Genomic DNA, 53,642 nt, shown 5'->3' with positions numbered 1-53,642 from the left:
CCCCCCCCCCCCCGCGGCACACGGGGTGACCGGGACCGCCGGGAGCGGCGGGAGTGCGGTTGGGGTGACCGCGGGTGTCGCATTCGCCCGGCGGTCGCGATGCGGCCCGGTGGGTCGCATCGCTCGCGCGGACGAGGCGGTCGGCGTTCTGGTCGACCGTACCGAAGAAGTGTTTTATTCCGGGAGAACCCGGGCCAGATCGTCGGCCAGGAGAACCACCTGCCAGTTCCTCGCCCCGAAGCCCAGCAGCGTGTCACCGACCGTGCGCGGGGTGATCTCGTTCGGCGGCGACCAGGCCAGCCGGCGGATGAAGTCCGGGCTGATCAGGTTCTCCGGCGGCAGGTTGTGCTTCTCCGCGGTGCCCACCACGATCTGCCGGCAGCGCGCCAGCCGGGCCGCGGCCACCGGATCCCGCTCGGCCCAGCGGTGCGGCGGCGGCGGGCCGTCCACCGGCTGGTTCACCGGCAGCGCGTCGTCGGGCAGGTCCCGGGCCTGGTCCAGGGCGTCCAGCCAGATCCGGGCCAGCCGGCGCACCGACCGGCCGCCGAACCCGGGAATGCCCAGCAGGGTCCGCTCGTCCTTCGGATCGGACTCGGCCGCGGCCACGATCGCCGCGTCCGGCAGCACCCGGCCCGGCGCCGAGTCCCGGCGGGCGGCCACCCCGTCCCGCGCGTACCACAGAGCACGCACCCGGGACTGGGCCCGCGCGCCCCGCACCCGGTGGATGCCGGACGTGCGGCGCCACGGATCGGGACGCACCCGGGGTGGTCGATCGGCGCCGGCCACCAGCGCGGCGAACTCCTCGGCCGCCCAGGCCGTCTTGCCCTGCCGGTCCAGCTCGTCGGCGAGCATGTCGCGCAGGTCGGTGAGCAGCTCCACGTCCAGCGCGGCATAGGTCAGCCACGACTCCGGCAGCGGACGGGTCGACCAGTCCGCCGCCGAATGGTGTTTCTCCAGCGAGAAGCCGAGCAGCTGCTCGGTCAGCGCGGCCAGGCCGACCCGCTCGAACCCGGCCAGCCGGGCCGCCAGCTCGGTGTCGAACAGCCGGCGCGGGCGCATCCCCAGCTCGGCCAGGCACGGCAGGTCCTGGCTGGCGGCGTGCAGCACCCACTCGGTGTCGGCCAGCGCCGCGTCCAGGGTGCGCAGATCGTCCAGCGGCAGCGGATCGATCAGCACCGTCCCGGCGCCGGCCCGGCGCAGCTGCACCAGGTAGGCGCGCTGGGTGTACCGGTATCCGGAGGCGCGCTCGGCGTCCACCGCCACCGGGCCGGAGCCGGCGGCCATCCGGGCGACGATCTCGGCCAGCTCGGTCGCGCCCTCGACCGGCCGGGGGGTGCCGTCACGGGGCGCGGTCAATGGGGTCGAGGGGCGCGGCTGATCCTCAGGACGTTCTTCCTCGGGACCGCCAGAGGTCGGGTCGGGCGGCACAAGGTGCGGTCCGTCCCCTGCCGTGTCCGGCGAGTCCCGACGGCGCAGGGGTGCTTCGTCGGTCACCTCGTAACCGTACGGGGGTGGCACCCTTGCCGTGCGCAGCCGGGGTCCCGGCGCGTCGATTCTCGATCTTTCGGGGAATTCATCCGTTCCGCCTTTCTGTCCGTATCCATAGTCGCAGCGCCGAGACCACCGGGAGGCCGCGCCGGATGAGCACCTCGTTCGAACCCTTCACGCCCGCCAACGGAGCCGCTGGAGGGCCGCGTTCTCAGGAGTGGTCCTGGCAGGACGACGACCGTTCCTGGAACACCCAGGCGCAGGACCCGTGGGCTCAGCCGCAGCAGCCGTCCTACTCCGGATACCCGCAGCAGCAGCCGTATGAACAGCCCTACCAGCAGTCCTACCAGCAGCCGGACCCCTACCAACAGCAGTATCAGCAGACCTACCAGCAGCCGCAGCAGACCTGGACGCCGCCGGCCCCGGTCAAGCCCCGGGGCAACCGGACCCGGCCGCTGCTCATCGGGCTCGCGGTGGCGCTGGTGGCGGTGCTCGGCTGGCAGGTGATCCGGGTCGAGTTCATGATCAAGAGCAGCAACGACCTGGCCGAGAAGGTCGGCGCCTCGCAGGGCCGTAGCGAGGAGCTGGAACGCCGGCTCACCTCGGTCTTCGACCCGGAGGGGGTCGCCGAGGGCGTGCTGCCCAGCGTCTTCCGGGTCCGCGCCGGCGAATTCACCGGCACCGCCTTCGCGGTCGGCCAGGCCAACGGCCGGACCAGCCTCTTCACCAACTACCACGTGGTGGAGGGCACCTTCGAGGGCGGCGGCCGGCAGGTGGCGCTGGAGCGCGGCAACACCCGGATCAACGCCACCATCGTCAAGGTGGACCCGGGCAAGGACCTGGCGCTGCTGCGCGCCAACCGGGAGATCACCCCGCTGGAGGTGGCCTCCGGTGACGTGAAGCCCGGCCAGGAGGTGATGGCCGTCGGCGCGCCGCTCGGCCTGGAGGACTCGGTCAGCACCGGGGTGATCAGCGCCTTCCGGGACACCGAGGACGGGCCGACCATCCAGTTCGACGCGCCGATCAACCCGGGCAACTCCGGTGGCCCGGTGGTCAACGCCAGCAAGCAGGTGGTCGGCATCGCCACCGCCAAGGCCCGGGACGCCGAGGGCATCGGCCTGGCGATCCCGATCGAGGTCGCCTGCGAGACCCTCGGGGCCTGCGGAAACGGATAGAAGTCAGGCTCGGGCGTGGCGGTCGGTGATCGACGCCACGCCGGGCGGCGGCAGGCCCGCCGTCGACGAGAGCATCACGCACCAGCCCCGCAGATGCGCGCCGAAGTCGCCGGAGGTCGGCGTCCACGAGGCGCGCATCTCCAGGTCCGCGGTCGGCGCCGGCCCGGCCAGCTCGCCGAACCGGGTGGAGGCGGTCTGGGTGACCGTGCCGCCGATCGCGGTGTAGGCCGCGGCATGCTGGTCCAGGCCGTCGATCAGCCAGGTCCAGGCCACCTCGGGCAGCAGCGGGTCGGAGGCCAGATCCTCCTCCAGCTCGGCGGTGATCAGGGTGACCAGCCGCAGGTCACCCCGCCAGGCGTCGTGCCCGGCCGGGTCGTGCAGCAGGATCAGCCGGCCGCTCGCCACCTCGTCACCGGCGCGGAGCACGGTGGCGCTGAGCGCGAACGACCACGGGGCGAGCCGCTGGGGCGCGGCGATCTCCTCGAGCAGGATCTCCGGCCGCGGCGACTCGGCGCGCAACCCGGCAACGGCGCGGGTGAACGCCTCGGGGGCAGCGGAGGGGGTCGCCATGAGGAGAGCCTATGCCGATCAAGCCGCCGCGCAGTGCTCGCCGCGCCGCCGTTCTCGCGCGTGACAGGATGGCCGGGTGACGGTTCTCGAGGATTCCCCCTTCGTCCGGGCGTGTCGTGGCCTGCCGGTCCCGCACACGCCGGTCTGGTTCATGCGGCAGGCCGGGCGGTCGCTCCCGGAGTACCGCAAGATCCGGGAGGGGGTCGGCATGCTGGAGTCGTGCCGGCGTCCGGACCTGGTCACCGAGATCACCCTGCAGCCGGTGCGCCGGCACAACGTGGACGCGGCGATCTTCTTCAGTGACATCGTGGTGCCGATCGCGGCGGCCGGCGTCGACCTGGACATCGTGGCCGGCACCGGCCCGGTGGTGGCCGAGCCGATCCGCGCCGAGGCCGACCTGGCCCGGCTGCGCCCGATCACCCCGGCCGACGTGGACTTCGTCACCGAGGCGGTGAAGCTGCTGGTCGGCGAGCTGGGCAGCACCCCGCTGATCGGGTTCGCCGGTGCGCCGTTCACGCTCGCCAGCTATCTGATCGAGGGCGGTCCGTCGCGGACCTACCTGAAGACCAAGGCGATGATGTACGGCGCCCCCGACCTGTGGAACGCGCTGCTCGCCCGCCTGGCCGAGATCACCCTGACCTTCCTGCGGGTGCAGATCGACGCCGGAGTCAGCGCCGTCCAGCTCTTCGACTCGTGGGCCGGCGCGCTGTCCGAGGCCGACTACCGGCGTTACGTGATGCCGCACTCGTCGGCGGTGCTGCGCGGCCTGGTCGGCGCCGGGGTGCCGCGGATCCACTTCGGGGTCGGCACCACGGTCCTGCTGGAGGCGATGGGCCAGGCCGGCGCGGACGTGGTCGGCGTCGACTGGCGGACCCCTCTGGACGAGGCGACCCGGCGGATCGGCCCGGACCGCGCGGTGCAGGGCAACCTGGACCCGGCCGTCCTGTTCGCCGGGTGGGAGACCGTCGAGCGGGAGACCCGCCGGGTGCTGGCGCAGGGCCGGGCCGCTCCCGGGCACGTCTTCAACCTGGGCCACGGTGTGATGCCGGAGACCGACCCGGAGATCCTCACCCGCCTGGTCGCTCTGGTCCACGAGGTCTCCGGGAACCGAGAGGTTTCCGGGACCTAAGACCCTGGGTTCCAGGTCGTTACGGAGGGAGGGTGGCAGCCGTGCGAAAACGGATCGCGATCATCGGCGGCGGCATCGCGGGTCTCGCGGCGGCGGTGCGCCTGCGGGACCTCACACCCGGCACCGAGATCATCGTGTACGAGCGGAGCGCCTCGCCGGGCGGCAAACTCCACACCGGTGAGCTGGGTGGACTCCGGGTCGAGCGGGGCGCCGAGTCGTTCCTGAACAGTGGGCCCGGCGGCGGCGAGTCCGCGGCGGTGGCCTTCGCCCGCCGGCTCGGCCTCGGTGACGCGCTGGTGCATCCGGCCGCCCGCCCGGCCGCGCTGGCCATCGAGGGCCGGCTCGCCCCGGTCCCGGGCGGCACCCTGGTCGGTGTCCCCGGTGACCTGTCCACGCTCGACGGCGTGGCCGTCCCGATGGCGCACGCCGACCGGGACACCGGCCGCCCGCTGCTCGCCCCCGGGCAGGACGTCGCGGTCGGCGCCCTGGTCCGGGACCGGTACGGCGACGAGGTGGTGGACCGTCTGGTCGACCCGATGCTCGGCGGGGTGTACGCGGGCCGGGCCGACCAGCTCTCGCTGCGGGTCACCATGCCGCAGCTGGCGCACACCGCGGAGACCGAGCACACCCTGGCCGGCGCGGTCCGGGCGGCGCAGGCGCGGAGCCGGCGGGTGCCGGGCCGGCCGGTGTTCGCGGCGGTGGACGGCGGGATGAGCCGTCTGGTCGAGGCGGCGGTGTCGGCGTCCGGGGCCACGATGCGGCTCGGGACCACGGTGCGGGAGATGACGCGTACCGCGACGGGCTGGTCCATCACGTCCGGCCCGGTGCCCTCCCCTCTGGTCGAGGAGGTGGACGCGGTGATCCTGGCGGTGCCGGCGGCGCCCGCCGCGCGCCTGCTGGGGACGGCGCCGGTGGTGGAGTACGCGAGTGTCGCCTTGGCGGCGCTGACGTTGCCATCCCACGTGGAACTGCCCGAGATATCTGGATTCCTGGTGCCCCCGAGCGAGGGCACCCTGGTCAAGGCCGCCACGTTCTTCACCACCAAGTGGCCACACCTGGCCGAAGATCAAGGACCGATTGTGGTACGGGTGTCGCTCGGTCGCGCGGGTGAGGAGAACCGGCTGCAGCACGACGACACGTCGCTGCTCGCCATCGCCCACCGCGAGCTGAGCGACCTGATCGGGATGCCGCTGCCGGAGCCCACCGGTTCCTGGGTGCAGCGCTGGGGCGGAGGCCTGCCGCAGTACGCGCCGGGTCACGCCGGCCGGGTGGCGCGCCTGCGGGCTGGACTGCCCGAGGGGGTGGCCCTGGCCGGGGCCGCCTTCGACGGGGTCGGCATCCCGGTCTGTGTGGCCAGTGGTGAGCGTGCGGCGGACGATGTGAGCAAGTTCCTGGAGGAGAAATGACCGACGAGCAGTCCCAGACCAACGCGGCGCGGATCAAGGAGCTGAACGCCACGATCCGTTACACCATGTGGTCGGTGTTCCGGGTGTCGTCGCCACTGCCGGCCCACCGTGGTGAGGTCGCGGCCGAGGTCGACGCGCTGTTCGAGCAGCTCGACGCCAAGGACGTGACGATCCGTGGCACGTACGACGTGTCCGGTCTGCGGGCCGACGCCGACATCATGGTGTGGTGGCACTCCAGTTCCTCGGACGCGCTGCAGGACGCCTACGGGCTGTTCCGGCGGACCGCGCTGGGCCGGCACCTGGAGCCGGTCTGGTCGCAGATGGCCCTGCACCGCCCGGCCGAGTTCAACCGCAGCCACCTGCCGGCCTTCCTCGCCGGTGAGGAGGCCCGGCCGTACATCTGCGTGTACCCGTTCATCCGCTCCTACGACTGGTATGTGCTGCCCGACGAGGAGCGCCGGGCGATGCTCGCCGAGCACGGCCGGATGGCCCGGCCGTACCCGGACGTGCGCGCCAACACGGTCGCCTCGTTCGCGCTCGGCGACTACGAGTGGATGCTCGCCTTCGAGGCCGACGAACTGCACCGGATCGTCGACCTGATGCGGGACCTGCGGGCGTCGAAGGCGCGTCTGCACGTCCGCGAGGAGGTCCCGTTCTACACCGGCCGCCGGCGCACCGTCACCGAGCTGGTCAACCACCTGCCGTAGCCGGCCGGCTCCGCTTCGCGCCCCGGTTCACCGGCGGCGATCGCGGATCATCGGGACGTGGGGGATGCCGTCCTCCAGGAACTCCGGGCCGTTCACGGTGAAGCCGTAGCGGCCGTAGAAGCCGGCCAGGTGGGCCTGGGCGTCCAGCACACTGGGGCGATCGCCGATCACGGTGATCGCCTCGGTGATCAGGCGCCCGGCCAGACCGGCGCCCCGGGCCCTCGGCGCGGTCACCACCCGGCCGATCCGCTCCACCCCACCGTCGTCCAGGATCCGCAGGTAGGCGCGGATCTCGCCGTCGTTCTCGAACCACAGGTGCCGGGTTCCGGGCTCATCGTCCCGTCCGTCCGGGTCGAGGTACGGGCATTCCTGCTCGACCACGAAAACCTCGCTGCGCAACTTGAGAATCTTGTACAGGCTGGTGGGGTGCAGGTCGCGGAAGGACGCCACACGCAGCTCGTCGTGAGGTTCGGGGTGCATCGGCACAACATACGCGGCGATCTTCCGTTGTACCGGTGAAGGCTGGAGGGCTCCATGATCAAACGCAGCAAGCTGTTCGGGAACAAGACCCGGGTGACCTTCTCGCTGCCGGCCGGGGATCCACCCGGCACGGTCAGCGTGGTCGGCGACTTCAACGACTGGCAGCCGGGCCGGCACGAGCTCCAGGTGCGCCGCAACGGCACCCGGACGGTCAGCGTGCCGCTGGATCCGGGGCACTACAAATTCCGGTATCTGGCCACCGGCGGCGTCTGGCTGGACGACGAGGACGGTAGCGAACTTCATCTATAAGTGTTTCGGCCGGCCGGTTCGGGAGATTCCCTTGAGGCATGGCTGACGTCAAACTCGCAATCATCTATTACTCGTCGACCGGCACCGTCCACGCCATGGCCAAGCGCCTGGCCGAGGCGGGCGAGAAGGCCGGTGCGGAGGTCCGGCTGCGCCAGGTGGCCGAGCTGGCCCCGAAGGAGGCGATCGCCTCCAACGCCGCCTGGAGCCAGCACTTCGACGCCACCAAGGACGAGCCCCGGGCCACCGCCGACGACGTGGTCTGGGCCGACGCGGTGCTCTTCGGCACACCCACCCGGTACGGCAACGTCACCAGCCAGCTCAAGCAGTTCATCGACACGCTGGGCCCGCAGTGGGGGCAGGGGCTGCTGGCGAACAAGGCGTACGCCGGGTTCACCTCGACCATGACCGAGCACGGCGGGCAGGAGTCGACGCTGCTGGCGCTCTACAACACGATCTACCACTTCGGCGGGATCGTGGTGGCGCCCGGTTACACCGACGCGCTGAAGTTCGCCGACGGCAACCCGTACGGCGTCTCGCACGTCACCGGCGGCAACAACGACGCGCCGCTGACCGACGTGCAGTTCAATGCCCTGGATCACCTGGCGCGCCGGATCGTGACCATCGGTGGCAAGCTTCGCTAGTTTTACCGCATGGCCGTCGACACCCAGTATGAAGATCTCCTGCGCCGCGTGCTCGACACCGGGACGCCCAAGAGCGACCGCACCGGCACCGGGACCCGCAGTCTCTTCGGGGAGACCCTGCGATACGACCTGTCGCGGGGTTTCCCGTTGATCACCACCAAGCGGGTGCATTTCAAGTCGATCGCGGTGGAGCTGCTCTGGTTCCTCCGCGGCGACACCAACGTCGGGTGGCTGCGGGAGCAGGGCGTCACGATCTGGGACGAGTGGGCCGGCGCGGACGGCGAGCTGGGCCCGGTCTACGGCAAGCAGTGGCGTTCCTGGCCGGGGAAGAACGGAGACATCGACCAGCTGACCGATGTGCTGGAGACCATCCGGAAGAACCCGGACTCCCGGCGGATGATCGTCTCGGCGTGGAACGTTTCTGATATTCCGGACATGGCGCTCGCGCCGTGTCACGCGCTGTTCCAGTTCTACGTCGCCGACGGCAGGCTGTCCTGCCAGCTCTACCAGCGCAGCGCCGACCTGTTCCTGGGCGTGCCGTTCAACATCGCCAGCTACGCCCTGCTGACCCGGATGATGGCCCAGCACGCCGGCCTGCTCCCCGGCGACTTCATCTGGGTCGGCGGGGACGTGCACATCTACGACAACCACGTCGAGCAGGTGCGCGAGCAGCTGACCCGGGAGCCCTACCCGTTCCCGGAGTTGGAGATCGCGCACCGGGACGGCCTCTTCGAGCACGAGTTCGCCGACTTCACCGTGGTGGATTATCGGCACCACCCGCTGATCAAGGCGCCCGTCGCGGTATGACGATCCACATGATCTGGGCCGAGGCGCGGGGCCGGGTGATCGGTGCGGGTGACACCATCCCGTGGCGGGTGCCGGGTGAGCAGCAGGTCTTCAAGGACCGGACCGCCGGTGCGTCACTCGTCATGGGCCGTGCCACCTGGGACTCGCTGCCCCGCCGACCGTTGCCGGGGCGCCGCAACATCGTGCTCACGCGCGACCCGCACTGGTCGGATGCCGGCGCGGAGGTGGCGCACTCGCTGGACGAGATAACGGCGACCGAGATCTGGGTGATGGGCGGCGGTGTCGTTTATGCCGCGTTCCTCCCGCTGGCCACCCATATCGTGCGAACGCGGATCGATCTGGCCGTGGCGGGGGACACGTTCGCGCCGGAACTCGGTGACGACTGGGCCGTCACCGAGTCCACCGGTGTGATCACCGCGCCGAACGGTGTCCGTTACGTGGTCGAGGACCTCAGACGGACGGCTCCAGCCTGACCGACAGGCTGTTCACGCAGTGGCGCGTGTTCTTCGGGGTGAAGCCCTCGCCCCGGAACACGTGCCCCAGGTGCGAGTCGCAGTTGGCACATCGGATCTCGACCCGGACCATGCCGTGGGTGCGGTCCTCGATCTCGGTGACCGCGCCCGGGATGGCGTCGTCGTAGGACGGCCAGCCGCAGTGGCTGTCGAACTTGCTGTCGCTCCGGTACAGCGCCGCGCCGCAGGCCCGGCAGTTGTAGATCCCCTCGGTCTTGGTGTCCACATACTCACCGCTCCAGGGCGGCTCGGTGCCGGCCTCGCGGAGCACCCGGAACTCGGACGGCGTGAGGCGGATGCGCCACTCGTCGTCGGTGATGGGGAGATCGGTCGTCATGCCGTCAACCGTACGTCGCACCCCGGGTCCGCCAGGAGTGATGTCCACCCCCCGTTGAGGGGTCATGGAAGGTGTCTCCCCGGCGATGTTCCGGCCGACCTGGCAGCAGGGTCTCGGCCACGGTCTCTACCTCGGCCTGCTCGGCGCCGTGGTGAGTGTCGCCACGGGGGTGATACTGGCGCTGCTCTGGTCGGTGCCGCCCGGCTGGGTGTGGGGCGTGACGGTGTTCCTTCCGCTGTCGTCGGGGGCGGTGGCCGGCCTGGTGGCGGTCCGGCGTACCGGCGTCGTGGTGGGTTCCGGCGGGATCCGGACGTCCTCGGTGTTCGAGGAGGGTGAGGCGCCGTGGAGCCGGGTGGTCGATCTGCGGGCCGAGCGGCGGGGCAGCCGGAACGTGGTCTCGGTCTATCTGGATTCGGGGGTCAGTGTGCGGTTGCACGCGCCGTACAGCGGGGGTCTCTTCGCCGCGGATCCCCAGTTCGAGCTCAAGGTATTCGCGTTGTCCCATCTGTGGCGTAGTCACCGATTCGGTGGTCTTCCGGGCTGATTACTTGCTCAGGGTTGTTTCCGGGTAAAACGGGCAATTACCGTTAAGTTCCCGTGCGACCATGGAACCGTACCTTCAGCAACAGAACGGACTCCTCATGAGCTTCTCGCGTCGGCTGGCCGTCGGACTTCCCACGGCCGGAGCCTCCTTCCTCATCGCGCTGGCCCTCGGTGGGGCGCCCGCCATGGCCACGACCGACCCGACCGCTGCCGCGACGGAACCGGCCGCCACGGTCGCGACGGAACCGGCCGCCGTGGTCGCGACCGATCAGACCACGACGGCGACGATCGACCAGGTCGCGACGCCGACCGCGGACCCGGATGGCCAGCGCGGCCAGCAGGGTTACGGCGGCACCGCGCAGGAGGTGCCGGACGACGGCGAGACGGTCGCGCCGGCCACCGGCACCGTCGCACCCACCGCGGCCACCACCCCCACCCGGGGCGGGCCCGGCTACACCACGCCGCCGACCACCACGACCCCGCCGACCACGCCGCCGACCACCCCTCCCACCACGCCGCCGACCACGCCGCCGACCACCCCTCCCACCACGCCGCCGACGACTCCGCCGACCACCCCGCCCGCGACCACCCCGCCCGCGACCGCGCCGACCACGCCGCCGGCCGGCACCGCCGCCGAGATTCCGCCGGGCGGGGTGAAGTCGGAGACCGCCACGCCGGCGCCGAGCCGGACCACCACCGGGGCCGGGGTCAGCGCCGGTGGCACGCTGCCGGTCACCGGTGTGCCGGTCACCGGAGCGCTGACGGTCGGCGGTCTGCTGGTGGCCGCCGGTGCCGCGGCGCTCTGGCTCACCCGCCGCCGGAGCACTGTCTGAAATATCAGGATAAAGCGTGAAGGGTCGTCCGGGTTGCCGGGCGGCCCCGCGTCGTCATAGGGCCTAGGCTCAGGTCATGCCGAAAGCCGCCGCGGAAGAACATCGGATCGCCGGTCACACCGTCCGCCTGAGCAGCCCCGACAAGGTGGTCTTCCCGGCGCGCGGATTCACCAAGCGCGACGTCTTCGGCTACTACCTGGCGGTCGGCGACGGCATCCTGCGGGCCCTGCGCGACCGGCCCACCACCCTCCAGCGGTTCCCGGACGGGATCGAGGGGGAGATGTTCTTCCAGAAGCGCATCCCCACCCGCGGTGTCCCCGATTGGATCCGCACGGCGACGATCACCTTCCCCAGCGGTCGTACGGCCGACGAGCTCAGCCCCGCCGACCTCGCCCACGTGGCCTGGGCCGCGCAGATGGGCACCGTGGTGCTGCACCCGTGGCCGGTCCGCGCCACCGCCCCGGATCAGCCGGACGAGCTGCGCATCGACCTCGACCCACAGCCCGGCACCGGTTTCCCGGACGTGACCGCCACCGCCGGCGTGGTCCGCGAGGTGCTGGCCGAGCTGGGCTGGACCGGGTTCCCGAAGACGTCCGGCGGCCGTGGGGTGCACGTCTACGTGCGCATCGAGCCCCGCTGGTCGTTCGTGGAGGTGCGCCGGGCCGCGATCGCCCTGGCCCGCGAGGTGGAGCGGCGCAACCCGGACGGCATCACCACCTCCTGGTGGAAGGAGGAGCGTGGTGAGCGGGTCTTCCTCGACTACAACCAGATGGCCCGGGACCGCACCATCGCCTGCGCCTACTCGCTGCGCGCCAACCCCCGGGCCACCGTCTCCGCCCCGGTCACCTGGGACGAGCTGCCCGACGTGGAACCGGACGACTTCGACCTGGCCACCATGCCGAAACGGTTCGCCGAGGTGGGCGACCCGCACGCCGGCATCGACGACGTCGCCCACGACTTGACCCCACTGCTGGAGTGGGTGGCCCGGGACGAGCGGGCCGGGCTGGGCGACCTGCCGTACCCGCCGGATCATCCGAAGATGCCCGGCGAGCCGAAGCGGGTGCAGCCGTCCAAGGACCGCGATCTAAAGGGCTAGCTTGAAACCCTCGTGTGAGGCGGTGAACCCGAGAGCGGCATAGAACCGGTGCGCGCCGGTCCGGCGCTTGTCCGTGGTCAGCTGGGCCATCGCGCAGCCACGCTCCCGTGCCCGGTCGACCGTCCACCGGATCAGCGCGCCGCCCAGCCCCTGGCCGCGGCGCGCCGAGCTGATCCGGACCGCCTCGATCAGCATCCGCTCGGCTCCGCCCCGGCTCAGCCCGGGGATGAAGGTGAGCTGGCAGGTGCCGATCACCTCGTCGCCGTCCACGGCCACGATCAGCTCATTGCGGTCATCGGCGTCGATCGCCTCGAACGCCGCCCAGAGCGCCGCGTCCACCGACTCCGGCACCACGCCGAAGCCCCGGTCGCGGCTGACATCGTCGTCGGCGAGCAGGCCGAGGATCGCGGGCACGTCGGCCCGGGTGGCGGTGCGGAACGTCAACGTCACTTCGCCGGGCATCGCAGGCCCTCCCGCGGCATCCTCAGGTCGATCAGGTAGCCGTCGACGGCGGTGCGGATGCAGGCGGTCGTCGGGTACGCGGTGTGCCCCTCGCCCTCCCAGGTCAGCACCTGGCCGACACCGAGCATGGTCGCCAGGTCGGCGGTGTTCTCGTACGGCGTGGCCGGGTCGCCGGTGGTGCCGACCACCAGGATCGGCGGCGCGCCCTCGGCCTTGCCCACCGGGTAAGGGTCGCGCTGGCCGCCCCAGAACACGCACGGCAGCATGCCCACCGCCAGCGCCGAGCCGAACAGCGGGTATTTCGTACGCCACTCGGCCTGCAGCGCGCGGACCTCGGCGACGGTCGGGGCGCCGTCGGTGTCGGCGCAGTTCACCGCCAGGTTCGCGTCGAACAGGTTGGAGTAGGTGCCGTCCGGTTCCCGGTCGGCGTAGGAGTCGGCCAGCTCGAAGATGCCGGACGCGTCACCGGTCTCCAGGGAGGCGATCGCCTCGGCCAGTTCGGTCCAGCCCGACTCGGTGTAGAGCGACGAGATCAGCCCGACGAAGATCCAGCCGGTGGTGGCCGACCGGCCGTCACGGGCCCGCACCGGCGCGGACTCGGCCTTGGCCAGCGCGTCGGTCACCGCGCCCCGGGCGTCCGGTGCGATCGGGCAGGTGGCGGCGTTGGCCGAACACCAGGTGGTGAAGTTGGCGAAAGCCCGCTCGAAGCCCTTGGCCTGCTGCTCGGAGCCGGCCTCGAAGCCCTCGGTCGGGTCCACCGCGCCGTCCAGCACCAGGGCCCGCACGTTCTTCGGGAACAGCTGGGCGTAGGTGGCGCCGAGCAGGGTGCCGTACGAATATCCCAGGTAGGTCAGCTTCTCGTCGCCGACCGCGGCCCGCAGCGCGTCCAGGTCACGGGCGGCCTGCTCGGTGGAGAAGGTGCCCAGCCGGTCGCCGTACTTCTGGGCGCAGCCGTCGGCGATCTTCTTGTTCAGCGCGGCCAGCTGATCGAACTCGGCCTGCCCGGCCGGATCCGGGTCGGCGGCGAAACTGGCGTCCTGATCGGTGCTGCTGATGCATTTCACCGGGCTGGACCGGCTCACCCCGCGCGGGTCGAAGCCGACGATGTCGAACCGGTCGGTGATCTCGGTGGGCAGCCCGCCCAGCGCCTGCCCGAACGACAGGTAGACCGCCAGATCGACCCCGGAGCCGCCCGGACCACCCGGGTTGAGCAGCAGCGAGCCGATCCGGTTCTGCTGCCGCTCGGACCGGACCCGGATCAGGGCGATGTCATACGTCTCACCGCTCGTGGTGTCCGCCCAGTCCCGGGGCACCTTGACCGTGGCGCAGTCGTAGTCCATCCCCGCCCCGGTCCGGCCGACCAGATCGCGGGGCACCTCCGGGCACGGCCGCCACTTCGCGGTCGCTCCCGGGGCCGAGCTGGCCGCCCCGCCGTTCGTGCCGGGCCGGGCCGGGGAATCGGCCCCCTTCGGCGCGAACGAGGGCAGCGTGCAGCCGGCGGTGGTGACGAGAACCAGCACGGTCAGAAGGGCGACGGCCAGGCGGGAGCGACGATGCACGCGAACGACACTATCCGGTCAGTCCGAACGCGGCTTTCAGCGGCCGGTCAGCACCTCGGCCAAATCGAACCGCACCGGCCGTTCCAGCTGCTCGTACGTGCAGGTCAGCGGCTCGCGGTCGGGACGCCAGCGCTCGAACTGGGCGGTGTGCCGAAAACGTACGCCCTCCATGTAGTCGTACCGCACCTCGACCACCCGCTCCGGCCGCAGCGGTGTGAACGACAGGTCCTTGCCCGCGTTCCACCGGCTCACCTCGTTCTTGCGAGGGGTCCGCTCACCCTGTTCGTGCGCCGCCCAGTTCCACGGGTGCCCCTCGAACGTGGTGACCAGCGGCTGCAGCTCCGCGAACAGTTCCTCACGTACCGCCATCGGGAACGAGCCGATCACCCCGACACTCACCAGGACACCGCGCTCGTCGTGCAGGCCCAGCAGCAGCGACCCGATCCGGTCGTCCGCCGACTTGTGCACCCGGTAGCCGGCCACCACACAGTCCGCGGTGCGCTTGTGCTTGATCTTCGCCATCACCCGCTTGTCCGGCTGATAGGTCAGATCCCGGGCCTTCGCGATCAGGCCGTCCAGACCCGCGCCCTCGAACTCGGCGAACCACCGCCGGGCGGTCTCCACGTCATCGGTGGCCGGGGTGACGTACACCGGCGGTCTCGCGTTCTTGAGAACCTCGACCAGACGGTCCCGGCGCTCGCCGAACGGCAGCGAGGTCAGATCCTCGTCGCCGAGCGCCAGCAGATCGAACGCCACGAAACTCGCCGGGGTCTGCTCGGACAGCAGTTTGACCCGGCTGGCCGCCGGGTGGATGCGCTGCTGGAGCGCCTCGAAGTCGAGACGGTTGCGCTCGGTGTCGGCGACGATCACCTCGCCGTCGATCACCGCCCGCTCCGGGAGGTTGGCCAGCAGCGCCGCCACCACCTCGGGGAAGTAGCGGGTCATCGGCTTCTCGTTGCGGCTGCCGATCTCCACCTCGTCACCGTCCCGGAAGACGATCGACCGGAAACCGTCCCATTTAGGCTCGTAGACCTGACCGGGTGGGATGTCCGCGACGGGCTTGGCGAGCATCGGCTTGACCGGTGGGTTCAGCGGCAGCTGCATCCGCTCAGTCTGCCCGCTCCAAGGTCACCGGACCAGGAGTTCGACGAGCCTCGCCAGTTCGGGCTCCGGTTCCACGGTCAGGCCCATGTGGACCGGGCCGGCCCGCAGGACGGTGCTGCGCGGCGCCACCAGCCAGCGGAAGCGTTCGCCCAGCTTCATGCCCTCGGCCGCGCCGCCGCCGGCGCAGGTCCGGTCCCAGGCGTCCAGCGCCGACCGCACCGCCTCCACATCGGCCGCCGGATCCAGCGCCCGCAGCCGGGCCTCGTCCAGATGGGTGCGCGCGGACAGGAAGTCGTGCCGCTGGCAGTAGAGCAGCACACCCACGTTGATCAGCTCACCGCGCTCGATCCGGGGCATGGCCTGGATGATCGCGTACTCGTAAGGGGTCCGTTTCACGGCAGCCACGCCTCCGGCCGCTGCGCCCGGCGGGACAGGTGGCTCAGGTAGGCGTCCCGGTCGCCGTCCTCCAGCCACTCCGCCGGGACCAGGGCGATCACCTCCGCCAACAGGTCCGGCGTGATTCTCGCGGCCAGCGTGGGTCCCTCTTCGGGCAACCGATCGGCGTACGGCTTCAGCACGTGATCATCCCACTGGTAGGGGCGGTGGATCGCGTGCTCGGCACGAGCCCAGTTGTGGTGGAAGTAGAGGGTGGCCCCGTGGTCGATCAGCCACAGGCCGCCGTGCCAGATCAGCAGGTTGGGGTTGCGCCAGCTGCGGTCCACATTCTCCACGAACGCGTCGAAGGCCACGATCCGGCTGGCCAGCCCGGCGTCCACCGGGTGCGCCACCGGGTCGTAGCCCAGCGCCCCCGGCAGGAAGTCCATCCCCAGGTTGCCGCCGGCGCTGGCCTTGATCAGCTCCTGGACCTCCTCGTCCGGCTCGGCCCGCGCCACCACCGGATCCAGCTCCACCCGGGCCAGCGCGGGCACCGGCAGGTCCAGCCGGCGGGCCAGCTCGCCGGCGATCACCTCGGCGACCAGCGCCCGCGGGCCCTGCCCGGCACCACGGAACTTGACCACGTAGGTGCCCAGATCGTCCGCCTCGACCACACCGGGAAGCGAACCACCCTCCCGCAGGGGCGTGACGTAACGGATGGCGGTGACCTCAGGTAGCACCCGGCCAGCCTAGCGATCAGGCGTCCGGGCCCTGACGGCGCAACTCCTCCACCCGGGTCAGAGCGGTGCGCAGCTCACCCAGCCAGTCCTCGGTGTGCCGGCCGACCAGCTTGACGCACCAGGCCAGCGCCTCCGACCGGGAGCGGGCCACCCCGGCGTCGACCAGGGTGTCCAGGACCTGGCGCTCGGGCTGGCGCAGCCGGGTCATCACCGGCGCGGACAGGTGGGTGAACAGCTCCGAGGTGTCGCCGCAGCGGGCGCCCCAGGCGACCTTGCGCTGGTAGCGGTGCTCGACCTGGCGGGCCACCCGGATCCGGGCGTCCCGGGTGTCCTCACGGAACTGGGTGATCCGGCCGGACTGCCCGGCGGCCCGGTCGGCGTCGGTGGCGCCGGGCAGCTCGGGGCTGGGCAGGCGGCCCCAGATGATGATCTCGTCGCGGTCCACCACGACCTCGGGCGGCTCGGTGAACCAGCCGTCCGGGATCGAGCCGGTGATCCAGGCGGGGGCGTCGTCGGCGGAGGGGGGTTCGGCGGCACGTCCACCGGGCTGAGCGATTTTCACACGCATCACAACCTCCAGTACTTACTGGATTACATGCTTACACCCTACCCCCACAGAGGCCACCACCCGCCAGCCCAAGGTCCGCGGCTAGCCGTACCTCCCCCCGCAGAGGCCACCACCCGCCAGCCCAAGATCTGCGGCTAGCCGTACCTCAGTGGTCTTAAAACAGGGCGATTACATGGCTGACGTACGGCTCGGCTCGCCGAGCCGTACGTCAGCCATGTAATCGAGGCCTCATAACGTGCCTGAGGTTCGGCTAGCCGAATTACATGCCTGAGGTACGGCTAGCCGGGGGTGAGAGGGGGTTAGGAGGCTGTGAGCTGCCATACCGTGGTTCGGCGGAACGGGACACTCTCCAGCTCCTCCACCACCGGCACGTCGTACACCGCGCGCTCGATCAGGCCCTCCGGCAGATAGGCCCGGCCCGGGTCGCCGACCAGCACCAGCGCGCCGTGGAACGCGGCCCGCCGCAGGAACGGCAGCACCCGGTTCGCCATCTCCCGGCTGTAGAAGACGTCACCGGCCAGCACCACACCGAACCGTCCGTCGGTGTCCAGCAGATCGGCCTCGACCGTCTCCACCCGTACCCCGTTGGTGTCCGCGTTGGCCTGGGCCGCCGCCAGCGAGTACGGATCGATGTCGTTGGCCGTCACCGGGCGCGCACCGGCCTTCGCCGCGGCCACCGCCACCAGCCCGGACCCGGTGGCCAGGTCCAGCACGCTGCGCCCGGCCACCAGATCCGGGTCGTCCAGCACGTGCCGGGCCAGCGCCTGCCCACCGGCCCAGGCGAACGCCCAGAACGGCGGCGGCTGCGCGGTCCCGCCCGACTCGGTCGCCTCCCACAGCGCGATCGGGTCATCGGCCTGCAACAGGGTGACCTCGGGGACGAACGGGACCGGAGCGGCAACGGTGTGCGTGTGCACGAACTCGAGAAGCACGCCCCGATTGTGCCGTTGTCGCTCAGATGCGCGGCGACCGGGCCGATCAGTCCGACAGGGGCCGAGAGAAGGAGCCGCGATGCCGACCAGGTGGCCGGCCACCATCTTCGGCGCCGGGATGGTGGTGCTCGCCCTCGCCTTCGGGCTCCAGCCGGCACTCCAGTCCCCACTGCGGCTGGTGGCCGGGGTCGCCGCCCTGATCGCGATGAGCGCCGGGATCCGGCACAGCCGGCCGGACGACGTACGCCCGTGGTGGGTCCTGGCCGGAGCCGTCGGCCTCTCCGCCCTCGGTGGCGCCGCCGCCGGCGCCCCGGCCTGGCTGACCGGGCGGGTGAGCTGGCTGGAACCGGGCGGGACCGCGCTGCTGCTGGTCGGGTACGCCGCCCTCGCCGTGGCCCTGGCCGGATTCGTGGACCGGCGCACCAGTTCGTCCCGGGACCGGGCCGGCCTGCTCGACGCGCTCACCGTCACCTCCGGGGTGGCCCTGCTGACCTGGACGTTCGTGGTCGGCCCGCGGATGGCCGACGCCACCGCGACCGGCTGGACCGAGATCGCCATGCCGCTCGCCGACCTGCTCTGCCTCGGTCTGCTGGTCCGCCTGGCCACCGTGCCGGGCCGGCTGGTCGCCCCCGGCTACCTGCTCGGCGCCGGGGTGGTCGGGCTGCTCGCCGCCGACGTCGGCCGGGCCTCCGGGCTCGGGCACCTAGCCCTCTACACCGCGGCCGGGCTGGCGGCGCTGATCCCGTCGATGGCCGAACTGACCCGGCCGGCCGAGAAACCGCCCGCGGAGACCTCCACCGGGCGGCTCGCCCTGCTGGCCGGCGCGGCCATGGTGGCGCCGACCGTGCTGCTGGCCAAGATGTTCCGGGACGGGCAGTTCGCCGGCCTGACCGTGGTCGCCGGGCTGAGCCTGTTGATGGTGGCGCTGCTGCTGGCCCGGATGGCCGGGATCATGGCCAGCCACCGGCAGGCGATGTCCCGGGAACGGGCGCTGCGGGAGGCCTCCGCCGCCCTGGTGTCGGCCAACGACAACGAGGCCGTCGGGCTGGCCGTGCGCACCGCCGTCGCCCAGCTCATCCCGGGGGACGTGCCGCACGGGGTGGTGCTGGCCATCGCCATCGCCCAGGCCGAGCCGCAGTCCCCGGAGGCCGCCGCGCAGGCCGCCGTGGACCGGGCCACCGGAACCGCCGCCCGCCTCGTCGTCACCCGGGACGTGGACTGGGCGGTGGCCGTCCGGCTCACCCAGTTCGACCGGACCCTGCGCTGCCCGATGGTCCTCAAGGACCGGCCCGGCGGCGACCCGCTGGTCGGCGTGCTGCACGTGGCCGCGCCCACCTGGACCCTGCTCGACCTGCAACGGTCGGTGGAGGTGCTGGCCGCTCAGGTGGCGCTGGCCCTGGAACGGATCGCCCTCGGGCACGAGGTGATCCGGCGCAACAGCGAGACCTACTTCCGGACGCTCGTGCAGAACACCGCCGACGTCATCACCATCGTCGACGACCAGGACCGGATCCGGTACGCCAGCCCGTCCGCGGTCGGGGTCTTCGGCGCCGACCCGACCGGAGCCCTGCTGCCCGAGGTGATCCATCCCGGCGAACGGGACCGGCTGGCCGGGGTGCTCACCGCGGTCCGCGAGGGGGAGCGGCTGGAGGAGCAGCTCGACTTCCGGGCCCGCGGCAACCGCCGGGCCGAGGTGCTGCTCGAACTGCACTGCCGCGACCTGCGCGCCGAGCCGACGGTGGCCGGGCTGGTCATCACCATGCGCAACGTCACCGAGCAGCGCCGCCTCCAGAACGAGCTGACCCACCAGGCGTTCCACGACTCGATGACCGGGCTGGCCAACCGGGTGCTGTTCAACGACCGGCTCCAGCACGCGGTGGCCCGCAGCGCCCGGGACGGTTCGGTGGTCGGTGTCCTCTTCATCGACCTGGACGACTTCAAGATCGTGAACGACACGCTCGGCCACGCGGTCGGCGACCAGCTGCTGATCGCCGTCGCGCACCGGATCGCCGGGGCCCTGCGCGCCGACGACACCGCGGCCCGGCTCGGTGGCGACGAGTTCGCCGCCATCGTGGAGAATGTCAACGACCCGGGCGCCGTCGAGGAGACCGCCAACCGGATCCTGGAGGCCCTCGCCGAACCGATCACCACCGACGCGAAACCGCTGCACGCGGTGGCCAGCATCGGCATCACCACCACCCCCGAGGGTGCCGACGCCGACGAGCTGCTGCGGCAGGCCGACCTGGCGCTGTACGTGGCCAAGGGTGCCGGCAAGAACCAGTGGCGCCGCTACCAGGCCCACCTGCACCACGAGATGGTGCAGCGCCTGGAACTGCGGTCCGCCCTGGACCACGCCGTGCACGAGGGCCACTTCCTGCTGCACTACCAGCCGATCGTGGACCTGCCCACCGGCGCGGCCGTCGGGTTCGAGGCGCTGGTCCGCTGGCACCACCCGCGCCAGGGCGTGATCACGCCCGACCAGTTCATCGAGGTGGCCGAGGAGAGCGGCCTGATCGTGCCGATGGGCCGGTGGGTCCTGGAGGAGGCGCTGCGCACGGTCGCCGAGTGGCGCCGCATCCTGCCGCCCGGCACCGCGCCGTACGTCAGCGTCAACGTGTCGGTCCGGCAGTTCCGGGAGACCGGCTTCGTCGAGCAGGTGCGCACCGCGCTCGCGCATACCGGGGTGCCGCCGCAGGCGCTGATGCTGGAGATCACCGAGACCCTGCTGGCCCGCGACGACGAGCGGATCTGGAGCGATCTCAGCGTGCTGCGCGACATGGGCATCCGGATCGCCGTCGACGACTTCGGCAGCGGGTATTCGTCACTCGGCCACCTGCGGCAGCGGCCGATCGACGTCATCAAGATCGACAAGGCGTTCATCGACGACATGGTCACCGGGCAGCAGTCGATGGCTCTGGTCGGCGACATCGTCAGCCTGGCCCGCTCGCTGGGTCTGGTGGTGATCGCCGAGGGGGTCGAGGACGCCGCGCACCGGGTGGTGCTCGTCCGCCTGGAATGCCCGCTCGGTCAGGGTTTCCTCTTCTCCAGTCCGCTCGGGCCGACCGAGGTGCTGGCCTGGCTCCGTAACAGTCAGCCGATCGCGGTGTGACAGTCAGCCGCTCGCGGTCTGATCGCCCGGTTTCCGGGGCTGATTTTTCCGGCGCCGGCGTTTAGATTCGCCGGTGGCGGAACGGTGAAACGGCGAACCGCCCCGGCACCGGAGGATCGGCGACGAGGCGGCTCGGGTTCACGGGGGAACGCCGGGCGCTGGAATATCTGGCCCTGGGAGCGCTCCCATGACGGACGTTACCGCACATTCACGATCCCGAAAAGAGTCGAGGTCGTAGTTGGCACGGATGGGTTCCGGCAATTGCGACATGCCAGAACGGGCAATTTGCACTTGCTGCCGTGATGGCGACAGAATGAATGCGACGACGAGCATTCGCGGCCACTACCGGGCGTGCGCGCCCGGACGTCACTCGAATGACATCGCGTAGGAGCGAACAACCATGGCCAAGCAGATAATTACCGTGCTCACCGACGACCTCGACGGCGGCGATGCGGACCGGACGGTCGAATTCGGCCTGGACGGCGTCAACTACACCATCGACCTGTCCGAGAAGAACGCCGGCAAGCTGCGAAAGGCATTGGAACCGTTCCTCTCCTCGGCCACCCGGCTGGGCCGAAACGGTAACGTCCCCACCGCTGCCCGGCGCGCTGTTCCGACGGTGTCCAGCCGTTCCAGCCGCGACCAGAATCAGGCTATTCGCGAGTGGGCCAACAAGAACGGTCACCCGGTCTCCGAGCGTGGCCGCATCCCGAGTCACGTCGTCGAGGCCTACCACGCCAAGCGCTGACCGAATGCGGAAACGGCGCCTCCATCCGGACGGCGCCGTTTTCGACGAGGAGGGAATCCGGTGGCCGTCGTCATCGTGACCGGGGCATCCAGCGGGATCGGGCGGGCGACGGCGGTCCGTCTCGGCGCCCGCGGTGACACCGTGATCCTCGCCGCCCGCCGGGAGTCCGAGCTGGCGACGGTCGCCGCCGAGATCGTCGCGGCCGGCGGTCGGGCCCTCCCGGTGCCGGCCGACGTCACCGACCCGGTGCGGGTGGCTGATCTCGTCGACCGGGCGCGGGCGGTGACCGGCCGGATCGACGCGCTGGTCAACAACGCCGGAGTCGGCGGGGACGCCTCCATCCTGGCCGCCGAGGAGCAGGTCCGGGCGATGGTCGAGGTGAACCTGATGGCCCCGATCCGGCTGATGCGGGCGGTCGTCCCGATCATGCGGGAGCAGGGGGCCGGCGCCATCGTGAACATCGGCTCGGTGGCCGGCGAGATCGGCATCGGCGGGGTGTACTCGGCGACCAAGTTCGGGCTCCGGGGCATCACCGACTCGGTGCGGCGGGAATTGGCCGGCACCGGGATCGCGGTCACGCTGATCGAACCCGGATATGTCGCCACCGCGCTGACCGCGCACCGTTCCGGGTTGCCCGGCCCGGAGATCGTGGCGGTGGCGGTGGAACGGGCGCTGACCCGGCCGCGCCGGCGGGTGGTGGTTCCGGGGCGGTATCGCGCGGCGGTGATGCTGTCGAATGCCCTTCCGTTCGTGACCGATCGCCTGTTCGCGGGAAAGGCGGCCGGGAAGCCGGCGGGAAAGCGCGGGCCGGCCGCCGGATAGGACGGCCGGTGCCGGCAAACACCGAAACGGCACGCCGCCGCCGGGCCGGAAGGAGCCGGAACCGTCTCCGCCGGCGCTCCGGAATGGGCCGGCGGAACCGCACGGCAGCCGGAAAACCGGCGGCGGCCAGCGCTACCCGTCGATGGCTGGAATTCCGGAATGTGGAACTTCAGAACGGTCCCGTAACGTCCCCCGAAACCCGGGAATGGCGCCTGTCGCCCGACCGGAAACGGCGGTGTGGCCGTGGGAGCGGTTCATCGGCGCGCCACCGGGTACGCGACCCGTATGCGTGTAGTGATCGTGGGCGCCAGTGGAAACGTCGGCACCGCCCTGTTGCGCCGGCTGCGCGACGAACCCGGCATGGACCCGATCGGCGTCTCCCGGCGGCGCCCGGAATCGACCGGCCCGTACGCCGGCATCCCCTGGCACACCGCCGACATCGGTGCCGAGGACGCCACCGGCACCCTCATCGACGTGTTCCGCGGCGCCGACGCGGTGGTCCACCTGGCCTGGCAGATCCAGCCGAGCCACGACCAGCGGCGGCTCTACCGGACCAACGTGCTCGGCAGCCGGGCCGTCTTCCGGGCCGTCGTCGAGGCCGGCGTGCCGTCGCTGGTGCACGCGTCGTCGGTGGGCGCCTACGCACCCGGGCCGAAACAGGCGTTCGTCCGGGAGAACTGGCTGCGGACCGGGATCCCGGAATCGTCGTACAGCCGGCACAAGGCACTCGTGGAACGGGTCCTGGACGAGGTCGAAGCGGACCACCCGACCCTGCGGGTGGTCCGGTTGCGTCCGGGACTGATCTTTCAGCGGGACGCCGGAACCGAGATCGCCCGTTACTTCGCCGGACCGCTGCTGCCGGTCGACCTGCTCCGGTTCGGCCGGATCCCGGTCGTCCCGCGCCACCCCGGACTGCGGATCCAGGGAGTGCACGCCGACGACGTGGCCGACGCCTACCTGCGGGCGCTGCGCGGTGACGTCCGGGGCGCGTTCAACATCGCGGCCGGCCCGGTACTCGACGCGGACGTGGTCAGCCGGGCCTTCCACGGCGTGCCGGTACCGGTCCCCGGCCTGCTCATCGAGGGTGCCGCCGCACTGACCTGGCAGCTGCGCCTGCAGCCGGTGGACCGCGGCTGGGTGCGGCTGGCCCTGAAGGCGCCCCTGATGAGCTGCGACCGGGCCGCCGCGGAACTCGGCTGGCGCCCGGCCACCGACGCGATCAGCGCCCTCCGCGAACTGGTCACCGGCATCGCCGACCGCGCGCACACGCAGAGCCCGCCGATGGCCGGAGACCCCGCACTACCCGGACGGTTCGGCGGTCTCCTGCGCGGCCGGCTGCCCGGCAAGGGCAACCCCTACTGACCGATTCGGTACGCCCCGGTGGCCCCTCGCCGAACCACCACGCCAGTGGCCACCACGCGACGCGGGCGGCACACCGGACCGCCCGGCGCCCGCCGGGCGGATGCGGTGCGGACGGCCACGGCAGCTCTCCGGCCGTCTTGGGCACGCATGAGCCGGCGGCCGGGGACGGTCGGAGGGGCCGCCCACCCTGCCGGCTGAAACGGCAGCGCTGTACAGGTCCGTACCTACAGAAGGTCTTTCAACCCGAAGCCATCGGTGACCGTCACGTCCGGCCCGGACTGATCGCCTCCGGTGTCGACGCGGCTCGACGGCATCAGGATCGCCGTGCCGATGTCCGCCCGGCGGGCGCAGGCGATGTCACGGCGGCGGCTGTCACCGACGAACCAGCAGGCCGCCGGCGCGACACCGAGAGCATCGGTGGCGTTCCAGATCATCTGCGGGTTGGGTTTGCGGACGCCCGCCTCATCGCTGTAGACCTGCACCGCGAACAACCGCCCCACCCCCGCCTTGACCAGGAAATCCCGGTGGGCGGCCCCGCACAGGGTGTTGCTGACCACCGCCAGCGGAACACCCCGGCCGGACGCCTCGGTGAGGAACTCGGCGATCCCCGGGCGCAACGCCCAGCCGTCCCGCCACGCCCAGTCGTAGCTGAGCCGGGCCACCGAACCGCGCACCCGGGCCTGCGCCAGCCTCGGCCAGTCCCCGATCACGAACCGCTCCCACACCTCCAGCTGCGGCAACTCGTCCGGCCAGTCCTCGTCACGCCAGCGCGCGTAGGCGGCGGTCCCCTCCGACAGCGACCGCTGGATCTCCCCCGGAGCCAGCGCCCCGTCGATCAGGTTGTACAGCCGCAACACCAGCTCCGGCGGGTCGGCCCGGTGCGGGGCGTCGGCCAGCACCCCGCCGAAGTCGAGAAGCACCGCGGCCGGGGTCACCGGGTCTCCTGCCCCAGCGTCCAGGCGCGCACCCCGCCGACGATGCCCGCCGTGTTCGGCACCACCACCACGTCGTCGCCCATCCGGGCCAGCTGCGTCGGAGTGATCAACCGGGAGTTGCCGCCACCCAGATACACCCGGTCCCAGAGGAACACCGGGCGCAGCCCCTCCACCACGTTGCGCACCCGGCGGGACCAGAGCGCGTCACCGAGACGGCGGCGCTCGTGCTCACCGATGTAGGTGTCGTACGACATCCCCCACCGGACCGGCGCCTGCGACATCTCCAGATGCGGGGCCAGCTCACCACCGTCGAACAGGGCACAGCCAAGCCCGGTGCCGAGCGTCAGGACCAGCTCGCAGCCGGTCCCGGCGACCACCCCGGCGCCGTGCACCTCGGCGTCGTTCAGCACCAGCGTCGGCAGTCCGAACGCGTCGGCCAGAGCCGTCCGGGCGTCGAACCCGTGCCACGCCTCCACCAGCTCCGGATCGACCTTGGTGCGCGGTCCGGAACGGGTCACGTAGTGCGGGGTCGCCACCACCACACCGTGCCGGATCATGCCCGGCATGCCGACCGTGACCCGGTCCGCGTTAGGCAACTGCTCGCCCAGAGTGACCAGGGTCTTCACGAACAGGTCGGGTGGCAGGGGATAGGGGGTGGGGACCCGGATCGGCTGGGCCCGCATGGTCCCGGCCTCGTCGAGGACGGAACCTTTGATCCCGCCACCACCGCAGTCGATCGTCAGGGTGAATGCCACCCGGCCAGTGTGCACGCGGACCACCTCCCCCGACGGCAATTGTGCCGGGTGTCGGTCTATCCCGCCTCCTCCGCCCAGACGCGCCAATTGTCCAGCACGCCGTGCAACGCCGGGGTCAGCCAGCCCGGCGCGGACCGCCGGAAGACCCCCGGATCCATCGATCCGGCACCCGCCGGCAACGCCCCGACCAGGTGCGGGACCAGCTCACCCAGGTTCGCCCAGTGGACCAGCTCGGGCTCGGCCGGCCAGGCGCCGAGGATCACCCGGGCTGGCACGGCCCGGCGGTTCAGGGCTTCCAGGGTGAGGGCGGTGTGATTCAGCGTACCCAGACCGGCGCGCGCCACCACGATCATGTTGGCGCCCAGCGTGGTCGCCAGATCGGCGAACGTCCACGGCTCACCGGACGGCCGCAGGCCCATCGGCACCAGCAGCCCGCCCGCGCCCTCCACCAGCACCAGATCGTGTTTCTCCGCCTCGGCCCGGATCGCGTCGACCACATCGAACAGATCCAGCGCCGGCATCCCGGCCACCTTCGCGGCGGCCAGCGGCGCCAGCGGCTCCGGGTACTCGGCGAGCGTCCGCACCGTCTCCGGCCCGGCCAGCCGGGTCACCACCTCGGCGTCGGTCGGCGCCCCGGTGGCGATACCGGTCTGCCCCGGCTTGATCACCGCCACCCGGAGCCCGGCCTGCTGAGCGACGACGGCCATGGCCGCGGTGGCGATGGTCTTGCCGACCTCGGTGTCGGTGCCGGTGACCAGCACGATCCCGTGCCACTCACCGTGGTCCCGGGGCGCCCGCTTCTCCTCGGCCGCGGGCTTCCCACCGGGCGTGCGCTCACCGTCGGCGTCGTCGTCCGCGGCTGCCCGTCCCTCACCGCCGGGTTCTCGTTCTCCGCTGCCCGGTGCTCGTTCCTCCGCGGCCGGTGGCCGTTCTCCGCTTCCGGGTGTCCGTTGCTCTTCGCCCGGTGTCCACTCCTCCGGGCTCGCCTGTCCCGTCGCCTCCGGGTCACCCGGTGTTCGTGCCCGGGCCGGCGTCAGCGCGTCGTCCGGCTCGCGGGCGCCGGCCCCCGTCTCGCCGTCCTCCGGCATTTCGCTGTTGTCCGGCACGGCTGATCCGGTGTGAACCAGCGGCGGTGTGCGGTGCGGTTCGCGGTCCGCCTCCGGGCGGTCCGGGGCGGCGTTTCCCACCACCACCGGCGGCGGTACGGGCGGCGGCTCCATCGTGTGCCCGCCTCCGTGCGCCTGCAGCGGATCGGCTCCGGCCCGGCGCACCGGCGCGGCGGCGACCGGCAGTCCATGACCGCCACCACGACGAACCGGATGCGGCGGCGGGGGAAGCGGCGGCTCGGTGTGATGACCCGATCCCGGCCCCGGCGGGAACGATGTCACCGGCCGGGCGTCGTGCGGTTCGTGTCGTCGCGACGGGGGATCCGACTCGTTCGGCCGGGACGGCGGCACCGGCTCGGCGTGCTGGCGGAGAAGACCACGCCCGGCCCTGGGCGGCATGCCCGCCCCGGGTTCCGCCCGGGGCGCAACGCCGGTTCCGAGATCTGCCCGGGGCGGAAGCCCGCGCCCGCCGGCCGGTCCACGGGCGAGACCGCGATCGGTGGGCGGCGGGGAGGGGAACCCGTGCCCGGAGACCGGCCAGGTCGGGAAGCCGGTGTCCCGGTGGGGAGGGAGACCGCGGGGTGGGCGCCCGGAATCCGGTGCCGAGGGGAGATCAGGATCGGTCCGCGGGGGTGGCGGAACGACGGACAGGTGCCGGCGGGGGGACGCCTGCGGGGGATCGGTGGTCACGGTGCGCACTCCAGGATCACGGACAGGGCTCGGGCGAAGTCCTCCTCGGAGACGCCCGCGTTGACGGTCAGACGCAAGCGCGAACTGCCGTCCGGAGTCGACGGTGGCCGGAAACAGCCGACCGCCACCCCGCTGTCGCGGCAGTCGGCGGCCCAGGCGACGGCGGCCTCCGGGCCGGGCGCCGGCACCGACAGCACACCGGCCGCCGGATCACGGGTGACCAGGCCGGCCTCGCGCAGCCGGGCGGCGATCCGGGCGCCCCGGGCGAACAGCACGGCCCGCCGGTCGTCGGCCGACCGGGCCACGTCGACGGCGGCGAGCACACCGGCCACCACGGCCGGCGGCGGGGCGGTGTCGTAGATGAAGGTGCGGCCGGTGTCGACCAGGTGCCTGACGAACACCGCCGGCCCGGCCACCACACCGCCGGCGCCACCGAGCGACTTGGACAGCGTCGCGGTGACGATCACGTCGGGGGCGCCGGCCAGCCCGGCCGCCGCCACCCCGCCGGCGCCGGACGGTCCGAGCAGGCCCAGCGCGTGCGCGTCGTCGACGATCAGCAGGGCGCCGCGGGCCGACGTGACCGCGTGCAGGTCGGCCAGCGGGGCGAGATCGCCGTCGACCGAGAAGACCGACTCGGTGATCACCACGGCCCGGCCCGGGTGTGCGTCGAGCAGGTCGGCGACCGCGGCCGGATCGTTGTGCGGGCTCACCCGGACCGGCAATCCGGAGATCTTGCAGCCGTCGATCAGTGAGGCGTGGTTGTAGGCGTCCGACACGACCAGGTCACAGACCGCGGCGACGGCCCGGACGACGGCCAGGTTGGCCAGGTAGCCGGACGAGAACACCAGGGCCGACTCGGTGCCGGTCCAGCCGGCCAGCGCGGACTCCAGAGCCGTGTGCGCGTCCGTCGATCCGCGGACCAGGCGGGAACCGGTGGCGCCCAGCCCGTACGTCGCGATCGCCTGCCGTGCCGCCTCGGTCACCCGGGGGTGACCGGACAGGCCGAGATAATCGTTCCCGGCCAGATCGACCACGGTGTCGGCACCGGATCGCGGCCGCAACTGACGGGTGAGCCCCGCCTTGGCCCGCTCACGGGCCAGACGGTCGAGCTCCTCCAACCAGTCCGCCAAGACGCCCCCTGTGATCACGCGAACGGAAACTATCACCCAGCTCCGACAGTCTGGTCAGGCCGGGAACTCTGTAGGGTACGGGCATGCCAGAGATCCTCGACCGGGCCCGTGCCCGGGTGCTCGACGACGGTGCCGGCCTCGGTGAGGCGGACATCCTGGAGGTGCTGCGTCTGCCCGACGAGGACCTGCCGGAGCTGCTCCAACTGGCGCACGACGTCCGGATGAAGTGGTGCGGTCCGGAAGTCGAGGTCGAGGGCATCGTCTCGCTGAAGACCGGTGGTTGTCCCGAGGACTGTCATTTCTGCTCGCAGTCGGGGCTTTTCGCATCCCCCGTCCGGGCGGTGTGGCTCGACATTCCCTCCCTCGTGGAGGCCGCGAAACAGACCGCGGCCACCGGGGCGAGCGAGTTCTGCATCGTCGCCGCCGTCCGTGGACCGGACAAGCGGCTGATGGAGCAGATGCGCGCCGGAGTGAAGGCGATCAAGGAGGCGGTGGACATCCAGGTCGCCGCCAGCCTCGGCATGCTCACCAAGGAGCAGGTCGATGAGCTGGTCGACATGGGCGTCCACCGGTACAACCACAACCTGGAGACCTGCCGGTCGTACTTCCCGAACGTGGTTACCACCCACTCGTTCGAGGAGCGCTGGGAGACGCTGACGATGGTCCGCGAGTCCGGCATGGAGGTCTGCTGCGGCGGCATCCTCGGCATGGGCGAGACGATCGAGCAGCGGGCCGAGTTCGCCGCCCAGCTGGCCGAGCTGGACCCGCACGAGGTTCCACTGAACTTCCTGTCGCCCCGCCCCGGCACACCGTTCGGGGACCTGCCGGTCGTCGAGGGCCGCGACGCCTTGCGCGCCATCGCCGCCTTCCGGCTGGCGATGCCGAGGACCATTCTGCGGTACGCCGGAGGCCGCGAGATCACCCTCGGCGACCTGGGCACCCGCGAGGGTCTGCTCGGCGGCATCAACGCGATGATCGTCGGCAACTATCTGACCACGCTGGGTCGCCCCGCCACCGCCGACCTGGAGCTGCTGAAGGACCTGAAGATGCCGGTCAAGTCCCTGTCGGCGACCTTCTGATGACACCTCGGCGATCCGGCGGGCCACGACCGGCTCGGGGGAAGCGGCCGGTGGCAGGGTGATGTACTGCGACCGGTGCGGCCTGCCGTCCGTGGAGGGCGATCACTCGGCGTGCGCGGCGGCCCGGGAGCTGGAGCCGCCGCGTTTCTGCCCGGACTGCCGCCGCCGGATGAAGGTGCAGGTCTTTCCGGCCGGCTGGGCCGCGACGTGCGTGGAGCACGGCACCCGCCGAGCCTGAACCCTCGTGCCCCGCGGCGCGATTCGCACCGAAAGTCGCCACACGGTTGTGCCGACCGCGGTGTGTGGTCCTTTGCGGTGCGGATCGCGCCGGAGGTGGCCACGCGGTTGTGTCGACGGCGGTGTGTGGTCCTTTGCGGTGCGGATCGCGCCGGAGGTGGCCACGCGGTTGTGTCGACGGCGGTGTGTGGTCCTTTGCGGTGCGGATTGCGCCGGAGGTGGCCACACGCCCACGCCGACTGCTTTGCGGTGCGGGTTGTGCCGGAAGTGGGCACGGCCGGGACCGGCGTGCTTTGTGGGGGTGGTCGGCTCACGCCGAGGGGGCGGGAGTCTCCTCGCCGACCGGGTGGGCCGCCGCTCGCACCGTCACCGTCACCATCGCTCCGTCTCGTTCGATCGGGCCGGCGCCGACCCGCCGCAGCGTGCGCAGCATGCCCGCGTTTCCGGCGCCGGTGTGGGCGACCAGGGCGGCCATCCCGGCTTTCGCGGCGTGCGACCGCAACCTGCGGAGCAGGGCGGTGCCGAGCCCGCGCCGCTGCCAGTCGTCGGTGACCAGGACCCGCAGCTCGCCCAGGTCGCCCTCGGCCAGCAGGCTGGCCATCGCGACCACGGCGCCGCCGGGGGCGACGGCCAGCAGGGTCATCCCGCCGGCCGGCTCCAGCAGGCGGCGCAGCCGGGTGTCGGCGGGCAGCCCGCCGGGGAACCGCTGGCGCAGAGCGGCGGGCGAGCACTCGTCGTGGAACTCGCGGACGGCGGCCAGATCGTCGAGGGCGGCCGGGCGGAGCACCACCTCGCTGCCGTCCGGCAGGAGCATGGCGACCTGGTCGCGGTGCCGGCGCTGGACTGTGGCGGCGACCTCGACCAGGGCCTGGGCGCGGGCGAACTCGGCGGGGGTGAACCCGGGCAGCGCCCGGAGCACCTCCAGGGAGCCGCCGGCCGGGTCGGCCAGGGTCATCCGGCCACCGTGGAACCCGGGCCGGTCGCCGGCCGACTCCGGCCGCCAGCGGACCTCGGTGGCGTCGAGCAGGGCGACCAGCACCTCGCCGAGGGCGTCCGGCTCGTGCACCAGCCGGCCGGCCAGGGCGAGCGCCCGGGTCGGCTGGTCGGCCAGTGCCTGCGGGTCGGCCCGGGTCACGAACGCGTCGTGACCCCGGCCCTTGGCGACCGCGGCCAGCAGATCGGCCTCGGTGAGCGCGTCGGGTGCGTCCACCAGGAAGTCGTCGACCGCGCCCTCCTCGGTGGTGTGCACCTGGACGGCGAGGATGTTGACCGACCGCAGAGCCAGGCTCGCGGTCAGCACCGAGAGGTAACCGGGGCGGTCGTCGACCGTGGCCCGGACACGCCACAACGCCATTCGGGGCACTCCTTTCCTCGTCCTTCCAGAGTGCCCTGCCGTTGTTGCAGACCTATTGCCTGAGCTGGGCTTATGGCGTTACGACGATCACACCTGCGGAACCGCCGCGGGCGTGGTGACGGTGTCCAGCCGGTCGCCGAGGATGACCGCGGCGGCCCGGACCAGCTGGGCGACCCGGTCCACCTCGGTGATGTGGAAGGCGGCGGCGGGCAGGTCGTCCTCGTCGGTCCGGGCCACCACCAGCACCAGGCCGCCCCGGCCGAACGGGGCCACCGCGAACCGGTCGCCGCCGGGCTCGGCCATCGGGCGGGCCCGCAGCGGGGTGACCTCGGGCAGGTGCAGCGGGGACGGGGCACGCCAGCTCGCGTACACCACCCTGGGCTCGCTGCCGACGCCGGCGGCGCTGCTGCGGGTGGCCCAGTCGGCCGGCACCACGGCGGCGGCGGCCCAGTCGGCGGCGAGCAGCCCGGGGACCGCGTCGACCAGGGTGGCCAGGCCGTCCACCGGGTTCGCGGCGACCTGGGCGAGCAGTTCGGCGTCGTGGCCGCCGTTGACCGGTGCTCCTATCGCCTTCCACACCCCGTCGACCTGCACGCCGGGGATGGCGGCGAGCCCGGCGAGGAGGCGCTCGACCCGGGAGGCGCCGGGCCACACCACGGTGAAGTCGTCGACCGCCCGGCCGCCCAGCCGCTCCAGCACCACGACCTGGACGATGTCGGCGCCGGCCACGCCGAGGGTGCGCGCGACCTGCCCGAGCGCACCGGGACGGTCCGGCAGGGTGATTCGAACCCGCAGCAACATGTAACTCCTCCCGTCGCGACGGCCGGTGGCGCCGTCCCATCTTCAACACCCTGCCGACCTGGCGTTTCGGACCCGTTGCACAGCCGTGTCCCGGCCGTCAAGCTGTCGCGATATGCCCGGAATCTCAAGTTCAGGGTATGGGCCGGCATCGTACGGATGGCCCGGAGGTCGGGTGTCGGACACCGGCCTCCTCCCGAGGAGTGGATCAGCTTCCCAGCATTCGGGTTAGGGTCGAGGCATGATCTGTGACCCGTGCCGGGAGCGGCGGCACGACGACTGCCGGGGTGGATCGTGGTGCGACTGCCAGCACCGCAAGCCCGAGCCGACCCCGCCGGTGACCGGCCCACCCGGCCCGTGACCGGACTGCCCGAGCTGCCCACCGGCCTCGACGAGCTGGCCGCCCGCTATCCCCGGCGGGACCGGCCGGTGCTGCGGGTCAACTTCATCGCCAGCGCGGACGGCGCGGTCTCCGTCGACGGCCTCTCCGGCGGCTTGCAGGGCCCCGGCGACAAGGAGGTCTTCGACACCCTGCGGACGGTCTGCGACGCCTTGATCGTGGCGGCCGGCACGATCCGCGCCGAGGGGTACGACGCGCTGCGCCCGACCGCGCCGGCGAGGGCCTGGCGGGTGGCGCACGGGCTGCCCGAGTTCCCGCTCATGGTGATCGTCTCCGGCTCCCTGGATCTGGACCCGGAGCAGCTGGTCTTCGCCGACGCGCCGATCCGGCCGATCGTGCTGACCCATCACGGCGCGCCGGCCGGCGCCCCGGTCCGCGGGGTGGCCGAGGTGGTCGCGCTCGGTGCCGACCGGGTCGATCTGGCCGCCGGGGTCCGGCTGCTGCACCGGCGCGGCGCGACCCAGCTGCTCTGCGAGGGCGGGCCGGGCCTGCTCGGCGCGATGATCGCCGCCGACCTGGTCGACGAGCTGTGCCTCACCGTCGCCCCGCTGCTGGCCGGCGGCACGGCGGGCCGGATCGCCCACGGACCGCCGGCGCCACCCCGGCGGATGTCGCTACGGCACGCGCTGACCCGCGAGGACATGCTCTTCCTGCGGTACGCCCGGAGCGGCCCCGCCGATCCGGCCTAGGGCCGATCCCCGGGCCGGTCCACCACGGCGACCCGGATCCGTGCGCTCTGCCCGTTCACGGTGCCCGCCGGCACATCCCGGTACGCCTCCACCAGCACTTCCCGTTTGCCCAGGTAGTGATAGTCGCCAGCGTCGAAGATCAGGTCGTAGCGGGCTCCGTCCAGCACGTGACCGACGGCGATGCCCGGGCGGCCGGCCAGGTCGGTGCCCCCCTCCTGCACCTGGGCTCCGGGCACCGTGGCCAGCGCCTCGAAGATCGCCGCCTGCACCGCCGGCGGGACGTAGACCTCGGTGAGCAGATCGGTGGCCGCCACGAAGACGCCCCGGTCGGCCGGCTGTCCACCGGTGTAGGCCCGGTCCAGGTGGGCCCGCATCGCCGCGGCGTCGGCCGGCAGGTCCCGCGGATAGGCCGGCCGGACCGGGCAGGCCTCGCCGGGCTCGACTCCCTGACAGACCGAGATCGGTGAGTTGGCCATCTCCGGGTCGGGGTTCGGGATGCCGGGATCCCGCGGGCGCTGCCGGAGCAGGCCGTCCCGGGTGCCGTCGGCCGACTGCCAGATCTCCCGGTGTTTCGGCACCAGCGGTTCGATCGTCTCGGAGCCGTCCGCGTTCGTGATAGTGGAGTGGTATTCGATGTACGACTCCACGTAGACGAACTGGTCCGGCCGGGCCGGCAGCGCCGTCTCCCGCCGGGCCTCGGCGGCGGCGAGCAGCAGTACGCTCCGCGCCGTCGGCGCCGGCTCGGCGGGCCGGCTCACCGTGACCGCCGCGATCGTGGCGGCGGCGGCCAGCGCGCCGACCGGGGCGAGCCGCCACGTCCAGCGCCCGGTGGGCCGGGGCTTCTCTGGGGCGAACATGCCGGCCCGGGCGCGGGCGCGGGCGGCCGGCGACATCGGTTCGGTTCCGGCGCGGAACCGTTCCATCAGGTCCAGATCGTTCACGCTTCGGCTCCGTTCGCGAGGTCGAGGTCGAGGTCGAGGTCCGGGAGGTCGCCCAGGGCGCGGCGGATCTGCTGCCGGGCGCTGTGCAGGCGGGACCGGACGGTGCCGACCGGGATGTCCAGGGCGCGGGCCACCTCGGGGTAGCTGAGTTGCGCCTGGCTGATCAGGGTGAGCACCTCACGTTCCCGGACCGGGAGCCGCGCCAGTACGGCGGCAAGTGCCCGGACGTGGTCGGCGGCGGTCACCCGGGCGGCGACCCGGTCGGCCGGGCATCCGGTCGCGGGGTCGACGCCGGTGCGGGCGAGTGCCCGGTACTGCCGCAGTTCGGTGCGCTGGTGGCCGCGGAGCAGGTTGGCGGCTATCCCGTACAGCCAGGGGAGGGCGTCCGGGTGGGCCCGGTCGTACCGGGTCCGGTTGCGGAAGGCGATCAGGAACGTCTCGGCGGTGAGGTCGTCGGCGAGGGCGCGCCCGGCGCGCCGGGCCAGATAGCGGTGGATCGTGTCGGCGTGCCGGTCGAAGATCGAGCCGAACCGTTCGGGATCGTCCCGGGAACCGAGGATGATCTCGTGGTCCGGGATGAGTGTGGCCGCTGGGATCATGGCGCCCTTTCCTGCGGTGGGGTGTCCCGTCACCCGGTCATTGGCCGATCGGTGCCGATCGGTTCGAATCAGGGCGCGCCTCCGTTATCCGGACAAGATCTTGTGCATAACTCTGTGGATGGACCCCACAAGTTGTGGACAACCGGGCCCGCGGGCATTTTGTCGTACCTCTGAGGCAACATGATCCCCGTGTCTGACGAAACTTCCCCCGTCGGGCGGGTGCTCGGTACCGCGGATGCCACCCCGCTCCAGTTCTGGACGGCTGTCACCCCGGGGAGCTACCTCCAGCTCGACGACGTCGTGGTGACCCGGCGTGATCTGCCGGACCGTGAGCCGGTGACGATCGCCGGGGTGGTCACCCAGGTGCGCGCACGGCACGAGGGCGCCCAGTTCGACTCGGACGTGTTCGCCATCGCCGACGGCACCCTGCCCGCGATGGTGCAGGAGGCGGCCGAGATCACCACGACGCGGGTCGATCCGGAGCTGTATGTGCCGCCGGCCCCCGGCGCGGTGGTGCACCGGGCCTCCGGTGACGCGCGGGACGCGGCGCTGCACTTCGACCGGATGGAGCGGCGGATCCCGATGGGCACCGGGCGCGACGGGGTGCCGGTGTTCCTCAACGCCGACTTCCTGGACGGCACCCGCGGCGCGCACGTGTCGATCTCCGGCATCTCCGGGGTGGCGACCAAGACGAGTTTCGCGACGTTCCTGCTCTACTCGGTGTTCCGGTCCGGCCAGCTCGGCGCGGACGGGCCGAACGCCCGCGCCCTGATCTTCAACGTCAAGGGTGAGGACCTGCTCTTCCTCGACCACCCGAACACGAAGCTGGACGAGGACACCGTCGCCCGTTACAAGGAGCTGGGCCTGCCGGCCACCCCGTTCGCCGACGTCCGGGTCTACGCGCCGCCGCGTGCCGGGGACACCTCGGGCGCGCCGGATGTGGCCGGCCGGCTCACCGGGGTCGACTCGTTCTACTGGACGCTGGCCGAGTTCTGCGAGCTGAAGCTCCTGCCGTACGTGTTCGCCGACGCCGACGACGAGCGACAGCAGTACACCATGGTGGTGCACTCGGTGACCGCCCATCTGAACCGGTTCGCGGTCCCGGCCGAGGGCGGCGTCAGCATCGACGGCAAGCGGATCGGCTCCTATCAGGACCTGGTGGATCACGTCGTGGAGCAGCTCACCGACGACGACACCCGGTCCACCTGGGCCGGCAGCGCGGTCAACATGGGCACCGTCAACGCCTTCGCCCGCCGCCTGATCAACAGCAAGCGCGACCTGTCCCGGCTGATCCGCGGCGACCTCGCGCAGCGCCGCCCGCACCAGATCAAGACCGCGGACAGCGCCCAGGTCACCGTGGTCGACCTGCACAACCTGCCGGACCGCGCGCAGCGGTTCGTGGTGGGTGTGACGCTGAAGACCGAGTTCGAGGAGAAGGAGAAGGCGGGCACCGGCCGCCCGCTGCTCTTCGTGGTCCTCGACGAGCTGAACAAGTACGCCCCGCGCGAGGGCTCCTCCCCGATCAAGGAGGTGCTGCTGGACATCGCCGAGCGGGGCCGTTCGCTCGGGGTGATCCTGATCGGCGCGCAGCAGACGGCCAGCGAGGTGGAGCGGCGGATCGTCACCAACTCGGCGATCCGGGTGGTCGGCCGGCTGGACCCGGCCGAGGCGTCCCGCCCGGAGTACGGTTTCCTGCCCCCCGCCATGCGCCAGCGGGCGCTGCTGGCCCGCCCGGGCACGATGTTCGTCAATCAGCCGGACATCCCGGTGCCGCTCTGTGTCGAGTTCCCGTTCCCGGCCTGGGCCACCCGCAAGTCGGAGTCCGGCCCGCCGCCGGCCGGGACACACCGGTCGATAGTGCAGGGCGCCGACCCGTTCGCGGTGGTCGGCGGACACGGCGCCACGGACGACGACATCCCGTTCTGACCGGCCGGACTGGAGACTAAGGTTCAGCGATGCGCATCCTGCACACCTCCGACTGGCATGTCGGCAAGGTTCTCAAGGGCCGCAACCGCAACGAGGAGCACATCAAGGTCCTCGCCCAGGTTGTCGAGATCGCCCGCGCCGAGCGTCCGGACCTGGTGATCGTCGCCGGCGATCTGTACGACACGGCGGCCCCGACGGCCGAGGCGACCCGGCTGGTGACCCGGGCCCTGTCCGCGCTGCGCAAGACCGGTGCCCGGGTGGTGGCGATCGGCGGCAACCACGACAACGGCGCCGCGCTGGACGCGCTGCGCCCGTGGGCCGACGCGGCCGGCATCGAGCTTCGTGGGTCGTACCCCAAGGGTGATCTGAATGATCTTCTGATCGAGGGTGTGACCGAGGGTGGCGAGCGGTGGCGGCTGGTGGCTCTGCCGTTCCTCTCCCAGCGTTATGCGATCCGGGCCGCCGAGATGTACGAGCTGACCGCCGCCGAGGCCAACCAGACCTACGCCGACCTGGTCGCCCGCCTGATCGCCAAGCTGAGCGAGCGGTTCGCCGAGCCGGGGGCGGTCAACCTGCTCACCGCGCATCTGACGATCGTCGGCGCGAGCACCGGCGGGGGAGAGCGGGAGGCGCACACCATCATGGGGTACGCGGTGCCCGCCACCGTCTTCCCGCCGAACGCGCACTACGTGGCGCTGGGCCACCTGCACCGTACCCAATCGGTGATCTCGCCCTGCCCCACCCGCTATTCGGGCAGTCCGCTCGCCATCGACTTCGGCGAGGAGGAGAACGTCAGCTCGGTCTCGATCGTGGACGTGGCGGTGGACAGGGCGGCGCACGTCCGGGAGATCCCGGTGACGACGGCGCTGACGCTGCGGACCGTGCGCGGCACCCTGGAGCAGCTCGCCACGGTGAACCTTCCGGACGCCTGGCTGCGTGTCCTGGTGCGGGAGGTGCCGCGGCCGGGCCTCCGGGAGGACGTGCAGGAGCTTCTGCCCAACGCCCTGGAGGTGCGCATCGATCCCGACATGCTGCCGAGCCGGAGCAGCACCCGCGGCGCCGAGCGGGCCGGCCGGTCCCCGCGCCAGCTCTTCGGTGACTATCTGGACAGTCGCGGCAATGCCGAGGAGGGCGTCCGTGAACTCTTCGACGAGCTGTACGACGAGGTGAGCAGCGACAAATGAGGCCACTGAGGCTCGACATGGCCGGGTTCACGGTCTTCCGCGACCAGACCACCGTGGACTTCACCGACGCCGACTACTTCGCCCTGGTCGGCCCGACCGGTTCGGGCAAGTCCACGGTGCTCGACGCGATCTGTTTCGCCCTCTACGGAACCGTCCCGCGCTGGGGTGGGGCCCGCGGGATCGGCAACGCGCTCGCCCCGTCCGCCGCCGAGGCCCGGGTGCGCCTGGTGTTCGAGTCGGCCGGTGACCGGTTCGTGGCGACCCGGGTGGTGCGCCGGGACGGCCGGGGCAACGTGAAGACGGCCGGTGCCGGGTTGCAGCTGATGCCGCCCGGTTTCGACGTCACCAAGCTCGACACCGGCATGGACCTGGAGGACCTGGGTGAGGCGCTGGCCGGCACCCCGGCCGAGATGGACGCCGCGGTGCTCGACGCGGTCGGCCTGCCCTATGAGCAGTTCACCAGTTGTGTGGTGCTGCCGCAGGGCCAGTTCGCCGACTTCCTGCACGCCAAACCGGCCACCCGCCAGCAGATCCTGGTCAACCTGCTGGGCCTGCACGTCTACGAGGACGTGCAGACCCGGGCCGCCGAGCGGAGCAAGACCGCCGACGCCCAGCTGAGCGTGGTCGAGCAGCAGATCGGCGCGCTGGAGGACGCCACCGACGAGGCGGTCGCCGGCGCCGGGGCGCACCTGGCCCGGATGCGCGAACTCACCGTGGCGGTGGAGGCCGCGGTGCCGGGGCTGCGTGCCGCCCGCGCCGCCGAGGAGAGCGCGGCCGGGACACGGGACGCGATCGACGCCGAGCTGGCGGCGCTGGGCGCGGTGCGTACCCCGGCGGGGTTGTCCGAGTCGGCCGGGGCGGTCGCCGCGGCGCGGGAGGCCGCCGACCGGGCCGCGGTGGGCGTGCACGCCGCGGAGGAGGCCGAGGAGAAGGTGCGCGGGGAGCTGGCCGCGGCCGGTGACCCCGGCCGGCTGCGGGTGGCGCTGGACCGGCACACCGAGCTGGCCCGGCTGATCGAGCAGGAGGAGTGGTTCGCCGGGAAGGTGTCGGTGGCCGAGGTCGAGTTCCGGGACACCCAGGCCGCCGCCGAGCTCGCGCACGCCCACCACACCGGCGCGCAGCAGCTGCTGGAGCAGGCCCGGCAGGACTACCGGGACGCCCAGCAGCGGGACCGGGCGACCGCCCTGCGCGGCCATCTGGCCGCCGGTGACGCCTGCCCGGTCTGCGAGCAGACCGTCGCGGTGGTGCCCGAGGTGCCGCGGGAGTCCGCGGTCCGGCTGGCCGAGCAGGCCGGCAACGTGGCCCGTGAGGAGGCCGAGACGGCCCAGGCCCGGTGGCGGGAGCGGGACGCGATCGCCCGGGACGCGGCGTTCGACCTGGAACGCAAACGCGGGCAGTACGAGCATCACCTCTCCCGGCTCGCCGAGGTCCGCAAGACGATCGAGGGCCTGCCCGGCGCGGACGTGCTGCAGCGGCGCCTGACCGAGATGGGTGAGCTGCAGCGCCGGCTGGAGGACGCCGGGACGGCGGTGCGCGCCGCCCGGGAGGGCCAGCGCCGGGCGCAGACGGTGGTCCGGGACGCGGAGGAGCGGCAGCGCACCGCGTGGCGGCAGTTCGACAAGGTCCGGGACGGGCTGGCCCGCTTCGCTCCGCCGCCGGCCGACCGGGACGACCTGGCCGGCGCCTGGCGATCCCTGGTCGAATGGGCGGCGGGGGAACACTCCGACCGCCGGTCGCGGCGGGACGAGGCCGAGGCCGCCGTGCTGGCCGCCCACGAGTCGACGGTGCGAGCCGTGGACGCGATCGTGCTGCTGTTCACCGAGGCCGGTGTCCCGGTCGCGGAGAAGGACGAGTCGTCGCTGGTGCGGTCCGCCGCGATCATCGCCGAGCGGGCCGAGGCGGCCTGGCAGCGGCTGGTCGAGCGGCGTGAGCAGGCACGGGCCGCGCTGGAGCAGCGGGCCGCGCTGCTGCGGGCGGGGCGGGTGGCGAAGTCGCTGGCCGGGCACCTGCGGGCCAACAACTTCGAGCGCTGGCTGCTGGAGGAGGCGCTCGATCTGCTGGTGGACGGCGCCTCCCGGATCCTGCGGGAGCTGACCGGCGGGCAGTACGAACTGATGCACGAGAAGGGCGAGTTCTTCGTCATCGACCACCACGACGCCGGGCTGCGGCGCGGGGTGCGGACGCTGTCCGGCGGTGAGACGTTCCAGGCCTCGCTGGCCCTGGCGCTGGCCCTGTCCGAGCAGCTGGCCGGGATGAGCACCACCGCGGCCAGCCTGGAGTCGATCGTCCTGGACGAGGGCTTCGGCACCCTGGACGCGGCGACCCTGGACGTGGTCGCGGCCACTCTGGAGAATCTGGCGGCCCGCGGCGACCGGATGGTCGGCCTGGTCACCCACGTGCACGCGCTGGCCGAGCGGGTGCCGGTCCGGTTCGAGGTGCACAAGGACGCCCGTACCGCCCACGTCGAGAGGGTCGGCCTGTGACCAGGATGTTCGTCGACGCCTGGGACCCGTCCTACGGCTCGTCCTTCGAGGGCGGTGAGGGCGGCGACGGTCCCGCTTCGTCCAGCAGCGCCCAGGTCGACGTCGAGGTGGAGGTGCCGGCCACTGAGTGGGCGCCGATCGACGTGTCCCGGACGGCCGTCGCCCCGGATGTGGTGTTCCTGGTCGACGGGGTGCGGCGTAACGACGCCGGGCTGTGGACCGCCGAGGAGGACGGCACCACCTATCCGGGGCTGGCCGCGTCGTACGCGGCCGGCGTGGTCCGGTGTGATCTGGCCCGGGGCGCCGCCGAGCTGGTCGGCGCCCGGGTGGCCCGGGGCCTGTTCACGGCCAGCCCGTCGGCGACCGATGTGCAGGCCGGGTCGGTGCGCTACGAGGTGCACCGGATCAGCGGCACCGGGGAGGCCAGCAAGCTCCCGGCCGCGGTCCAGGGCCCGCTGACCGCCCTGGAGATCGAGATCTCGGCGGCCGCCCGGGACGGCGGATCCGACGGCGCCGACCTGTTGATCGTGGACGGGCCGCTGCGTAACCGGCGCCAGCTGCCACGCACCATCGGTTATGTGAAGACCCAGCAGAAGCACTACCTGCCGGCCGCGCAGGAGGCGGTGGTGCCCCGGTTGCGGCCGGGCCAGCGGACCCCGGTCTTCCATCTGGGGACGGTGTGGGGCGGCTGGTCGTGGTATCTGAGGTTGCCCGGGTCGTCGGGCGCGCCGTGGTCGGGCATCGTGCGGGTGGAGTGTTCTCCGGAGCTGTCCGCGGAGCAGGCGGTGGAGCTGGCCGACGTCTCGGTGGCGACGCTGCCGCGGTTCGCCTCGTCGGCCTACAAGGATCCCCGGGCGCCGCAGAACCTGGTGCCGATCGCGGGTCTGGAGCGCCGGTTGCGCGGCATGCTGGGTGACGCCCGGGTGCTGCACCGGGCCCTCTCCATGGCCACCAGCCGCGGTCGCTGACGGTCACCGGGCGCCGTCCGGGGTGTGCTCGTGCACACACCGGCGTCCACCAGGTGGGCGCGGGGCGTCCCACCGATGATCGTTTTGTCTCGCTTTCTGGGATGTTCATCCGCATCCCGGAACCCGGGTGCCGGAGGGGCCGGATGATCGTGCCAACCTCGCCCGGAGTGGTGCCGGGGCCCGCCGATCATCGCGCGTAATCGGGCATCGAGTGTCACCCGAGCAGGGAATTCGGAAATGGGAGCGCTCCCCACCAGGTGTCGCCCGAAAGGGTCCGAGTGGTATTCCGGCATCCCCCGATCGGTTCGGCCGGACGGTCATTCACCGCACATTACGCACTGATGACGACGGAGCGGAATCGCTTGTTCACGCTGCGAGATCGCGCTCTCTCGAAAGCCGAGAATTATTCTCACCGGAGTTGTCCAGGGTCGAATGTCACTGAGTATCATTCCGCCTTACCTGGTGTCCCAATCGGCGTTGATCAATACGCACAGTGATCGGCGCCGGGTGCGCCCTCTCGATCACGAACGATCACGAACGCAGCGGAGGACCGTTGAGACCGAGTGTCCCGGAAATTTTTGCCCCGGCATTGATCCCGGCGGGGCACCCCGGCCGTATCTCAGGCGACGGGGAAAGGTCCGGGCGGAGGTATCGATGCATGCGGTGGCCGAGGATCGGCTCGCGCCGGAGAGGGTGCTAGTGATGGCACGGCAACATTCCGGTGGTAGGTGGCAGGCTCTCGACGGTGGTGGCAGTGGCAACCAGCGGGACGAGGGCACGACTATCCCGAGGCAGGGTCCGCGGCACCAGTCGGCTCCGAACAGCACGCCGAGTCACGAGGACACCCTCGTGCGGATGCTGTACGAAGAGCACGCCGGCCCCCTGCTGATGTTCGTTCTGCGGCTGACCGGCGGAGACCGGCAGCGCGCCGAGGACATCGTGCAGGAGACGCTGCTGAGGGCGTGGCGCAACGCGCACCGCCTCGGCGCGCAGGGTCAGCAGTCGCTGAGGCCGTGGCTGGTGACGGTGGCCCGTCGCATCGCCATCGACGAGCATCGCAGTGCCAACGCCCGCCCCGCCGAGACGTACGATCGGGAGCTGGAGAGCTTCCCGACGACGTCCGACGAGACCGACAAGGTTCTGCAGTCGATGACCGTGTCGGACGCGCTCCGGCAGCTCAGCCATTCGCATCGGGAGATCCTCATCGAGACCTACTTCCGCGGCCGCACCGTCCCGGAAGCGGCCGAGGCGCTCAACCTGCCACTCGGCACCGCCAAGTCGCGGGTCTACTACGCGCTGCGTGCCCTGCGCACCGCGCTTCAGCAGCGGGGGGTGACGGAATGACGCAGGATCAGCACTACGACGTCGCCTCCTACGCCCTCGGCATCCTCGACGACCGTGACGCGGCCCGTTTCGAGGACCACCTGATCGAGTGCGCGCAGTGCGCGTACGAGCTGGAGTCGTTCGTCGAGGTGGCGGACGTTCTCTCGACGGTCGACGGTGAGGCCTTCGTGGCCGCCGAGCAGGCTGAGCGGGACGCCACCGTGCTGCACAAGATGCTGGGCGAGGTGGGTGCCGAGCGCCAGCGCGCCAACAGCCGCCGGCTCTACGCCCTGGCCGCCTCGGTGGTGGTCTTCGCGATGCTGTCGATCGGCGCGCTGTTCGCCGGCGGGCAGTGGCTGGGTGGCGGAGACTCCGGCACCGCCCCGGAGAGCACCGCGGGCCGGCAGAACCAGCTCGACCCGCTGCCGAACGGCGACATCGGCCTCGGTGGCACCAAGCTGCCGGGTGACAACTACAACGGGACCGACTCGCGGACCAACGTCAGCCTGATCGTCGGTCTGCAGAAGAAGGACTACGGCACGCAGATCTCCTACGCCGTCGGTGGTATCGAGGGCTCGAAGACCTGCACGCTGTGGGTGGTGCGTACCAACGGGGTCAAGGAGAAGGTCTCCGGCTGGACCGTCCCCGAGGGCAAGGGCTGGGGCACCGCCGCCAACCCGGCTCCGCTGATGCTCCAGACGGCCACCGAGATCCCGCGGGAAGAGATCGCCCACGTCCAGGTGGAGGAGACCAGCGCCTCCGGTTCCTCGAAGACCCTGGTTCGCGTTCCGTAATCGTACGGCCACGGAAATGGCCCGGCCGCTTCGGCGGCCGGGCCATTTCGCATGCCGGGGATCTTCCTTTTACGTACGCCGGTGCCGGAAGGTTCAACCGAAAAAACATTGATTTGATCGACCCGAATGTTCAACCGACTTCGCACCCTCCCCGTACTACTGCCCGGAATGGCCAGTAGCCATGAAACACCGGGAGGGGCAACGTGGTACCGGAGAAGCGCAAGTTGATGGTCGTAGGCGCAGCGCTGGCGGCGGTGTTCACGTTGTCCGCATGCGCCCCGGCCGGATACCAGGCGGCCGACTACGGCAACGCCGCCGAGCCCGCGTCCAACGATGTCGTGGCCACGCCGGGGGCGACCGCCGGAGCCGAGCCCGAGGTGGACTCCACCGCCGAGGCGGCCGCGCCGGGTGACTCCGCCGACGACGAGGCGAACGTTCCCGAGATCAGCGAGGAGCTGACCACCACCGCGCTCACCTCCAAGAAGGTGAAGCTGATGGGCACCACGGTCCAGGACCAGGACGGCTTCGTGCTGTACCGGTTCGACAAGGACCAGGACGACCCGTCGAAGTCGAACTGCAACGGCGACTGCGCCAAGATCTGGCCGGCCGCGCTCACCAACGACGGTGAGCCCACGCTCAAGGGCGTCGACAAGTCCCTCGTCGGCACGGTCACCCGGGCCGACGGCACCAAGCAGCTCACCCTCAAGGGCTGGCCGCTCTACCGCTACATCGGCGACAAGAAGCCCGGCCAGTGGAAGGGCCAGAACGTCAGCGGCACCTGGTTCGTGATCCAGCCGAACGGCACCAAGAACCTCACCTGCCTCCCCGCGATCTCGAAGCCGGTCGCGCCGCCGAAGGACGACACCTCGGGCGACGCGGGTAGCGATGCCGAGTCGGGCAGCGACTACAGCTACTGATGATCTGGCATAGGCACTGGAAGGTTGGAGGAGAAGAGATGAAGGCCCGCCGCATCCCCCGATGGCTGGTCGGCACCCTGGCCCTGTCCCTGGCGTTCATTCTGGCGCCGGCCGGGGCGGCTCACGCCGCTGACGAACCCGTGCCCGTGCCGCCGAACACCGGACTGACCAACAAGGGCACCGGTGTGGTCAGCGCCGCGGACCGCGACTTCATCATCAAGGTCCGCCTGGCGGGGCTCTGGGAGATCCCGGCCGGCAACATGGCCCAGGAGAAGTCCGAGGACCCGAACGTCATCAAGATCGGCAAGGCGATCGCCGAGCAGCACGTCGCGCTCGACAACCTGGACCGCGCGGTGGCCAAGCAGCTGGGTATCAGCCTGCCGAACCAGCCGAACGGCGCCCAGCAGGCCTGGCTGAACGAGATGAAGACGGCTGCCACCCCGCAGCAGTTCGACCAGATCTTCATCGACCGGCTGCGTGCCGCGCACGGCAACATCTTCCCGGCGATCGGCACCATCCGCGCCACCACGCGCAACGACTCGGTCCGCAAGCTCGCGCAGCAGACCAACCAGTTCGTGATGACGCACATGACGCTGCTGGAGAGCAGCGGGATCGTCGACTACGCCGCGCTCCCCACGGCGGCGCCGCCGGCCAACCCGGGCCAGGGTCCCGTCCCGATCGACAACCAGATGCTGGTTGCCGCCACCGAGGGCGAGAACATGCCCGGCCTCAGCAACACCGTAATCCTGTTGGTCCTCGCTGCCGCGCTGGTGGTCGGGGTCGTCACGACCATGCGCATCTTCCGCGCGCGGTAGGTCTCAACACATCGCCAACGGCGACAAAGAAAGGTGTCACCCATGCGAAGGTCAAAGTACCGGCGCCCCAGTTCGTCCCCGGCTTGGTTCAGCGGCCGGCGGCGGGTCGTCGTCATCGGTGCCGCCGCGCTGGCGGCGTTCGGTGGCGTGGTGACGGTCACTCAGATCTCGAGTGCGAGCACCGAACGCACCCAGCAGCGTGCCCTGGCCGCCTGCGACGACCTGGAGGCCCCGAACCGGGCGCAGCTGTCGACGCAGACCCGGAAAGGCACGTACACCACGAACAACGGCCGGGTCACGCAGCACGCGGACGACGGCGCCGGCGACGTGGCCACCACCGCCCAGGTGCGGGCCCGCTGCCGGGACTGGGTGGTGAAGAACGTCTCGGACGAGACCGAGGCCACCACGCAGGCGCGCCGTGGCGGCGGCCGTGGCAACGGCGGTAACAACGGCGGCGGCAACAACAACGGTGGCGGCCAGAACAACGGCGGCAACCAGGGCGGCAACGGTGGCGAGGCCAGCGCCGAGCCGACCGACGCCGCGAGCGAGCCCGCCGAGGACGGCCAGAACGGCGGCGGCGAGAACAACGGCGAGAACAACGGCGGCGGCGAGAACAACGGCGGCGGCGAGAACAACGGCGGCGGCGAGAACAACGGCGGCGGCGAGAACAACGGCGGCGGCGAGAACAACGGCGGCGAGCAGGGTGGCGACCAGGGCAACAACGGTGGCGACCAGGGCGGCGACCAGGGCAACAACGGTGGCGACAACGGCAACAACGGTGGCGACCAGGGTGACAACGGCGGCGACCAGGGCGGCGAGGAGCCGGCTCCGGCCCCGACCACCCCGCCGCCCGGTGCCGGCCTCGGTGTCCTGACCAACTCCTGCGAGACCTCGAACCTGGAGGCGCACGACGGCTTCCAGCGTGGCGAGCGGTGCGTCTCCACCGAGTTCGGTGAGGTCGCGGCGGCGGCGAACAACTCGACGCTGCTGATCACCAACGCGCCCCGCAACGTCAACCGGAACCAGCCGTTCACCATCCAGGTCAGCACCCGCAACCTGATCCGGGACCGCTTCCTCGCGGCCGGTCAGGGTGGTTACTACGTGGAGAGCTCGGTCCTGCAGAACGGCCTGGTCCGCGGTCACTTCCACACCGCGTGCCGGATCCTGCAGAACGGCAACCAGGCCCCCGCTCCGGAGCCGGTCCCCGAGTTCTTCGTGGCGACCGAGGACAGCCGTGGTGGCGCTCAGCCGGACACCGTCGCCATCCAGGTGCCGGGTCTGCCCAACTCGGGCAACTACCAGTGCTCCTCGTGGGCGGGTGACGGTTCGCACCGTGTCCCGATGATGGAGCGCGCCAACCAGACGCCGGCCTTCGACTCGGTGCGAGTCCGCGTCCGGTAACAGCAGTCAGCGGAACCGCTCGCCGTCGAAGCCGGAACCGACCCGGACCGGGTCTTCCCCTGTGACCCGGTCCGGACCCCCCTTCGCTACGGCGTCGTCCAACCCCCTGCCGGACGAGCAGACGGTGGACGGTTCCGAGGTGACCGGACCTTTCTCGGGTGTCCGGTCACCACACCGCCCGATGGCCCTGACCCTGGAGCAAGGTCAGGGCCATCGGCATGTCCGCGTTCAGTGGCATAGTGACCCGGTGACCGTGACCCGCAGGCTGACGCCACCCGAGCGGTACGCCTTCGGCGCCTCGGTGCGGCCGCTCCTGGTCCCGAAACACGACCCGTGTGGCAGGTTCGGCGAGGACGGGTTCCGGCTCGCCATGCGTACCCCCCAGGGTCCCGCCTCGCTGCACCTGGCCCGGGTCGGCGGTGAGCTGGAGGCGACCGCCCACGGTCCCGGGGCGGAGTGGGCCGCCGACCGGGCGGACGCGATCGCCGGGCTGCGCGACGACGTCAGCGACTTCCCGGCGCTGGCCGCGCGTCATCCGCTGGTCGGGCGCCTGGCCAGGACATTCTCCGGGGTACGCCTCCCGGCCACCGCCCAGGTCTTCCCGCGGTTGCTGAGGGCGATCCTGGAGCAGAAGGTGACCGGCACGGAGGCGCACCGGTCGTACCGCGCGGTCTGCCGCCGTTTCGGGGAGCCCGCCCCCGGCCCGGCCGGTCTGGTGCTGCCACCGGACCCGGAGGCGGTGGCGGCCACCGCCTACTGGGAGTTCCATCCGTTCGGGGTCGAGCAGCGCCGCACCGAGGCGCTGTTGCGGGCGGCGCGGGTGGCCGCCCGGCTGGAGCGTTGTGTGGACGCGGCCGAGGCGACGGCCCGGATGACGGCGCTGCCGGGGATCGGGCCGTGGACGGCGGCGGAGACGGTCCGGTTCGTCTTCGGGGACGCGGACGCGGTGAGCGTGGGTGACTTCCACATCCCGAACACGGTGGCGTTCGCGCTGGCCGGTGAGGCCCGGGGCACCGATGAGCGGATGCTGGAGCTGCTGGAGCCGTTTCGGGGGCATCGGGGCCGGGTCTGTGATCTGCTCGCGCTGGGCGGTGTCACGGCGCCGAAGTTCGGTCCGCGGATGCCGCTGCGGTCGTTCTCCCGGTTCTGATCCGATCCGCTGGGTAAATTGTTCGGAATGTGTGGTTCGTCCCGAAGGGCATCTCGGTGGACGGCATTCCGATCCTCCTGTTGGTGATGGTCGCCGTGGTGGCCACCGGCGTCGAGCCGATGCTGATCCCACTGCGCTGGGCCCTGCTGCGCGCCGGTGTCACCCGGCGCGGCCGGCCCGGTGAGGCCACCGCGGAGCAGATCCGGGCCCTGGCCGCCGGCCAGCGGGACTTCTCGGCCGGGCAGCGCACCATCATCTCCGGCGCGTTCACCATCGCCGACCGGAACCTGCGCGAGATCCTGGTGCCCCGCCGGGACGTGCTGACCCTGGCCAGTGGCCGGCCGGCGGCCGGTGCGCTGCGCGCGCTGATCGACGGCGGGCACTCCCGGGCCCCGGTGGTCGGCCCGGCCGGGCTGGACGACGTGGTCGGCGTGGTGCATCTGCGCGACCTGGTCGGGGTGGCCGGCCCGGTCGACGGGGTGGCCCGGCCGCCCCTGCTGCTGCCGGCCACCCTGCGGGTCTCGGACGCCCTGGAGCGGTTGCGCGCCGAACGCCAGCCGCTGGCCCTGGTGGTCGACGAGCTGGGCGCGGTGGACGGCATCGTCACCATGGAGGACCTGGTCGAGGAGATCGTCGGGGAGATCTACGACGAGACCGACACCGACGCCGCGCCGACCGTACGGGAACCGGACGGCTCGCTGCTCATGCCGGGCTCGTTCCCGATCCACGACCTGCCCGGTGTCGGCCTGCACGGGCATCCGGGGGAGGAGGGCGACTACACCACGGTGGCCGGCATGGTGCTGGCCAAACTCGGGCACATCCCGACCGGGCCGGGCGAGGTGGTGACGTTGCGCGAGTTCACCGCCGAGGTGACCGAGGTGACCGGGCGGGCGATCACCGGACTGCGGGTGCGGGCCCGCGACTGACGCGGTGTGCGACGCCCCGGCACCGGCGGGAATAGTGTCTCGTCCATGACAGAGTCGTCTGGCGCCTACGAATACCTGGACAACGTTGACCCCCGGGAGCGGGCCCGGCTTGAGGCGGTGCGCCGCTACCGGCTGGTCGATCAGCCGGTGGAGGAGGCGTACGACCGGATCGCCTTCATCGCCGGAGCCCTCTTCGGCACCCCGATCGCCACCGTCTCCCTGGTCGAGCGGGACCGGGTGTGGCTGGCCGCCTGCCAGGGCCTGACCGGGGTCCGGCAGCTCGGCAAGGAGCCCGGGCTGTGCGCCTCGGTGATCGCCCAGGACGACGTCTACGTGATCAACAACGCCGCGGTGGACCCCCGCACCCTGGAGCATCCGCTGGTCCGCGGTGACCTGGGCCTGCGGTTCTACGCCGCCGCCCCGATCCGCACCCACGACGGCTACCGGCTGGGCACCGTCAACGTGATCGACAGCGTGCCCCGGGAGGCGAACGACCGTCAGCTCAAGGCCCTGGCCAACCTCGCCGAGATCGTCGCCGACGAACTGGAGCTGCGGCTGATGGTGATCCGCAGCGCGGCCGCCGAGCAACGGATGCGCGAGACGGTGAACTGATCACCCGAAGTGGGTAATCCTTCGGGCATGATCTGGAACCTGCTCCGCCGCATCGTCCTGACCGCCGTCCTCGTCCCGCTCGGTGTCGCCGGAGCCCGCAAGCTCAGCGACACCGTCGAGCGCCGCCGGGGGCCGAACAATCGTGCTTCCCGCCTGCTCAGGCAGGGTGCCGACACCGCGCAGACCCTGTTCGGCCGGAAGCCGAAGCGTCGCCGCTTCGGATTCCGCTGATTGGTTTTCCGTTCGGTCGGGTAACGGCGGCGGACATGCGAACCCCCCGCACCATCGCCGTCGTCGCCCACCAGCGGAAGACCCTCGGTGGCGGACTCGACGAACTGCGCCGCCTCCTCACCGGTCGCGGCATCGAGAAACTCCTCTGGTACGAGGTGCCGAAGAGCCGCAAGGCCCCGAAGAAGGTGCGCAAGGCCGTCCAGGCCGGAGTGGACCTGCTGGTGGTCTGGGGCGGTGACGGCATGGTCCAGCGCACCCTGGACGTGCTGGCCCAGGACAAGAAGGGCCGGAAGACGCCGGTCGCGATCATGCCGGCCGGCACCGGCAACCTGCTGGCCGGCAACCTGGGCATCCCCACCGACCTGGAGAAGGCGGTGGAGATCGCCTTCACCGGCGAGCGCCGCAGCCTCGACCTGGGGCGCCTGGACGGCGAGCACTTCGCCGTGATGGCCGGGGTGGGCTTCGACGGCGCCATGATCAAGGATGCCGACGGCGCCCTCAAGGACCGGCTCGGCAAGCTCTCCTACGTCTGGACCGGTCTGCGCCACGTCAACGGCGACACCCCGCGTGCCAAGATCCGGATCGACGGCACGGACTGGTTCGACGACGAGGCCAGCTGCGTCCTGATCGGCAACGTCGGCACCATCCACGCCGGGATCGAGGCCTTCGACGACGCCTCACCGACCGACGGCTGGCTCGACGTCGGCGTCGCCACCGCGCACAACGCGCTCCAGTGGGCCCGCACCCTGGGCACGATGGCGGTCACCCGGTCGGACAACTCGCCGTTCGTCCGCACCACCAGGGCCCGCCGGATCGACGTCACGCTGGAGTCGAAGATGGAATACGAACTGGACGGCGGCGACCGCGCCAAGACCCGCAAGTTCACCGCGGAGGTCGTCCCCGAGGCGGTCCGGGTCTGCGTGCCCAAACCCCGGGAACCCCGCTGACGGTACGCCTACCCCTCCCACGACCGCAGCGGCCCGCCCCGTGGCCACCCCGCGAGGCGGGCGCCGGGCCCGGACCGTGCCGCGACCGCCGGGCGTGAGCGCGGGGAGACGGCATGCCACCGGGGTGGCACGGACCGCGCAGCGGCGCGGCACCCCAGCCCGCGTGGTCACTCGCGGTGCGGATCGCGCCAGAGGTCGCCACGGTGTGGTGGTCGCCGGCCCGCGTGGTCACTCGCGGTGCGGATCGCGCCGGAGGTTGCCACGGTGCGGTTTTCGCGGGCCCGCGTGGTCACTCGCGGTGCGGATCGCGCCGGAGGTTGCCACGGTGCGGTGGTTGCCGGCCCGTGTGGTCACTTGTGGTGCGGATCGCGCCGGAGGTTGCCACGGTGCGGTGGTTGCCGGTCTGTGTGGTCACTTGTGGTGCGGATCGCGCCGCTGTGCGGCACACGGGGTGGGGGCCGCACGTTTTCGGGGTGGCGGGGCCGAACGGTGGATGGTTACCGGCGGGCCGCTGCGATTACCTGACGCTCACACCGGGGCGGAACCGGTGGGGCGAACGGGGGTGGCATGACCGGGCGGTACGTGATGGCAGCCGGCGAGGTGGTCCGGCTGCTGGACGCGATCGACGCGTACCAGGTGGAGGTCAGCCTCAGCGGCGGCTGGGCGGTCGACGCGCTCCTCGGCGAGCAGACCAGGGAACACTCCGATCTGGACCTGTGGGCGCCGGCCGGGCACCTGGAGTGGCTGTTCCGGGCGCTGGCCGGATGCGGGGTCGACCGGGTGTTCCCATGGCCCGGCGACCGCCCGTGGAACTTCGTCCTGCACGACGGCGACCGGCTCCGCGTCGACCTGCACCTGTTCGAGCGGTTGCCGGACGGCCGGCTGCACTACGGTTCGGCGGTCGACGGGGTCACCGTCCCGGCCGAGGCGCTCGGCGGGTGCGGGGAGATCGCCGGCCGGACGGTCCGGTGCGAGGCGCCGGAGTGGGCGGTGCGCTGGCACACCGGCTATCCGCCCCGGGCCGCCGACCGGCACGACGTGCCGCTGCTCTGCTCCCGCTTCGAGATCCCGCTCCCACCCGAGTTCAGCTGACCGCCGGGAAGGCCGCCGACGGGAAGGCCGCCGGCGGGAAAGCCGACGGCCGGGACGCCCACGGTGACCGCGGGCTCAGCTGACCTGCTGCCACCAGCCGTCGACCGCGGGCGGGTTGTCCACGTCGATCCGCTCTCCCGGCCGGGGCACCGCCAGCTTCACCCCGCGGGCCTTGGCCTCCCGCCAGGTCCGGTCGGCCGGCTCGGCCCACTCGTGCAGGGCCAGGTTGAACGTCGCCCAGTGCACCGGCACCATCAGGCCGCCCCGCACGTCCTCGTGGGTGGCCACCCCGTCCTCGGGGGTCATGTGGATGTCCGGCCAGGCGTCCCCGTACGCCCCGACCTGCACCAGTGTCGCGTCGAACGGCCCGTGTTCGGCCCCGATCGCGGCGAAGCCGGGGAAGTAGCCGGTGTCGCCGGAGTAGAACACCTTCCGGGTCGGCCCGCTGATCACCCAGCTGGCCCAGAGTGTCTCGTCCCGGCTGAGCCCGCGCCCGGAGAAGTGCCGGGCGGGGGTGGCGGTGAGTTCGATCCCGGCGACGGTGGCCGACTCGTTCCAGTCCAGTTCGACGATCCGGCCGGCCGGCACGCCCCAGCTCTCCAGGTGCGCGCCCACCCCGAGCGGCACCAGGAAGCGGGCCGCCTGGAGGTCGACCAGGGTGCGGATGGTGGCCATGTCGAGGTGGTCGTAGTGGTCGTGGGAGATCACCACGGCGTCGATCGGGGGCAGTTCGCGCAGCGGCACCGGCGGCTCGTGCAGGCGCCGTGGCCCGGCCAGCCGGGACGGCGAGCAGCGGTCGCTCCAGACCGGGTCGAGCAGCACCCGGCGGCCCTCGATCTCGACGAGTGCCGAGGAGTGCCCGTACCAGGTGATGTGCAGTCCCCGCGCGTCGCCGCCGGGAGCCGGGGTGACCACCGGGATCGGCTGGTGCGGCCGCCGCGAGTCGCGGTCGGTGGCCGCGGCGAGCGCCAGGCGTGGCATCGAGCCGGCGACCACCTGGGAGGCGGGGACGGTGTTGTGGAATCTGCCCTCGGAGTACTGCGGCGACCGCTGGATCCGCTCCCGGCGGGCGCCACTCGCCCGGGCGCCGAGCTGGGCGGGCACATCGCGGGCGGCCCACACCGCCGCGGCGCCGAGAGCCAGGGCGATGACGGTACGGGTACGCGTTCGTTTGGCCATGGTCTCCAGTCTGGCCCGCGCAGGTTGCGCCTTGCCACCGGTCCCCTCAGCAAGTCCTCAGCAAGCCACGGTATGGCAGACTGCCGCGGTGACGCTCGACACCCTTCAGGCGCAGAACCATCTCATCGTGCGCCAGCGCATACGTCTCATGGTCAACCAGTACGAGGTCCACGCGGTCACGCCCGACGGGCAGGAGGCCGGCGTTCTCGCGTTCGCCCAGCAGAAGCGGCTGGCGTTCAAGGAGCAGGTGACCCTCTACACCGACGAGACCAAGCAGGTTCCGCTGCTCGGTTTCAAGGCGCGGCAGGTCATCGACCTCGGAGCCACCTACGATGTGACCGACGCGAACGGGCAGCCCATCGGCCTGTTCCGGAAGAACTTCGGGGCCTCCCTGCTGCGGTCCAGCTGGGTGGTGGAGCAGCCCGGGATCGGCGAGATCACCGGCATGGAGCGCAACCAGTGGGTGGCGATCCTGCGCCGCTTCGTCGACTCGCTGTCCTGGCTGCCGTACCACTTCGACTTCGCCATCCAGGGGCGGCCGGCGTTCTCGGTGGTGCGCAAGTGGGGTCTGCGGGACACCTACCAGGTCAGCATCCACGACCCGAATCTGGACCGCAGGCTGGTCGTGGCGATGGCCGTCGCACTGGACGCTCTGCAGAGTCGGTAGATTCCACGGGCATGGACGACCCCCGTGCCCAGCGACTCTTCGGCGACAGCCTGGTGGCCCCCGGTGATCTGGCGTCGAGCCCGTTCCGGGTGGACCGGGACCGGATCGTCAGCTCCTCGTTCCTGGCCCGTCTGGCCGGCGTCACACAGGTGATCAGTCCCGGCGGGGCCGGGCTGCTGGTGCACAACCGGCTCACCCACAGTCTCAAGGTGGCGCAGGTGGGCCGGGCCATCGCCGAGCGGTTGCGGGCCGCCGATCCGGAGTTGTCCGACAAGCTCGGCGGGTGCGACCCGGACGTGGTGGAGGCGGCGGCGCTGGCCCACGACCTCGGGCACCCGCCGTTCGGGCATCTCGGCGAGCGGATCCTGGACCGGCTGGCCCGCAACCGGCTGGGGCTGCGGGACGGGTTCGAGGGCAACGCCCAGTCGTACCGGATCGTCACCAGCACCGAGATCCGCGGCCAGGCCACCATCGGGCTGAACCTGACCAACGCGGTCCGC

The 53,642-nt window shown here is 71.9% G+C and carries 55 protein-coding genes (1 of these 55 only partly in view); 34 read left to right on the top strand and 21 right to left on the bottom strand.

Going from position 1 to position 53,642, the window contains the following annotated elements; translation table 11 throughout:
* Positions 1–174: 174 nt before the first annotated feature.
* On the bottom strand, positions 175–1,494 hold the full coding sequence (locus tag ACQ0O7_RS20615; protein WP_430783762.1) for a ribonuclease D: 1,320 nt from the start codon (positions 1,492–1,494) through the stop codon (positions 175–177).
* Between the two features lie 146 nt (positions 1,495–1,640).
* Here ACQ0O7_RS20615 and ACQ0O7_RS20610 point away from each other — a divergent pair, with 146 nt between their 5' ends.
* Complete coding sequence (locus ACQ0O7_RS20610) at positions 1,641–2,663, top strand: S1C family serine protease (RefSeq protein ID WP_430783761.1); 1,023 nt, start codon at positions 1,641–1,643, stop codon at positions 2,661–2,663.
* Between the two features lie 3 nt (positions 2,664–2,666).
* Here ACQ0O7_RS20610 and ACQ0O7_RS20605 read toward each other — a convergent pair whose 3' ends face one another.
* Positions 2,667–3,233: a DUF3000 domain-containing protein gene (locus ACQ0O7_RS20605; RefSeq protein WP_430783760.1), complete on the bottom strand. Its 567-nt coding sequence runs from the start codon at positions 3,231–3,233 to the stop codon at positions 2,667–2,669.
* A gap of 76 nt (positions 3,234–3,309) precedes the next feature.
* Here ACQ0O7_RS20605 and hemE point away from each other — a divergent pair, with 76 nt between their 5' ends.
* The 3 genes from hemE to hemQ are packed head-to-tail and all read left to right on the top strand — an operon-like array spanning position 3,310 to position 6,475.
* Complete coding sequence (gene hemE, locus ACQ0O7_RS20600) at positions 3,310–4,362, top strand: uroporphyrinogen decarboxylase (RefSeq protein WP_430783759.1); 1,053 nt, start codon at positions 3,310–3,312, stop codon at positions 4,360–4,362.
* Positions 4,363–4,403: 41 nt separating this feature from the next.
* Positions 4,404–5,768 carry a protoporphyrinogen oxidase gene (gene hemG, locus ACQ0O7_RS20595; protein ID WP_430783758.1) on the top strand — a complete coding sequence of 455 codons (1,365 nt, stop codon included), beginning with the start codon at positions 4,404–4,406 and terminating at the stop codon, positions 5,766–5,768.
* Entirely contained in the window at positions 5,765–6,475 is a 711-nt protein-coding gene (gene hemQ / locus ACQ0O7_RS20590; protein ID WP_430783757.1) for a hydrogen peroxide-dependent heme synthase, read from the top strand. Before hemG ends, hemQ begins: the two co-directional genes overlap by 4 nt.
* A gap of 27 nt (positions 6,476–6,502) precedes the next feature.
* Here hemQ and ACQ0O7_RS20585 read toward each other — a convergent pair whose 3' ends face one another.
* Entirely contained in the window at positions 6,503–6,955 is a 453-nt protein-coding gene (locus ACQ0O7_RS20585; RefSeq protein WP_430783756.1) for a GNAT family N-acetyltransferase, read from the bottom strand.
* Between the two features lie 54 nt (positions 6,956–7,009).
* On the opposite strand from ACQ0O7_RS20585, the gene ACQ0O7_RS20580 reads away from it, so the two are divergent.
* From ACQ0O7_RS20580 to ACQ0O7_RS20565, 4 genes are read left to right on the top strand one after another with little or no spacing between them, the layout of a single operon-like run.
* Complete coding sequence (locus tag ACQ0O7_RS20580; protein WP_430783755.1) at positions 7,010–7,264, top strand: isoamylase early set domain-containing protein; 255 nt, start codon at positions 7,010–7,012, stop codon at positions 7,262–7,264.
* A 38-nt stretch (positions 7,265–7,302) separates the two neighbouring features.
* Positions 7,303–7,905 (top strand): NAD(P)H:quinone oxidoreductase, encoded by a 603-nt coding sequence (gene wrbA, locus ACQ0O7_RS20575; RefSeq protein ID WP_430783754.1) that lies wholly within the window; start codon positions 7,303–7,305, stop codon positions 7,903–7,905.
* Between the two features lie 9 nt (positions 7,906–7,914).
* Positions 7,915–8,712: a thymidylate synthase gene (locus tag ACQ0O7_RS20570; protein ID WP_430783753.1), complete on the top strand. Its 798-nt coding sequence runs from the start codon at positions 7,915–7,917 to the stop codon at positions 8,710–8,712.
* Positions 8,709–9,185 carry a dihydrofolate reductase gene (locus ACQ0O7_RS20565; RefSeq protein WP_430783752.1) on the top strand — a complete coding sequence of 159 codons (477 nt, stop codon included), beginning with the start codon at positions 8,709–8,711 and terminating at the stop codon, positions 9,183–9,185. Before ACQ0O7_RS20570 ends, ACQ0O7_RS20565 begins: the two co-directional genes overlap by 4 nt.
* Here ACQ0O7_RS20565 and msrB read toward each other — a convergent pair.
* The gene (gene msrB / locus ACQ0O7_RS20560; protein ID WP_430783751.1) at positions 9,163–9,561 is read right to left on the bottom strand and encodes a peptide-methionine (R)-S-oxide reductase MsrB; all 399 of its coding nucleotides are present in this window, start codon (positions 9,559–9,561) and stop codon (positions 9,163–9,165) included. The genes ACQ0O7_RS20565 and msrB overlap by 23 nt on opposite strands.
* Before the next feature lie 64 nt (positions 9,562–9,625).
* Between msrB and ACQ0O7_RS20555 the strand changes: the two genes are divergently transcribed.
* The 3 genes from ACQ0O7_RS20555 to ligD all read left to right on the top strand — a co-directional run bounded on the left by ACQ0O7_RS20555 (position 9,626) and on the right by ligD (position 12,033).
* Positions 9,626–10,105, top strand: a complete 480-nt coding sequence (locus ACQ0O7_RS20555; protein WP_430783750.1) for a hypothetical protein — start codon at positions 9,626–9,628, stop codon at positions 10,103–10,105.
* A gap of 97 nt (positions 10,106–10,202) precedes the next feature.
* Positions 10,203–10,937 (top strand): hypothetical protein, encoded by a 735-nt coding sequence (locus ACQ0O7_RS20550; RefSeq protein ID WP_430783749.1) that lies wholly within the window; start codon positions 10,203–10,205, stop codon positions 10,935–10,937.
* Between the two features lie 76 nt (positions 10,938–11,013).
* Positions 11,014–12,033, top strand: a complete 1,020-nt coding sequence (gene ligD / locus ACQ0O7_RS20545; RefSeq protein WP_430783748.1) for a non-homologous end-joining DNA ligase — start codon at positions 11,014–11,016, stop codon at positions 12,031–12,033.
* Here ligD and ACQ0O7_RS20540 read toward each other — a convergent pair.
* The 7 genes from ACQ0O7_RS20540 to ACQ0O7_RS20510 all read right to left on the bottom strand — a co-directional run bounded on the left by ACQ0O7_RS20540 (position 12,022) and on the right by ACQ0O7_RS20510 (position 17,773).
* Complete coding sequence (locus ACQ0O7_RS20540; RefSeq protein ID WP_430783747.1) at positions 12,022–12,495, bottom strand: GNAT family N-acetyltransferase; 474 nt, start codon at positions 12,493–12,495, stop codon at positions 12,022–12,024. The genes ligD and ACQ0O7_RS20540 overlap by 12 nt on opposite strands.
* Positions 12,480–14,054, bottom strand: coding sequence for an alpha/beta hydrolase (locus ACQ0O7_RS20535; RefSeq protein WP_430783746.1), 1,575 nt, complete (start codon positions 14,052–14,054; stop codon positions 12,480–12,482). Before ACQ0O7_RS20535 ends, ACQ0O7_RS20540 begins: the two co-directional genes overlap by 16 nt.
* Positions 14,055–14,090: 36 nt before the next feature.
* Positions 14,091–15,158: an ATP-dependent DNA ligase gene (locus ACQ0O7_RS20530; RefSeq protein ID WP_430783745.1), complete on the bottom strand. Its 1,068-nt coding sequence runs from the start codon at positions 15,156–15,158 to the stop codon at positions 14,091–14,093.
* A gap of 24 nt (positions 15,159–15,182) precedes the next feature.
* Positions 15,183–15,554, bottom strand: a complete 372-nt coding sequence (locus ACQ0O7_RS20525; RefSeq protein WP_430783744.1) for a DUF3037 domain-containing protein — start codon at positions 15,552–15,554, stop codon at positions 15,183–15,185.
* Complete coding sequence (locus tag ACQ0O7_RS20520; RefSeq protein ID WP_430783743.1) at positions 15,551–16,273, bottom strand: HipA family kinase; 723 nt, start codon at positions 16,271–16,273, stop codon at positions 15,551–15,553. The genes ACQ0O7_RS20525 and ACQ0O7_RS20520 overlap by 4 nt, the downstream gene beginning before the upstream one ends.
* 16 nt (positions 16,274–16,289) lie before the next feature.
* Entirely contained in the window at positions 16,290–16,841 is a 552-nt protein-coding gene (locus ACQ0O7_RS20515) for a hypothetical protein (protein WP_430783742.1), read from the bottom strand.
* A gap of 299 nt (positions 16,842–17,140) precedes the next feature.
* The gene (locus ACQ0O7_RS20510) at positions 17,141–17,773 is read right to left on the bottom strand and encodes a class I SAM-dependent methyltransferase (protein ID WP_430783741.1); all 633 of its coding nucleotides are present in this window, start codon (positions 17,771–17,773) and stop codon (positions 17,141–17,143) included.
* A gap of 79 nt (positions 17,774–17,852) precedes the next feature.
* On the opposite strand from ACQ0O7_RS20510, the gene ACQ0O7_RS20505 reads away from it, so the two are divergent.
* From ACQ0O7_RS20505 to ACQ0O7_RS20490, 4 genes are all read left to right on the top strand, one after another.
* Positions 17,853–20,882 (top strand): putative bifunctional diguanylate cyclase/phosphodiesterase, encoded by a 3,030-nt coding sequence (locus ACQ0O7_RS20505; RefSeq protein WP_430783740.1) that lies wholly within the window; start codon positions 17,853–17,855, stop codon positions 20,880–20,882.
* A gap of 400 nt (positions 20,883–21,282) precedes the next feature.
* On the top strand, positions 21,283–21,630 hold the full coding sequence (locus ACQ0O7_RS20500) for a histone-like nucleoid-structuring protein Lsr2 (protein WP_430783739.1): 348 nt from the start codon (positions 21,283–21,285) through the stop codon (positions 21,628–21,630).
* 60 nt (positions 21,631–21,690) lie between these two features.
* Positions 21,691–22,452: an SDR family NAD(P)-dependent oxidoreductase gene (locus ACQ0O7_RS20495; RefSeq protein WP_430783738.1), complete on the top strand. Its 762-nt coding sequence runs from the start codon at positions 21,691–21,693 to the stop codon at positions 22,450–22,452.
* A 285-nt stretch (positions 22,453–22,737) separates the two neighbouring features.
* Positions 22,738–23,814 (top strand): NAD-dependent epimerase/dehydratase family protein, encoded by a 1,077-nt coding sequence (locus ACQ0O7_RS20490; RefSeq protein ID WP_430783737.1) that lies wholly within the window; start codon positions 22,738–22,740, stop codon positions 23,812–23,814.
* Between the two features lie 224 nt (positions 23,815–24,038).
* Here the strand turns inward: ACQ0O7_RS20490 and ACQ0O7_RS20485 are convergent, their stop codons facing one another.
* The 4 genes from ACQ0O7_RS20485 to ACQ0O7_RS20470 all read right to left on the bottom strand — a co-directional run bounded on the left by ACQ0O7_RS20485 (position 24,039) and on the right by ACQ0O7_RS20470 (position 28,430).
* The gene (locus tag ACQ0O7_RS20485) at positions 24,039–24,749 is read right to left on the bottom strand and encodes an HAD family hydrolase (RefSeq protein WP_430783736.1); all 711 of its coding nucleotides are present in this window, start codon (positions 24,747–24,749) and stop codon (positions 24,039–24,041) included.
* Positions 24,746–25,504 (bottom strand): ROK family protein, encoded by a 759-nt coding sequence (locus ACQ0O7_RS20480; protein ID WP_430783735.1) that lies wholly within the window; start codon positions 25,502–25,504, stop codon positions 24,746–24,748. Before ACQ0O7_RS20480 ends, ACQ0O7_RS20485 begins: the two co-directional genes overlap by 4 nt.
* Before the next feature lie 56 nt (positions 25,505–25,560).
* Complete coding sequence (bioD, locus tag ACQ0O7_RS20475; RefSeq protein ID WP_430784010.1) at positions 25,561–26,268, bottom strand: dethiobiotin synthase; 708 nt, start codon at positions 26,266–26,268, stop codon at positions 25,561–25,563.
* A gap of 1,028 nt (positions 26,269–27,296) precedes the next feature.
* Positions 27,297–28,430 carry an 8-amino-7-oxononanoate synthase gene (locus ACQ0O7_RS20470; RefSeq protein WP_430783734.1) on the bottom strand — a complete coding sequence of 378 codons (1,134 nt, stop codon included), beginning with the start codon at positions 28,428–28,430 and terminating at the stop codon, positions 27,297–27,299.
* A gap of 83 nt (positions 28,431–28,513) precedes the next feature.
* Between ACQ0O7_RS20470 and bioB the strand changes: the two genes are divergently transcribed.
* Positions 28,514–29,509, top strand: a complete 996-nt coding sequence (gene bioB, locus ACQ0O7_RS20465; RefSeq protein ID WP_430783733.1) for a biotin synthase BioB — start codon at positions 28,514–28,516, stop codon at positions 29,507–29,509.
* Between the two features lie 102 nt (positions 29,510–29,611).
* On the opposite strand, the gene ACQ0O7_RS20460 is transcribed toward bioB, so the two are convergent.
* The 3 genes from ACQ0O7_RS20460 to ACQ0O7_RS20450 all read right to left on the bottom strand — a co-directional run bounded on the left by ACQ0O7_RS20460 (position 29,612) and on the right by ACQ0O7_RS20450 (position 31,901).
* Positions 29,612–29,734, bottom strand: coding sequence for a hypothetical protein (locus ACQ0O7_RS20460; protein WP_430784026.1), 123 nt, complete (start codon positions 29,732–29,734; stop codon positions 29,612–29,614).
* Between the two features lie 322 nt (positions 29,735–30,056).
* Positions 30,057–31,100, bottom strand: a complete 1,044-nt coding sequence (locus tag ACQ0O7_RS20455; protein ID WP_430783732.1) for a GNAT family N-acetyltransferase — start codon at positions 31,098–31,100, stop codon at positions 30,057–30,059.
* A gap of 87 nt (positions 31,101–31,187) precedes the next feature.
* Entirely contained in the window at positions 31,188–31,901 is a 714-nt protein-coding gene (locus ACQ0O7_RS20450; RefSeq protein ID WP_430783731.1) for an amino acid-binding protein, read from the bottom strand.
* A 291-nt stretch (positions 31,902–32,192) separates the two neighbouring features.
* On the opposite strand from ACQ0O7_RS20450, the gene ACQ0O7_RS20445 reads away from it, so the two are divergent.
* Positions 32,193–32,987, top strand: a complete 795-nt coding sequence (locus tag ACQ0O7_RS20445) for a pyrimidine reductase family protein (RefSeq protein WP_430783730.1) — start codon at positions 32,193–32,195, stop codon at positions 32,985–32,987.
* Here the strand turns inward: ACQ0O7_RS20445 and ACQ0O7_RS20440 are convergent.
* Positions 32,984–33,928, bottom strand: coding sequence for a CU044_5270 family protein (locus ACQ0O7_RS20440; protein WP_430783729.1), 945 nt, complete (start codon positions 33,926–33,928; stop codon positions 32,984–32,986). The two genes, ACQ0O7_RS20445 and ACQ0O7_RS20440, sit on opposite strands and share 4 nt — an antisense overlap.
* Positions 33,925–34,527, bottom strand: a complete 603-nt coding sequence (locus ACQ0O7_RS20435; protein ID WP_430783728.1) for an RNA polymerase sigma factor — start codon at positions 34,525–34,527, stop codon at positions 33,925–33,927. The genes ACQ0O7_RS20440 and ACQ0O7_RS20435 overlap by 4 nt, the downstream gene beginning before the upstream one ends.
* Positions 34,528–34,707: 180 nt before the next feature.
* On the opposite strand from ACQ0O7_RS20435, the gene ACQ0O7_RS20430 reads away from it, so the two are divergent.
* The 15 genes from ACQ0O7_RS20430 (at position 34,708) to ACQ0O7_RS20360 (ending at position 51,296) form a co-directional block, all read left to right on the top strand.
* On the top strand, positions 34,708–36,453 hold the full coding sequence (locus ACQ0O7_RS20430) for an ATP-binding protein (protein WP_430783727.1): 1,746 nt from the start codon (positions 34,708–34,710) through the stop codon (positions 36,451–36,453).
* Positions 36,454–36,482: 29 nt separating this feature from the next.
* The gene (locus tag ACQ0O7_RS20425) at positions 36,483–37,637 is read left to right on the top strand and encodes an exonuclease SbcCD subunit D (protein ID WP_430783726.1); all 1,155 of its coding nucleotides are present in this window, start codon (positions 36,483–36,485) and stop codon (positions 37,635–37,637) included.
* Positions 37,634–40,120, top strand: a complete 2,487-nt coding sequence (locus ACQ0O7_RS20420) for an AAA family ATPase (protein ID WP_430783725.1) — start codon at positions 37,634–37,636, stop codon at positions 40,118–40,120. The genes ACQ0O7_RS20425 and ACQ0O7_RS20420 overlap by 4 nt, the downstream gene beginning before the upstream one ends.
* Positions 40,117–41,088 (top strand): hypothetical protein, encoded by a 972-nt coding sequence (locus ACQ0O7_RS20415; protein ID WP_430783724.1) that lies wholly within the window; start codon positions 40,117–40,119, stop codon positions 41,086–41,088. Before ACQ0O7_RS20420 ends, ACQ0O7_RS20415 begins: the two co-directional genes overlap by 4 nt.
* A 654-nt stretch (positions 41,089–41,742) precedes the next feature.
* Positions 41,743–42,432, top strand: coding sequence for a sigma-70 family RNA polymerase sigma factor (locus ACQ0O7_RS20410; protein ID WP_430783723.1), 690 nt, complete (start codon positions 41,743–41,745; stop codon positions 42,430–42,432).
* Positions 42,429–43,205, top strand: a complete 777-nt coding sequence (locus ACQ0O7_RS20405) for a hypothetical protein (RefSeq protein ID WP_430783722.1) — start codon at positions 42,429–42,431, stop codon at positions 43,203–43,205. The genes ACQ0O7_RS20410 and ACQ0O7_RS20405 overlap by 4 nt, the downstream gene beginning before the upstream one ends.
* A 227-nt stretch (positions 43,206–43,432) precedes the next feature.
* Positions 43,433–44,122, top strand: coding sequence for a hypothetical protein (locus ACQ0O7_RS20400; RefSeq protein ID WP_430783721.1), 690 nt, complete (start codon positions 43,433–43,435; stop codon positions 44,120–44,122).
* Between the two features lie 38 nt (positions 44,123–44,160).
* Positions 44,161–44,937, top strand: coding sequence for a DUF4142 domain-containing protein (locus ACQ0O7_RS20395; protein ID WP_430783720.1), 777 nt, complete (start codon positions 44,161–44,163; stop codon positions 44,935–44,937).
* 42 nt (positions 44,938–44,979) lie between these two features.
* Entirely contained in the window at positions 44,980–46,338 is a 1,359-nt protein-coding gene (locus tag ACQ0O7_RS20390) for a Pecanex-like protein 1 (protein WP_430783719.1), read from the top strand.
* Positions 46,339–46,591: 253 nt separating this feature from the next.
* Positions 46,592–47,488 carry a DNA-3-methyladenine glycosylase family protein gene (locus tag ACQ0O7_RS20385; RefSeq protein WP_430784009.1) on the top strand — a complete coding sequence of 299 codons (897 nt, stop codon included), beginning with the start codon at positions 46,592–46,594 and terminating at the stop codon, positions 47,486–47,488.
* A gap of 29 nt (positions 47,489–47,517) precedes the next feature.
* Positions 47,518–48,414 carry a CBS domain-containing protein gene (locus ACQ0O7_RS20380; protein ID WP_430783718.1) on the top strand — a complete coding sequence of 299 codons (897 nt, stop codon included), beginning with the start codon at positions 47,518–47,520 and terminating at the stop codon, positions 48,412–48,414.
* 45 nt (positions 48,415–48,459) lie between these two features.
* Complete coding sequence (locus ACQ0O7_RS20375; protein WP_430783717.1) at positions 48,460–49,026, top strand: GAF domain-containing protein; 567 nt, start codon at positions 48,460–48,462, stop codon at positions 49,024–49,026.
* A gap of 27 nt (positions 49,027–49,053) precedes the next feature.
* Complete coding sequence (locus ACQ0O7_RS20370) at positions 49,054–49,257, top strand: hypothetical protein (protein ID WP_430783716.1); 204 nt, start codon at positions 49,054–49,056, stop codon at positions 49,255–49,257.
* A gap of 35 nt (positions 49,258–49,292) precedes the next feature.
* Entirely contained in the window at positions 49,293–50,204 is a 912-nt protein-coding gene (locus ACQ0O7_RS20365; protein WP_430783715.1) for a diacylglycerol/lipid kinase family protein, read from the top strand.
* 567 nt (positions 50,205–50,771) lie between these two features.
* On the top strand, positions 50,772–51,296 hold the full coding sequence (locus tag ACQ0O7_RS20360; protein WP_430783714.1) for a nucleotidyltransferase domain-containing protein: 525 nt from the start codon (positions 50,772–50,774) through the stop codon (positions 51,294–51,296).
* A 75-nt stretch (positions 51,297–51,371) separates the two neighbouring features.
* Here ACQ0O7_RS20360 and ACQ0O7_RS20355 read toward each other — a convergent pair whose 3' ends face one another.
* Entirely contained in the window at positions 51,372–52,475 is a 1,104-nt protein-coding gene (locus tag ACQ0O7_RS20355) for an MBL fold metallo-hydrolase (RefSeq protein ID WP_430783713.1), read from the bottom strand.
* 148 nt (positions 52,476–52,623) lie between these two features.
* On the opposite strand from ACQ0O7_RS20355, the gene ACQ0O7_RS20350 reads away from it, so the two are divergent.
* Positions 52,624–53,142 carry a hypothetical protein gene (locus tag ACQ0O7_RS20350; protein WP_430784008.1) on the top strand — a complete coding sequence of 173 codons (519 nt, stop codon included), beginning with the start codon at positions 52,624–52,626 and terminating at the stop codon, positions 53,140–53,142.
* An 11-nt stretch (positions 53,143–53,153) separates the two neighbouring features.
* Positions 53,154–53,642, top strand: the 5' end (the start) of a protein-coding gene (locus tag ACQ0O7_RS20345) for a deoxyguanosinetriphosphate triphosphohydrolase family protein (RefSeq protein WP_430783712.1). 978 nt of this gene lie beyond the right edge of the window; only the first 489 of its 1,467 coding nucleotides appear in the window; it begins with the start codon at positions 53,154–53,156; its stop codon lies beyond the right edge, outside the window.

Source organism: Actinoplanes sp. G11-F43 (assembly GCF_050589265.1).
GTDB lineage: Bacteria > Actinomycetota > Actinomycetes > Mycobacteriales > Micromonosporaceae > Actinoplanes.
Note: the sequence above shows the minus strand (reverse complement) of the source record. Positions and strands in the feature narration are given on the sequence as shown.

What these genes read in the sequence shown, in the direction of transcription:
- ACQ0O7_RS20610 (WP_430783761.1), top strand. Translation starts at nt 1,641, where the DNA reads ATGAGCACCTCGTTCGAACCCTTCACGCCCGCCAACGGAGCCGCTGGA.
- ACQ0O7_RS20605 (WP_430783760.1), bottom strand. Translation starts at nt 3,233, where the DNA reads ATGGCGACCCCCTCCGCTGCCCCCGAGGCGTTCACCCGCGCCGTTGCC.
- hemQ (WP_430783757.1), top strand. Translation starts at nt 5,765, where the DNA reads ATGACCGACGAGCAGTCCCAGACCAACGCGGCGCGGATCAAGGAGCTG.
- ACQ0O7_RS20585 (WP_430783756.1), bottom strand. Translation starts at nt 6,955, where the DNA reads ATGCACCCCGAACCTCACGACGAGCTGCGTGTGGCGTCCTTCCGCGAC.
- ACQ0O7_RS20580 (WP_430783755.1), top strand. Translation starts at nt 7,010, where the DNA reads ATGATCAAACGCAGCAAGCTGTTCGGGAACAAGACCCGGGTGACCTTC.
- wrbA (WP_430783754.1), top strand. Translation starts at nt 7,303, where the DNA reads ATGGCTGACGTCAAACTCGCAATCATCTATTACTCGTCGACCGGCACC.
- ACQ0O7_RS20570 (WP_430783753.1), top strand. Translation starts at nt 7,915, where the DNA reads ATGGCCGTCGACACCCAGTATGAAGATCTCCTGCGCCGCGTGCTCGAC.
- ACQ0O7_RS20565 (WP_430783752.1), top strand. Translation starts at nt 8,709, where the DNA reads ATGACGATCCACATGATCTGGGCCGAGGCGCGGGGCCGGGTGATCGGT.
- msrB (WP_430783751.1), bottom strand. Translation starts at nt 9,561, where the DNA reads ATGACGACCGATCTCCCCATCACCGACGACGAGTGGCGCATCCGCCTC.
- ACQ0O7_RS20555 (WP_430783750.1), top strand. Translation starts at nt 9,626, where the DNA reads ATGGAAGGTGTCTCCCCGGCGATGTTCCGGCCGACCTGGCAGCAGGGT.
- ACQ0O7_RS20550 (WP_430783749.1), top strand. Translation starts at nt 10,203, where the DNA reads ATGAGCTTCTCGCGTCGGCTGGCCGTCGGACTTCCCACGGCCGGAGCC.
- ligD (WP_430783748.1), top strand. Translation starts at nt 11,014, where the DNA reads ATGCCGAAAGCCGCCGCGGAAGAACATCGGATCGCCGGTCACACCGTC.
- ACQ0O7_RS20540 (WP_430783747.1), bottom strand. Translation starts at nt 12,495, where the DNA reads ATGCCCGGCGAAGTGACGTTGACGTTCCGCACCGCCACCCGGGCCGAC.
- ACQ0O7_RS20530 (WP_430783745.1), bottom strand. Translation starts at nt 15,158, where the DNA reads ATGCAGCTGCCGCTGAACCCACCGGTCAAGCCGATGCTCGCCAAGCCC.
- ACQ0O7_RS20515 (WP_430783742.1), bottom strand. Translation starts at nt 16,841, where the DNA reads ATGCGTGTGAAAATCGCTCAGCCCGGTGGACGTGCCGCCGAACCCCCC.
- ACQ0O7_RS20505 (WP_430783740.1), top strand. Translation starts at nt 17,853, where the DNA reads ATGCCGACCAGGTGGCCGGCCACCATCTTCGGCGCCGGGATGGTGGTG.
- ACQ0O7_RS20500 (WP_430783739.1), top strand. Translation starts at nt 21,283, where the DNA reads ATGGCCAAGCAGATAATTACCGTGCTCACCGACGACCTCGACGGCGGC.
- ACQ0O7_RS20490 (WP_430783737.1), top strand. Translation starts at nt 22,738, where the DNA reads ATGCGTGTAGTGATCGTGGGCGCCAGTGGAAACGTCGGCACCGCCCTG.
- bioB (WP_430783733.1), top strand. Translation starts at nt 28,514, where the DNA reads ATGCCAGAGATCCTCGACCGGGCCCGTGCCCGGGTGCTCGACGACGGT.
- ACQ0O7_RS20455 (WP_430783732.1), bottom strand. Translation starts at nt 31,100, where the DNA reads ATGGCGTTGTGGCGTGTCCGGGCCACGGTCGACGACCGCCCCGGTTAC.
- ACQ0O7_RS20450 (WP_430783731.1), bottom strand. Translation starts at nt 31,901, where the DNA reads ATGTTGCTGCGGGTTCGAATCACCCTGCCGGACCGTCCCGGTGCGCTC.
- ACQ0O7_RS20435 (WP_430783728.1), bottom strand. Translation starts at nt 34,527, where the DNA reads ATGATCCCAGCGGCCACACTCATCCCGGACCACGAGATCATCCTCGGT.
- ACQ0O7_RS20430 (WP_430783727.1), top strand. Translation starts at nt 34,708, where the DNA reads ATGATCCCCGTGTCTGACGAAACTTCCCCCGTCGGGCGGGTGCTCGGT.
- ACQ0O7_RS20425 (WP_430783726.1), top strand. Translation starts at nt 36,483, where the DNA reads ATGCGCATCCTGCACACCTCCGACTGGCATGTCGGCAAGGTTCTCAAG.
- ACQ0O7_RS20420 (WP_430783725.1), top strand. Translation starts at nt 37,634, where the DNA reads ATGAGGCCACTGAGGCTCGACATGGCCGGGTTCACGGTCTTCCGCGAC.
- ACQ0O7_RS20410 (WP_430783723.1), top strand. Translation starts at nt 41,743, where the DNA reads ATGCATGCGGTGGCCGAGGATCGGCTCGCGCCGGAGAGGGTGCTAGTG.
- ACQ0O7_RS20405 (WP_430783722.1), top strand. Translation starts at nt 42,429, where the DNA reads ATGACGCAGGATCAGCACTACGACGTCGCCTCCTACGCCCTCGGCATC.
- ACQ0O7_RS20400 (WP_430783721.1), top strand. Translation starts at nt 43,433, where the DNA reads ATGGTCGTAGGCGCAGCGCTGGCGGCGGTGTTCACGTTGTCCGCATGC.
- ACQ0O7_RS20395 (WP_430783720.1), top strand. Translation starts at nt 44,161, where the DNA reads ATGAAGGCCCGCCGCATCCCCCGATGGCTGGTCGGCACCCTGGCCCTG.
- ACQ0O7_RS20390 (WP_430783719.1), top strand. Translation starts at nt 44,980, where the DNA reads ATGCGAAGGTCAAAGTACCGGCGCCCCAGTTCGTCCCCGGCTTGGTTC.
- ACQ0O7_RS20375 (WP_430783717.1), top strand. Translation starts at nt 48,460, where the DNA reads ATGACAGAGTCGTCTGGCGCCTACGAATACCTGGACAACGTTGACCCC.
- ACQ0O7_RS20370 (WP_430783716.1), top strand. Translation starts at nt 49,054, where the DNA reads ATGATCTGGAACCTGCTCCGCCGCATCGTCCTGACCGCCGTCCTCGTC.
- ACQ0O7_RS20365 (WP_430783715.1), top strand. Translation starts at nt 49,293, where the DNA reads ATGCGAACCCCCCGCACCATCGCCGTCGTCGCCCACCAGCGGAAGACC.
- ACQ0O7_RS20360 (WP_430783714.1), top strand. Translation starts at nt 50,772, where the DNA reads ATGACCGGGCGGTACGTGATGGCAGCCGGCGAGGTGGTCCGGCTGCTG.
- ACQ0O7_RS20355 (WP_430783713.1), bottom strand. Translation starts at nt 52,475, where the DNA reads ATGGCCAAACGAACGCGTACCCGTACCGTCATCGCCCTGGCTCTCGGC.
- ACQ0O7_RS20350 (WP_430784008.1), top strand. Translation starts at nt 52,624, where the DNA reads ATGGTCAACCAGTACGAGGTCCACGCGGTCACGCCCGACGGGCAGGAG.